Annotated in this window: 53 protein-coding genes and 1 pseudogene (2 of these 54 cut by a window edge); 25 read left to right on the forward strand and 29 right to left on the reverse strand. The window is 47.9% G+C overall.

All coding sequences use genetic code 11. The features are described from left to right. Window positions 1–80 carry the start of an aldehyde dehydrogenase family protein gene (locus NWAT_RS14555; RefSeq protein WP_013221791.1) on the reverse strand. It extends 1,480 nt beyond the left edge of the window, so only the first 80 of its 1,560 coding nucleotides appear in the window; it begins with the start codon at window positions 78–80; the stop codon falls past the left edge of the window. Between the two features lie 885 nt (window positions 81–965). Here NWAT_RS14555 and NWAT_RS14560 point away from each other — a divergent pair. From NWAT_RS14560 to NWAT_RS14570, 3 genes are all read left to right on the forward strand, one after another. Further along, window positions 966–1,166 carry a PLDc N-terminal domain-containing protein gene (locus tag NWAT_RS14560; RefSeq protein WP_013221792.1) on the forward strand — a complete coding sequence of 67 codons (201 nt, stop codon included), beginning with the start codon at window positions 966–968 and terminating at the stop codon, window positions 1,164–1,166. Window positions 1,167–1,388: 222 nt separating this feature from the next. Next, the gene (locus NWAT_RS14565; RefSeq protein WP_013221793.1) at window positions 1,389–1,571 is read left to right on the forward strand and encodes a hypothetical protein; all 183 of its coding nucleotides are present in this window, start codon (window positions 1,389–1,391) and stop codon (window positions 1,569–1,571) included. 129 nt (window positions 1,572–1,700) lie between these two features. Next, on the forward strand, window positions 1,701–2,111 hold the full coding sequence (locus NWAT_RS14570) for a DUF7282 domain-containing protein (protein ID WP_013221794.1): 411 nt from the start codon (window positions 1,701–1,703) through the stop codon (window positions 2,109–2,111). 185 nt (window positions 2,112–2,296) lie between these two features. On the opposite strand, the gene NWAT_RS14575 is transcribed toward NWAT_RS14570, so the two are convergent. Next, complete coding sequence (locus tag NWAT_RS14575; protein WP_013221795.1) at window positions 2,297–3,319, reverse strand: ISAs1 family transposase; 1,023 nt, start codon at window positions 3,317–3,319, stop codon at window positions 2,297–2,299. A gap of 348 nt (window positions 3,320–3,667) precedes the next feature. Here NWAT_RS14575 and NWAT_RS18145 point away from each other — a divergent pair. After that, window positions 3,668–4,114: pseudogene (locus tag NWAT_RS18145) on the forward strand (cupin domain-containing protein). A gap of 277 nt (window positions 4,115–4,391) precedes the next feature. On the opposite strand, the gene NWAT_RS14585 reads toward NWAT_RS18145, so the two are convergent. From NWAT_RS14585 to NWAT_RS14600, 4 genes are all read right to left on the reverse strand, one after another. Continuing rightward, a complete protein-coding gene (locus tag NWAT_RS14585; protein ID WP_013221796.1) occupies window positions 4,392–7,484 on the reverse strand; it encodes an efflux RND transporter permease subunit in 3,093 nt (1,030 codons plus the stop codon). Next, on the reverse strand, window positions 7,481–8,578 hold the full coding sequence (locus tag NWAT_RS14590; protein ID WP_013221797.1) for an efflux RND transporter periplasmic adaptor subunit: 1,098 nt from the start codon (window positions 8,576–8,578) through the stop codon (window positions 7,481–7,483). Before NWAT_RS14590 ends, NWAT_RS14585 begins: the two co-directional genes overlap by 4 nt. Window positions 8,579–8,651: 73 nt before the next feature. Further along, window positions 8,652–9,296, reverse strand: a complete 645-nt coding sequence (locus NWAT_RS14595) for a TetR/AcrR family transcriptional regulator (RefSeq protein WP_013221798.1) — start codon at window positions 9,294–9,296, stop codon at window positions 8,652–8,654. 259 nt (window positions 9,297–9,555) lie between these two features. Next, the gene (locus tag NWAT_RS14600; protein WP_013221799.1) at window positions 9,556–10,488 is read right to left on the reverse strand and encodes a glucosaminidase domain-containing protein; all 933 of its coding nucleotides are present in this window, start codon (window positions 10,486–10,488) and stop codon (window positions 9,556–9,558) included. Window positions 10,489–10,658: 170 nt separating this feature from the next. Between NWAT_RS14600 and dusA the strand changes: the two genes are divergently transcribed. The 3 genes from dusA (at window position 10,659) to NWAT_RS17185 (ending at window position 13,533) form a co-directional block, all read left to right on the forward strand. Continuing rightward, on the forward strand, window positions 10,659–11,636 hold the full coding sequence (gene dusA / locus NWAT_RS14605) for a tRNA dihydrouridine(20/20a) synthase DusA (protein ID WP_013221800.1): 978 nt from the start codon (window positions 10,659–10,661) through the stop codon (window positions 11,634–11,636). A 196-nt stretch (window positions 11,637–11,832) separates the two neighbouring features. Beyond that, window positions 11,833–13,008, forward strand: coding sequence for an AIPR family protein (locus NWAT_RS14610; RefSeq protein WP_041350801.1), 1,176 nt, complete (start codon window positions 11,833–11,835; stop codon window positions 13,006–13,008). Window positions 13,009–13,158: 150 nt separating this feature from the next. Further along, the gene (locus NWAT_RS17185) at window positions 13,159–13,533 is read left to right on the forward strand and encodes a hypothetical protein (RefSeq protein ID WP_041350802.1); all 375 of its coding nucleotides are present in this window, start codon (window positions 13,159–13,161) and stop codon (window positions 13,531–13,533) included. A gap of 186 nt (window positions 13,534–13,719) precedes the next feature. Here NWAT_RS17185 and NWAT_RS14620 read toward each other — a convergent pair whose 3' ends face one another. From NWAT_RS14620 to NWAT_RS14635, 4 genes are all read right to left on the reverse strand, one after another. Further along, the gene (locus NWAT_RS14620) at window positions 13,720–14,988 is read right to left on the reverse strand and encodes a vWA domain-containing protein (protein WP_013221801.1); all 1,269 of its coding nucleotides are present in this window, start codon (window positions 14,986–14,988) and stop codon (window positions 13,720–13,722) included. Continuing rightward, the gene (locus NWAT_RS14625; protein WP_013221802.1) at window positions 14,978–16,024 is read right to left on the reverse strand and encodes an AAA family ATPase; all 1,047 of its coding nucleotides are present in this window, start codon (window positions 16,022–16,024) and stop codon (window positions 14,978–14,980) included. Before NWAT_RS14625 ends, NWAT_RS14620 begins: the two co-directional genes overlap by 11 nt. 110 nt (window positions 16,025–16,134) lie before the next feature. Beyond that, on the reverse strand, window positions 16,135–16,674 hold the full coding sequence (locus NWAT_RS14630) for a DUF4124 domain-containing protein (protein ID WP_013221803.1): 540 nt from the start codon (window positions 16,672–16,674) through the stop codon (window positions 16,135–16,137). Between the two features lie 165 nt (window positions 16,675–16,839). Continuing rightward, entirely contained in the window at window positions 16,840–17,124 is a 285-nt protein-coding gene (locus tag NWAT_RS14635; RefSeq protein WP_013221804.1) for an HU family DNA-binding protein, read from the reverse strand. 212 nt (window positions 17,125–17,336) lie between these two features. Between NWAT_RS14635 and NWAT_RS14640 the strand changes: the two genes are divergently transcribed. Continuing rightward, a complete protein-coding gene (locus tag NWAT_RS14640) occupies window positions 17,337–17,798 on the forward strand; it encodes an RrF2 family transcriptional regulator (protein ID WP_013221805.1) in 462 nt (153 codons plus the stop codon). Window positions 17,799–17,907: 109 nt separating this feature from the next. Here NWAT_RS14640 and NWAT_RS14645 read toward each other — a convergent pair whose 3' ends face one another. The 6 genes from NWAT_RS14645 to NWAT_RS14670 form a co-directional block, all read right to left on the reverse strand. After that, window positions 17,908–18,519, reverse strand: a complete 612-nt coding sequence (locus NWAT_RS14645) for a hypothetical protein (RefSeq protein WP_013221806.1) — start codon at window positions 18,517–18,519, stop codon at window positions 17,908–17,910. After that, complete coding sequence (locus NWAT_RS14650; RefSeq protein WP_013221807.1) at window positions 18,509–19,135, reverse strand: SCO family protein; 627 nt, start codon at window positions 19,133–19,135, stop codon at window positions 18,509–18,511. Before NWAT_RS14650 ends, NWAT_RS14645 begins: the two co-directional genes overlap by 11 nt. Window positions 19,136–19,345: 210 nt before the next feature. Beyond that, a complete protein-coding gene (locus NWAT_RS14655; protein WP_013221808.1) occupies window positions 19,346–20,845 on the reverse strand; it encodes a cbb3-type cytochrome c oxidase subunit I in 1,500 nt (499 codons plus the stop codon). Between the two features lie 38 nt (window positions 20,846–20,883). Next, window positions 20,884–21,414, reverse strand: coding sequence for a cupredoxin domain-containing protein (locus NWAT_RS14660; protein ID WP_013221809.1), 531 nt, complete (start codon window positions 21,412–21,414; stop codon window positions 20,884–20,886). A 387-nt stretch (window positions 21,415–21,801) separates the two neighbouring features. After that, the gene (locus NWAT_RS14665) at window positions 21,802–22,362 is read right to left on the reverse strand and encodes an FMN-binding protein (RefSeq protein ID WP_232420156.1); all 561 of its coding nucleotides are present in this window, start codon (window positions 22,360–22,362) and stop codon (window positions 21,802–21,804) included. Window positions 22,363–22,440: 78 nt separating this feature from the next. Further along, window positions 22,441–23,913 carry a hypothetical protein gene (locus NWAT_RS14670; RefSeq protein ID WP_013221811.1) on the reverse strand — a complete coding sequence of 491 codons (1,473 nt, stop codon included), beginning with the start codon at window positions 23,911–23,913 and terminating at the stop codon, window positions 22,441–22,443. A gap of 824 nt (window positions 23,914–24,737) precedes the next feature. Between NWAT_RS14670 and NWAT_RS14680 the strand changes: the two genes are divergently transcribed. Next, complete coding sequence (locus tag NWAT_RS14680) at window positions 24,738–25,139, forward strand: DoxX family protein (RefSeq protein ID WP_013221812.1); 402 nt, start codon at window positions 24,738–24,740, stop codon at window positions 25,137–25,139. A 41-nt stretch (window positions 25,140–25,180) separates the two neighbouring features. Here the strand turns inward: NWAT_RS14680 and NWAT_RS14685 are convergent, their stop codons facing one another. Then, window positions 25,181–26,671, reverse strand: coding sequence for a R3H domain-containing nucleic acid-binding protein (locus NWAT_RS14685; protein WP_013221813.1), 1,491 nt, complete (start codon window positions 26,669–26,671; stop codon window positions 25,181–25,183). A 250-nt stretch (window positions 26,672–26,921) separates the two neighbouring features. Here NWAT_RS14685 and NWAT_RS14690 point away from each other — a divergent pair, with 250 nt between their 5' ends. The 3 genes from NWAT_RS14690 (at window position 26,922) to NWAT_RS14700 (ending at window position 32,610) form a co-directional block, all read left to right on the forward strand. Further along, window positions 26,922–27,257: an STAS domain-containing protein gene (locus tag NWAT_RS14690; RefSeq protein ID WP_013221814.1), complete on the forward strand. Its 336-nt coding sequence runs from the start codon at window positions 26,922–26,924 to the stop codon at window positions 27,255–27,257. 13 nt (window positions 27,258–27,270) lie between these two features. Then, on the forward strand, window positions 27,271–27,696 hold the full coding sequence (locus tag NWAT_RS14695) for an ATP-binding protein (RefSeq protein WP_013221815.1): 426 nt from the start codon (window positions 27,271–27,273) through the stop codon (window positions 27,694–27,696). A 141-nt stretch (window positions 27,697–27,837) separates the two neighbouring features. Then, window positions 27,838–32,610 carry an NAD-glutamate dehydrogenase domain-containing protein gene (locus NWAT_RS14700; RefSeq protein ID WP_232420157.1) on the forward strand — a complete coding sequence of 1,591 codons (4,773 nt, stop codon included), beginning with the start codon at window positions 27,838–27,840 and terminating at the stop codon, window positions 32,608–32,610. Window positions 32,611–32,791: 181 nt separating this feature from the next. On the opposite strand, the gene NWAT_RS14705 is transcribed toward NWAT_RS14700, so the two are convergent. Continuing rightward, the gene (locus NWAT_RS14705; protein WP_013221817.1) at window positions 32,792–35,068 is read right to left on the reverse strand and encodes a SpoIIE family protein phosphatase; all 2,277 of its coding nucleotides are present in this window, start codon (window positions 35,066–35,068) and stop codon (window positions 32,792–32,794) included. Between the two features lie 327 nt (window positions 35,069–35,395). Here NWAT_RS14705 and NWAT_RS14710 point away from each other — a divergent pair, with 327 nt between their 5' ends. The 3 genes from NWAT_RS14710 (at window position 35,396) to NWAT_RS14720 (ending at window position 38,846) form a co-directional block, all read left to right on the forward strand. Then, a complete protein-coding gene (locus NWAT_RS14710; RefSeq protein ID WP_013221818.1) occupies window positions 35,396–36,586 on the forward strand; it encodes a PQQ-dependent sugar dehydrogenase in 1,191 nt (396 codons plus the stop codon). Window positions 36,587–36,928: 342 nt separating this feature from the next. Next, on the forward strand, window positions 36,929–38,092 hold the full coding sequence (locus tag NWAT_RS14715) for an inositol-3-phosphate synthase (protein ID WP_013221819.1): 1,164 nt from the start codon (window positions 36,929–36,931) through the stop codon (window positions 38,090–38,092). 157 nt (window positions 38,093–38,249) lie between these two features. Then, window positions 38,250–38,846, forward strand: coding sequence for a CDP-alcohol phosphatidyltransferase family protein (locus tag NWAT_RS14720; RefSeq protein ID WP_232420158.1), 597 nt, complete (start codon window positions 38,250–38,252; stop codon window positions 38,844–38,846). Between the two features lies 1 nt (window position 38,847). On the opposite strand, the gene NWAT_RS14725 is transcribed toward NWAT_RS14720, so the two are convergent. From NWAT_RS14725 to NWAT_RS14745, 6 genes are all read right to left on the reverse strand, one after another. Beyond that, window positions 38,848–40,215: a pyridoxal phosphate-dependent decarboxylase family protein gene (locus tag NWAT_RS14725; protein WP_013221821.1), complete on the reverse strand. Its 1,368-nt coding sequence runs from the start codon at window positions 40,213–40,215 to the stop codon at window positions 38,848–38,850. A gap of 178 nt (window positions 40,216–40,393) precedes the next feature. Beyond that, a complete protein-coding gene (locus NWAT_RS16880) occupies window positions 40,394–40,576 on the reverse strand; it encodes a hypothetical protein (protein ID WP_157679956.1) in 183 nt (60 codons plus the stop codon). 78 nt (window positions 40,577–40,654) lie between these two features. After that, entirely contained in the window at window positions 40,655–41,308 is a 654-nt protein-coding gene (locus NWAT_RS14730; RefSeq protein ID WP_013221822.1) for a hypothetical protein, read from the reverse strand. Between the two features lie 8 nt (window positions 41,309–41,316). Then, window positions 41,317–41,940, reverse strand: a complete 624-nt coding sequence (locus tag NWAT_RS14735) for a hypothetical protein (RefSeq protein WP_013221823.1) — start codon at window positions 41,938–41,940, stop codon at window positions 41,317–41,319. A gap of 132 nt (window positions 41,941–42,072) precedes the next feature. After that, a complete protein-coding gene (locus NWAT_RS14740) occupies window positions 42,073–42,516 on the reverse strand; it encodes a PAS sensor domain-containing protein (RefSeq protein ID WP_041351071.1) in 444 nt (147 codons plus the stop codon). A gap of 153 nt (window positions 42,517–42,669) precedes the next feature. Beyond that, window positions 42,670–43,116, reverse strand: coding sequence for an SRPBCC family protein (locus NWAT_RS14745; protein ID WP_013221825.1), 447 nt, complete (start codon window positions 43,114–43,116; stop codon window positions 42,670–42,672). A 204-nt stretch (window positions 43,117–43,320) separates the two neighbouring features. Between NWAT_RS14745 and NWAT_RS14750 the strand changes: the two genes are divergently transcribed. From NWAT_RS14750 to NWAT_RS17690, 4 genes are all read left to right on the forward strand, one after another. Further along, window positions 43,321–44,832, forward strand: coding sequence for a lytic transglycosylase domain-containing protein (locus NWAT_RS14750; RefSeq protein ID WP_013221826.1), 1,512 nt, complete (start codon window positions 43,321–43,323; stop codon window positions 44,830–44,832). 431 nt (window positions 44,833–45,263) lie between these two features. Next, the gene (gene djlA, locus NWAT_RS14755; RefSeq protein WP_013221827.1) at window positions 45,264–46,055 is read left to right on the forward strand and encodes a co-chaperone DjlA; all 792 of its coding nucleotides are present in this window, start codon (window positions 45,264–45,266) and stop codon (window positions 46,053–46,055) included. A 27-nt stretch (window positions 46,056–46,082) separates the two neighbouring features. After that, window positions 46,083–46,289, forward strand: coding sequence for a hypothetical protein (locus NWAT_RS17685; protein ID WP_013221828.1), 207 nt, complete (start codon window positions 46,083–46,085; stop codon window positions 46,287–46,289). A gap of 60 nt (window positions 46,290–46,349) precedes the next feature. After that, window positions 46,350–46,820, forward strand: coding sequence for an alpha/beta hydrolase (locus NWAT_RS17690; protein WP_232420286.1), 471 nt, complete (start codon window positions 46,350–46,352; stop codon window positions 46,818–46,820). Window positions 46,821–46,941: 121 nt separating this feature from the next. Here the strand turns inward: NWAT_RS17690 and NWAT_RS14765 are convergent, their stop codons facing one another. After that, on the reverse strand, window positions 46,942–47,604 hold the full coding sequence (locus NWAT_RS14765) for a hypothetical protein (RefSeq protein WP_232420159.1): 663 nt from the start codon (window positions 47,602–47,604) through the stop codon (window positions 46,942–46,944). A gap of 480 nt (window positions 47,605–48,084) precedes the next feature. Here NWAT_RS14765 and coaBC point away from each other — a divergent pair, with 480 nt between their 5' ends. The 4 genes from coaBC to argB all read left to right on the forward strand — a co-directional run bounded on the left by coaBC (window position 48,085) and on the right by argB (window position 53,311). Continuing rightward, window positions 48,085–49,296, forward strand: a complete 1,212-nt coding sequence (gene coaBC / locus NWAT_RS14770) for a bifunctional phosphopantothenoylcysteine decarboxylase/phosphopantothenate--cysteine ligase CoaBC (protein WP_013221830.1) — start codon at window positions 48,085–48,087, stop codon at window positions 49,294–49,296. Further along, the gene (dut, locus tag NWAT_RS14775) at window positions 49,277–49,732 is read left to right on the forward strand and encodes a dUTP diphosphatase (protein WP_013221831.1); all 456 of its coding nucleotides are present in this window, start codon (window positions 49,277–49,279) and stop codon (window positions 49,730–49,732) included. The genes coaBC and dut overlap by 20 nt, the downstream gene beginning before the upstream one ends. A gap of 219 nt (window positions 49,733–49,951) precedes the next feature. Beyond that, the gene (locus NWAT_RS17870) at window positions 49,952–52,366 is read left to right on the forward strand and encodes a phosphomannomutase/phosphoglucomutase (RefSeq protein ID WP_269724263.1); all 2,415 of its coding nucleotides are present in this window, start codon (window positions 49,952–49,954) and stop codon (window positions 52,364–52,366) included. A 39-nt stretch (window positions 52,367–52,405) separates the two neighbouring features. Next, complete coding sequence (argB, locus tag NWAT_RS14785) at window positions 52,406–53,311, forward strand: acetylglutamate kinase (RefSeq protein ID WP_013221833.1); 906 nt, start codon at window positions 52,406–52,408, stop codon at window positions 53,309–53,311. Window positions 53,312–53,350: 39 nt separating this feature from the next. Here argB and NWAT_RS14790 read toward each other — a convergent pair whose 3' ends face one another. Further along, window positions 53,351–54,016 carry a hypothetical protein gene (locus tag NWAT_RS14790; protein ID WP_013221834.1) on the reverse strand — a complete coding sequence of 222 codons (666 nt, stop codon included), beginning with the start codon at window positions 54,014–54,016 and terminating at the stop codon, window positions 53,351–53,353. Window positions 54,017–54,058: 42 nt separating this feature from the next. Between NWAT_RS14790 and NWAT_RS14795 the strand changes: the two genes are divergently transcribed. Next, a complete protein-coding gene (locus NWAT_RS14795; RefSeq protein WP_013221835.1) occupies window positions 54,059–54,814 on the forward strand; it encodes a sulfite exporter TauE/SafE family protein in 756 nt (251 codons plus the stop codon). On the opposite strand, the gene pyrE is transcribed toward NWAT_RS14795, so the two are convergent. After that, complete coding sequence (gene pyrE, locus NWAT_RS14800; RefSeq protein WP_013221836.1) at window positions 54,795–55,466, reverse strand: orotate phosphoribosyltransferase; 672 nt, start codon at window positions 55,464–55,466, stop codon at window positions 54,795–54,797. The two genes, NWAT_RS14795 and pyrE, sit on opposite strands and share 20 nt — an antisense overlap. A gap of 156 nt (window positions 55,467–55,622) precedes the next feature. Between pyrE and NWAT_RS14805 the strand changes: the two genes are divergently transcribed. Beyond that, a complete protein-coding gene (locus NWAT_RS14805; protein ID WP_013221837.1) occupies window positions 55,623–56,819 on the forward strand; it encodes an AmpG family muropeptide MFS transporter in 1,197 nt (398 codons plus the stop codon). 11 nt (window positions 56,820–56,830) lie between these two features. Here NWAT_RS14805 and NWAT_RS14810 read toward each other — a convergent pair whose 3' ends face one another. Both NWAT_RS14810 and NWAT_RS14815 read right to left on the reverse strand, forming a co-directional pair. Continuing rightward, window positions 56,831–57,139, reverse strand: coding sequence for a DUF167 domain-containing protein (locus tag NWAT_RS14810; protein ID WP_013221838.1), 309 nt, complete (start codon window positions 57,137–57,139; stop codon window positions 56,831–56,833). A 6-nt stretch (window positions 57,140–57,145) separates the two neighbouring features. Then, window positions 57,146–57,671 carry the 3' portion of a YggT family protein gene (locus NWAT_RS14815; protein WP_013221839.1) on the reverse strand. The gene runs 38 nt beyond the window's last position, so the window shows 526 of its 564 coding nt (coding positions 39–564); its start codon lies off the right edge, out of view — the gene reads right to left on this strand; its stop codon occupies window positions 57,146–57,148.

The raw sequence follows: 57,671 nt of genomic DNA on the forward strand, positions 1-57,671 counted from the left end.
AATTCGGGGCGATCGTAAAGTTTACCGGTCGTGGACTCGGTTTCCCTTTCTTTAACTTGAGTGGTTTGATCGTTAGCCATGATGGTCCTCTTTTATCTTAAACTTTCAGGTTAGAATTTGTATCCCAGGCGCACTTGTCTTACATGGCTCCCAACTGGCAGAGGTCGGACAGGTCGGTGAAGGAATCGGCAGTTTACTTGTACCTTCAGGATGACAAAGCCTATTAAAGATATGTCCCACTTCATGTAATATCACAATAGGACTGAAATGCCCCTACATGGTTGCTCATGAAACCATAAATTCGGTACCCGGTCTATCAGCCCATCCATTGCTACCAATTTCAAGAAGTTCATCTTCCATCATATCTACAAACAAGCCATAACGGAAATGTGAGTCACATTCAGCCTACATGTTATTCCGCATGTCTTTGCCGTTACTATGCGCATGGGCACTAGAAGTGTATTAAGCTGTCGATACATTGAGAATGAAAACCTTCGTTTACGAATGACGATGCGCCACACTCCTCTGCATCCGTGCATATCGGTTGAGCGTGCCTGTTGAAGCGGGTATTCAACATTATTGAACACGGCCCGAAGTGTAGCGAGAAATTTTAAATCATCGCCGCTATCCTGAAATTGGGCGCCATCACCAAAATTTTGATCTTCTCAGCTTACCTACTCGAGCACCGCCACCTTCACCTGCAAGTGGCTTTGAACTCATCGGGCCTGTCTGATTCCAAACCCATCTGCGTCTTTTACGGCTCCCTTCCATATTGAGCTGAGGCTCGCCCTTGGCTGTTATTCCCCTGAAGCACCAAAACGCGGCAGAATCCTTGACTTTTTTGTGTTAACTCAATCGGAAGGCAGTTATTTTTGATCCATGATCACCGTGATTGACGCCCAAGCCAGCGTTCAGTACATTTAATCCCAGCTTTCAGTGCATTCAATACTCAAAGGAGAAAGAACATGGATAGCTTGTTTAGCAGTGTCGGTAACGTATTCGGTGGTATACTGAGTTTGATCTGGTTAATCATCGTCATCTGGGCCATCGTCAAGGTGGCGAAAAGCGGCGCGAGTACGCTGGCAAAGATAATCTGGATTATCGTATTGATTATCTTTCCCTTGATTGGCTTGATCGTCTGGCTATTGCTCGGTCCCAAGGGATAGCGATTGCGCACGCAGCAAGATTTGGGCGGGTCGCTTGTAAAGGGCCTGTCCATTTTTGTATCGACCAAACTCCAGTGAAAGTCGCCATAACGCGATACGCCGGATCTGACTATGCTAAAGCAATAGCTAATCAGATCAACAAACCATGAAATTCAATATTGAAAGGGAGCTAAGCCAACGCACGCTCTTATGTGTTGGTGATGCAGCAGCCGTTACCTGGTAATGAAGCGTTTCCTGGCTTGCCGTACCTATCACAAGGGGTATGAGGTAATGCTCAATATTGAGCTGATGATTTCCCTTGGCTGTGTTATTCGCCGAAACACCAAAACGCGGCAGAATCCTTTATTTTTTGTGTTAACTGAACCGGAAGGCAGTTACTTTTTGATCGATGATCACCGTGATTGACACCCAAGCAAGCGTTTACTACATTTAATCCTCATGGGAAAGATAGTTTTTTCCTATACCCTGCCGCACTCATCTAGCTTGGTGAAAGCGAAACAGGATTCATTGACTTGGCAAGAAAGGAGCAATGGGATGAAACTTCGTACTCTACCACTAGTACTGGCTATGACCGGCGTGGCCGGCTTTGTCATCGCCGCCGAAAAGGCGGCAATCGAAGTGTCGCCCCAACCGGCAGGTAGCAAAATCACCGTGGATAGTGTAACCGTCCCGGATGATGGTTTCGTGGTGATTCACGCCAGCGACGAGCATGGCAATATTATTGCACCACAATCCATTGGCCATTCGGCAGTGAAATCCGGTACCCAAGAAAACGTCAGCGTTAGCCTGAATGAGGAAGTTGCCTCCGGCGATAAGGTCTTCGTCATGCTGCACGAGGACACTGGCGAGAAAGGTACCTATGAATTCGGTGTCGATAGGACGAATATGGACGTACCGATGATCCAGGATGGCAAGCCGGTTATCGCATCCATGGATATTGAATAAGCTTAGGCTTGTATACCCGTTTTATAGCAAGGCCGCCCGATAGGGCCGGCCTTGCTATGGACACAATGCTGATTATCTGCAACCTAACTGGCCGGAAGCCGTCGGACAGGTCGGTGAAGGAATCGGCGGCTCGCTTGTAACTTCAGAATAACAAAGCCTAACGGTATGTCCCTCCTCATATAACATCACAGTGAGACTGAAATGCCCCCAGGGCTAACGCATGAAATTGGCTTGGAGAAGTTGGCGCATGTAGTCGTTGTCCCAGGCTGCCTTTTTGCGTTTGCCACGCAGACTGGTTTTGGTGGAGCGGTCTTGACCCACCAGGTTAATGGCGATCTTGCGCAGCAGGGCGAAGTTGCGCACCGCTGTGGGATCGCGAACGCGGCTGTGGTCCTCTCGGAAGGTGACCTCCAACACCCAATGCACGTTATTCTCAATCGACCAATGCCGACGGATGGTCTGAGCCAGCACCTGTGGGTCACCGATGAAGCTAGACAGAAAGTAGCGAATCGGCCATGGCTCTCATCAAAGGCATCGAAAACGGGTTTAGCTGTGGCACCTCGCCCAAAACAATGTTGTTCGAAATGCTTCTGCACGGCCGCATAGTCATGGCCATGGTTGGCCTTGAGTACCCATAGATAGTCCGCCTGGCGATCGACAATCCGCTGGGCAATGTCCTTCTGGCAGCCCATGGCATCCATCGTCACCAGGGTATTCTCTAGCGCCAGACTCTCCAGCAGTTCGGGAATGGCAGCGGTCTCGTTGGACTTCTCATCTACACAACGCTGACCAAGCACTACCCCCTGCTCGCTGGCCCAGGCACTTACCAGGTGCAGCGGGGACTGTTCCCAGCCCCGGTCGAAGGATCGGCGCACCGTCTTACCGTCGATGGCGACCACCTCCCGCTCGCCGGGCGTGGCAACGGTACCGACCCAGGCCGTCAAGCAGGCCTCAAAGGCCTGCGGGTCGATCAGCATAAACACCCGACGAAACGTATCGTGAGAAGGAATACCATTAGGAAGGGCGAGAAATTGGCGCAGCCAGGATAATTTGCTGCAACCATACAAAGCAATGTCCTCCCAACTCTCGGCGCAGGCGATCACAGCACAGATCGCAAGGACTAGAATATCAATCAGTCGGTGCTCGATCTTCCCTGCGCAGCGCGGGTCCTCAAGATCAGAAAATTGCTCGATCAGTTGCTCGATCATGGTGAGACCTCTTCACAGAAAAGTAAAAAGGCAGCTTACCTCAGCGGCGATTAGGCTTCAGGTCACGACTCTGTAATTTCATGCGTTAACCCTGGAAATGCCCCTACTTCGTTGCTCGTGAAACCATAAATTCGGTATCCAGTCTATCAGTCTGTCCATATCGCTACCAATTCCAGGAAATTCTTCTTCCATCATCATATCTAATAGCGCTTGGTCCCCATGCAGAGCAGCATGTAATCTACTTTCGTTATGCAAGAATCAAGATACAAACTTACCTTGGGTATTGGAGTGAAAATATGAAATCTAATTTATTTGAATCGTGGTTAAGAAATACCTGGCCAGAAAATATTGATACCGGTTTGTGTACGTTGGAGAAAAAAGGGGGTTTGTGAAATCGATGAGGGTAGTCTTGGTCCTGCATATAATGGGAAAAGAAACTACTCTACATGCATTTACTTTTTAATTGGATCCGATGGTTTTTCAGCTTTTCACAGAATAAAATAAGATGAGATCTGGCATTTTTATGATGGCTCTCCTATCCGGCTTCACATGATTTCTGATGATGGTGTTCATACACAGCATATTATAGGCCGTGATTTCTAGAACAATGAGACGCCTCAGTTTGTCGTGCCAGGCGGATATTGGTTTGCCGCAGAAGTCATTCAGGAGGATAATTTTTCTTTGATCGGATGTACGGTGTCCCCAGGTTTTGATTTTGAACTTAAATCCAGAGAAGAACTTGTTGACATGTTTCCGAAACACATAAAGATTATCACTAAACTCACTCATCACTAAGTGTTTAGATCTAATTTAGTTACCCTAATATTTTATTGTTGTTGTCTCAAAAATAATTTATGGTTTCATCCCTGGTCCGGACGGTGCTTTTGGAGGGCTAATAATATAGCGCAGCAAAATTGATTTTTAAGAAAGAAATGTGACTTCTCAAAACATGCCTAAATTTTATTATCTTCAAGTCCTAATCAATCGAACGAATTACCAATACCTTATTCACGATACGGGAAACTTCTATGCCCTTTAGCCAAAGTCTAGCAAGGATTGTCCTTTCTATTACTTATGCTTTGAGACCCGACGAATCTTCCTGCTCCATGGGCTCTTGAGGTATTTCCTTCTCTTCTCTATGGGCGCGAGCAATCAGTAAATACACCGCCGGCACCACAAACAGGGTGAATAAGGTCCCAATCCCCAAACCACTGGCAACCACTAGTCCAATATCGAAGCGGCTCACCGCGCCAGGACCGCTCGCCATCAACAGGGGAATCATGGCTACTATCATGGAAACCGTCGTCATTAAGATAGGACGTAACCGGATACTAGCCGCTTTCTCTACTGCTTCCCGCTTACCAAGGCCCTCCTGCACTTGCAATTGATTGGCAAACTCCACGATGAGAATGCCATTTTTGGCAATAAGGCCAATCAGCGTGATCAGTCCTACCTGAGTATAAATATTGACGGTCGCAAACCCCAAAGTAAGAAACACCAGCGCTCCGGCAATCGACATGGGAACAGACATCAAAATAATAATAGGGTCGCGCCAGCTCTCAAACTGCGCCGCCAAAACGAGATAAATCACCAACAAAGAGAAAAAGAAAGTCACCATCAAGGCACTGCCCTGCTGAGTATATTGCCGCGACTCCCCCGCATAATCCCAGCTAAAATCGGAAGGAAAAGTCTCCCGGGCTTGTTCCTCCAGGTAAGCCAGCGCCTCGCCTACCGCCACGCCCGGAGCCATAACGCCCTGCACGGTTATCGAATTAAGCTGTTGAAACTGGACTCGCTTGCTCGGCTCTACCGCTTCTTCAAAGGAAACCAGCGTTGCCAGGGGGATGAGTTCCCCCGCGCCAGTGCGAATATAATAATTTTCCAGCATTTCCTGATCGAGACGATAACGGCGGGCTACTTGCGGAATTACCTTATAGCTGCGTCCCTCCAGATTGAACCAATTAATATAACCGCCTCCCAGCATGACTCCTAAATTTCGCCCAATATCTTCCATGCGAATGCCGAGATCTCCCGCCAGATCCCGGTTGATGTTAAGGGTGGTCTTGGGGCGGGTGAATTTGACGGATTTTTGCAGAAAGGCAAACTTGCCGCTCCCCATTGCTCGCCCAATCAGGTCGCCGGCAACCTGGTCCAGGCGGGAGAAATCCGCAGCCGAGGTGATCACGAATTGAAGCGGCAGCCCACGGCCGGCACCAGGCAAGCTAGGACGGGGGAAAATCGCAATTTGAAACCCCGCGACTGCTTGCAGCTTTTGCTGTAACTCAGGCTGAATCTCCATCTGGGAGCGCTCCCGCTGGGAAGGTACGGGCATCTTGAAACCGCCAAAAACAGTGCTAGGATCGCTGCCTTGGCCGAGCAGAAGAAAACTTTCCTGGTATTGGGGAAAAGTTGCAAATATCTCGATGATCTGACGGGAGTAGGCTTCATCATAATCAATAGTCGCGGTTTGGGGCGCGGTCGCCTGAAAAAACAAGATACTTTGGTCTTCAGTGGGCGCCAGTTCATTGTGGCTAGTCACGTACATAAAATAAATGCTGCAAAACATGACTCCCGCAAAAACCATAACGACCGGCAGGCTGTCCAGCGTGTACCGCAAGAAGCGCGAGTAATACTCCGCAAGACGGGTAAAAAAGCGCTCCACCCACTGCTCAAAGCGGCCTGCTTCACTGGCTGGCCTTAACACCTTGGAAGAAAGCATGGGGGAGAGGGTGAGCGCCACGACCCCTGAAACCAGTACTGCGCCCGCCAGCGTAAAAGCAAATTCGGTAAATAAGGTTCCCACCAGGCCGCCCATAAAACCGATAGGCGCATAAACGGCGACCAGGGTCGTGGTCATAGCGATAATAGGCAATCCCAATTCCCTGGCGCCCTGGATGGCGGCCTGAAAACGGGACCCTCCATACTCCAAGTGCCGGTGGATATTTTCCACCACGATAATGGCATCATCAACCACCAAGCCAATGGCCAGCACCATGGCTAGCAAAGTCAGCAAATTCAGGGAAAAGCCCAGCGCTAGCATTAAAAATGCCGCGCCAATCAAGGATAGAGGGACAGCAACAGCCGGCACCAGAGCCGCCCGCAAGGAGCCCAGAAATAAAAAGATCACTATTATCACGATGATCACCGCTTCCGCAAGGGTACGGAACACTTCCTTAATGGCATCCTCAATATAGGCGCTGGCGTCATAAACAATGTAACCGTTCAGTCCAGCAGGAAGTTGACGGCGTATCTCTGGCATTAGGCCGTGGAGGTGTTCGGCAATATCCAGCGGATTGGCACCTGGCGCCTGCTCAATGCCAATAAAAATGGCCGGCTTGCCGTTATACCAATTGGTGGAGTCATAGTCTTCGGCGCCGAGCTTGGGGTCGGCGACATCCCGCAGGCGCACTAGGGCGCCATCGGCCTCCCGCACCACTAGATTAAGGAAGTCCTCTTCCCGGCTAATATCCGTGGTGGCGCTGAGATCAATAGCGACGTAGGCTCCCTTGGTATGGCCTACGCTGGCGAGATAATTATTTTTGAGCAGGACTTCTCTTATATCACCAGCGGTCACCCCCAGGGCAGCCATTCGGCGGGGATTGAGCCAGATGCGCATAGCAAAGGTTTTATTACCAATAAGCTGCGCCTTGGATACGCCCGGTACCGCCTGGATCTTAGGCCGCACCACCCGCAATAAATAGTCCGTAATTTGGGACGGTAACATCTCTTCACTGTAGAAAGCCATGTACATCAACGCGGTAGGATCGCCCGTGGTGGAGTCGATCACCGGATCTTCCGATGCCTCGGGAAGGACATTGCGCTGGCTGGCGACTTTAGCTTGAATTTCGGCAACCGCGGCGTTGGAATCGTAGTTCAGCACCATGTGGGCCTCGATAACTGAGTGGCCCTGAGTGCTGGTCGCCACCAGATAATCGATCCCCTTCGCCTCGGCGATTGCCTGTTGCAAGGGGGTGGTAATAAAGCCGTTAATCAATTCGCTGCTGGCCCCCGGATAAGCGGTAGTCACTGTCACCACCGTATTTTCGGTCTCAGGGTACTGCCGTACCTCCAGTAATGCCAGGGAACGTAACCCAATCAGCAGAATTAACAAGCTCACCACGCTGGCCAGCACCGGACGGTGAACAAAAAGATCGGTAAACTTCATGCGCCACCCACCCGTCCGTCCAGGGCTTTTTGATCGCTAATCTGAACCTGCTGACCACTATGTAATTTCAGCTGACCCGCGCTGACGACCCAATCGCCTGCCTGCAATCCCTTGGTAATTTCAACTTGGCCTTCCCGCACCTTGCCCGCCCGCACCGGCTGCTGCTGGACCACTAGACCGCCATTTTTCTTTTGGATAACAAACACCATATCCCCATAGGGATTGTAGGTAATGGCCGTTTGGGGCACCGTCAAGACTTGTTTCTGCTCAGGCAATATGGCCCGTACCTCGGCAAACATCCCAGGTCGTAGCTTAAAGTTTGGATTCTCAAAAGTGGCGCGCACTTGGACATTGCGGCTGCTGGGATTAACGCCTGGATTAATCGCGGTAATGCGGCCTTTAAAGTGCTGTGTGGGATAAGCTTGAACGGTAATCAGCACGGTTTGGCCTTGGGCAAGCAAGGAAAAATAGCGCTCGGGCAGGGAATAATCCACATAGATAGGATCAAGCGCCTGTAAAAGCACAATGGAAGAGCCGGGTGCTAAATATTCTCCCAGATCGACCTGGCGGATTCCCAATAAGCCGGAAAAAGGGGCACGAATCTGCTTTTTTCGTATCAGGGCTCGTTTGGCCGCTACCATGGCTTGGGCATTTTCTAACTGGGCCTGGCTTTCATCATAAACAGAACGGGATACCATTTGCTTTTTGAGCAAACGGGTATTGCGCTGGAATTGTAGTTCCGCCAGCTTCTGCTCCGCTAACAATCCCTTGAGATCCGCCTGATCAACACTATCTTCGAGCTGTAACAACAACGCGTTTTTTTTAATCTGCTCTCCGGATTCAAAGTTAATCGCATCGATGAGCCCGGCAACCTCATTAGTTACATGGACACCTTGAACGGCAACTAGACTACCCACCGCCTGTAAAGAAGTTCGCCAGGACTCTGACCGGACCTTGGCGGCGGCCACGGTAGCTGGCGGGGGGGGCATGGCGGCCTGAGCGGCCTGCTGTTGCTGCTGATAATACTTCCAACCGAAGATACCGCCGAAGAATAAACCCAAGGCTAGCACTACCACTATAAGATGCTTTAACATTGTTATCCCTTAGCTTCCGGATTTTTGCAAAAATAAGCTTATCCGAACCCTATTATTTGCTTATGTCTGATCTTTAATCCCACTCAACCAAGCATCCCGTTAGCAAAATTTCGCTCAAAGCCTTGCTGTAGTCCTCCACTCCCTCAGCAAAACTAACATCCCGGAAATGCCGGAATACATCCCGCGCCATGAAGAAAAAAACATCTGCCCCCAACAACACTACCGCTAAAACTGCTGGATCAATAGTAGAGCGGATTTCCCCTGCAGCCTGCCCTTCGCGAACCATCTGGACTAGCCGGGCAAAATTGCCCTCCAGCACACCCTTGGCAAGCATTTCCTTACGGTGAGAGTCCTGAGCCAGTAGTTCACGCAGGAAAAGCTGTACGGCGCCAGGCTCATTGAACATATTCTCAAGGTGGATTTGGGCAAACTGCCGCAGCTGCTCCCGACAAGTCGGCGCCGAAATCGGCCTGCCCCCTCGAAGAGGACTTAACTGCTCGCAGTAATCCTTAAGAACGGCCAGATAAAGCCCCTCTTTAGATCCAAAATGATGAAAAATATTAGCTTTACACACCTTGGCACGGGCCGCGATCGTACTAAGGGTAGTGCCATGATAGCCTTGCTCCGCAAACTGGATTTTGGCGACCGAAAGAATAGCTTCCCGCCCCTGGCCAGGCGTTTGGGTGTCATGATCACGGCCTGCCGGGCGCTTAATCATAGGGCCTTCCTATGGCTGGATACACCTTTCATGGATAGTTATTTACCAATCGACCGGTCAGTAATTTAAAGACACAAAATTTCATAAGATTCTGATTTTTCATCTTATCACTGCCATATTTTCCCCTACAAGGTGTGAAGATATTCAACCTAAGCTTGCGGAGCTAGGCAAATAACCATCGGGGAGGCATGGCAATGGGCAGATCCTGAGTATTAAGGGAAAGCCTGGATAAAAAACACTTACTTCCTCTCTATCTTCGCTAATTCGCGCCCGCTCCAGCGGGCACCAGGATAATGGGTGCCTCATCAGCGAGAAATGCCTGGTCAGTTGCTTCGAGATGGTTGTAGTGGATCATCTCCCTGATTTCGTCGACGTAGGCCTGTCCGCGTTCCGAATAATCGACCAAAGTATCCACCAGCGCAAGCCCTGTTGGTTCATTGCCTTGATTGCGCAAGACCGCGCGCCTCTCGCGTAGTTCCGCATAGGTCGGATGGGTATTGAGATTCAACATATAGGCACGGACCGAATCGATCGGACTTTCGAAGGACGCGATACCATAGTCTCCCTTGCCGGTACGCTTTTCCCTCGGCGGAATCCCGTCCCCGCCGTAAGTCCATTGCCCGAATAGCGCATTACCGAGATCAGCGAACCGGGAAGTGCCCCAGCCACTTTCGTTGGCAGCTTGGGCTAGCACCAATGACGGCGGAATAATATCAACCCGGGTACGCAGTTCAGCTAGCTGCTCGATGCCAAGATTGTCAACGCTAGCGCCGTTGACAATCTTGTATTGCTTGGCTAACCCCAGCAACCAGGCGGTATCGGCACTATTCCGGGAATCCTTCGCTACCATTGCTTCCAGGCGCGAGCGATCCGCCAGGATCAACTCGTTGCTGCGCAATACGGCCGGTCCCAGTAAGCGGAAAAACAGACGTTTCTTGTTCGCCGTGCTTATTTCTTTCGAATACTTATTCTTCCATCGCGAAGGGATGTTCGAAAGATAGATTCGAGGCACTTTACGGATGCCCTTCTGCCAGGCATCGACCGTATAGCCCTGCTGCTGGAACAAAGTCTCGACCTCTTTATACGACTGGAATGCCAATTCTTCCGCGACAGCTACCACCGATGCAGAAAAAATCAAAACGCCCAGTAATGCTCCGCTGATAAGGCGAAAAAATATTTTTGCGGTACCCATCCTGATTGAACTAATCCTTTTTTTCTGCTCGAATTGTTGACTGTCCGTGGTTTGGTGAGGTGGGCTGCATTAAAAGAGAACCTGGAACGAACTCTCCTTACCTTAAAAACCGGCCAGCATTCACAGCTTCCTCCAACTCGAAATGCAATGATAAACCAAAGACAACATAAATGCTAAGCTCCTCAATACCTTATAAAGTGTCGATTGCGCCCATGATGGACTGGACCGATCGGCACTGCCGCTATTTTCTCCGCCTGATTTCCCATCACGCCTTGCTCTATACCGAAATGGTCACCACGGGGGCGCTCGTTCATGGAGATCGAATCCGTTTCCTGGCCCATCATAGTTCTGAACATCCCTTAGCTTTGCAACTGGGAGGCAGTCATCCCGAAGAATTAGCTCTTTGTGCCCAGATAGCCGAAGACTATGGATTTGATGAGGTTAATCTTAATGTGGGCTGTCCCAGCAACCGGGTACAATCTGGGCGCTTTGGAGCCTGCCTGATGGCGGAACCTCAGTTGGTTGCCGAATGCGTTGCCGCCATGGCTCAAGCTACCCAAATCCCGGTAACGGTCAAGACCCGGATTGGAATTGATGAACAGGACTCCTATGAGGCGCTAAGCAGTTTTATCAGCACGGTGGCGCAAGCAGGTTGCCGGACTTTTATCATCCACGCCCGCAAAGCTTGGCTGCAAGGTTTGAGTCCCAAGGAAAATCGGGAGAAACCTCCCTTACGCTATGATGTGGTGCGGGCCATTAAGCGGGATTTTCCTCAACTAGAAGTAATGATCAATGGGGGTATTACCACTCTGAAAGAGGTCTCTGAGCACTTAGAATTATTGGATGGCGTCATGATTGGCCGGGCAGCCTACCATAACCCCTATCTGCTTGCACCAGTAGACCAGCGCTTCTATGGAGATTTCCGCGCTTTACCCACCCGGCATGAGATTATTGAAGCTTTCCTGCCCTATGCAGCGGAGCAATTGGCCCGCGGCGTATATTTGAGTCGCATGACCCGTCATATTCTAGGGTTGTTCCAGGGCCAACCAGGGGCCCGGGCCTGGCGCCGTTATTTAAGTGAAAATGCTCACCGGCCTGGCGCGGGGATAGAGATAATTCGAGAAGCCTTACAAAGAGTGCTGTGCTAGTCAGGGTAGAATAAATTTTTGTGAAAAACCGAATTTTATACCTGCTCTAAAAAGTTAGCTGCCACAAAATTCAGACCTTACGGTACACTACAACGAGTCGAACGGTCGTGCCAATCAGAAGTTGCACAGTCACAGCTCCGTACTGGCCGGCGCTTAACTCAAGCGTTGGCTGGAAAAACATCATGAAGGAAAAATAATGCACCGTATTGTTGCAAGCCACTTGAATAGCTTCGTTGGCGAATATGCTCTTGAAGCGGATAATCCTACGCTTCAATTTGAGAAGTTCGCTAATTACGCCGTTCTTTCAAGCAAGCTTGCTTCAAGCATAGAGCTGGATGATGTAACTACGGGCGAGGACGATGATGGGACCGCCGGGATTGCGGTCATTATTAACGAGGAGCACATTGTATCCGCTGAAGATGCGGAGTCCATATTTACTCAAGAACGCCGCAACAACGATGTTGAAGCTGTGTTTGTACAAGCAAAAACTAGTGATGGGTTTGATCTCGGCGATTTCTTAAAGTTTAAGGAATCAGTTTTGAGATTCTTCACGCAGGAACCTTACACTGCAAAAAACGAAATACAACAAGACGCACGGTCAGCTTTTGATGTTGCAATTAGCAATGTTCCCAAAATTCGGCACGGCAAACCTAGTGTCGGTGCGATATTCGTAACTACAGGAACATACGCTGCGCCTGAAGCACTAGAGACCGCTCGCAAAGAAATGATCAAACAACTTGAAACATCGGGTTTGTTTCAAAATACAGATGTTCGTTTTATGGGGCGTGATGAGCTGATCAAGGCTTGGGTGGCTAGCTACAGTGGTATCGAAGCAAGTTTGGTTATGAATAGCAGTGCGTCACTATCTGAGATCGCGGGTATAGACGAAGCATACTTAGTAGTCGTTAAGGCTAGGGAGTACGTCGAGAATCTCCTGGTAAGCGAAGATGGAAGCATAAGAGGTCAGCTATTTGAGGAAAATGTCCGACATTTTTTGGGGTCAGAAAATCCAGTTAACGCCCAAATCGCGGAAACAATTACTGATAGCGATGGGAGAACAAGGTTTCCAGTCTTAAATAACGGGGTCACTCTCGTGAGTCCTGATGTTCGAGTGCAAGGGACTACGCTACATATATCAAACTTTCAGATTGTGAATGGCTGTCAGACTTCTCATGTACTCTATGAAAACCGCAATGCATTAACCGATGATCTGATGGTTACTCTCAAAGTAGTCGAAACTACGGATGAGGATGTCTTCAGCGAGCTAGTTCGCGCCACAAATAGCCAGTCCAAAATAGAAGAATCACAGTTCCTTTCACTAAGCCCTATAGCAAAGAAAGTTGAGGAATATTTCAACACATACGAAGGTTAAGATAGCCGCCTATATTTTGAGCGTAGGGATAGACAGTATGTGGGAAAAGGAATCTCAGCAATTCGAGTTGTCTCGTTGCACAAAGCTGCCAAGTGTGTTTGTGCGATGTTTCTTCATAGGCCAGATTTATCATTTAGATATCCGAAGCGGATGTACCAAGATTTTGGGCAGAAGATTTTTAGCGATACCAATCGCGAGATCATCTTCTGCGCAAGTGCATTGACGCTGTATCGCTTTTACCTCCTAACCTCGAATAGCACGATTCCTCAGAACATGCGGAGATTTAAATGGCATATTCTTCCTCTGGCTGCCGCAATTGTTGTAGGAAAAAACTTGCCACAACTGGGCTCTAAAAAAATTGACACGTATGCTCAAAAGGTGATTGATAGATTTGAACACCATGGGCCTGAGGGGACGGCGGTATTTACTGATGCCGTAAAGATAATCAGCTCCCTGGGGAATATCACGAATGATCGACTAAAAAGGCAGAGCGTCTTGGAAGAAATGCTAGCCAAGGTGGGCTAACAAGAAGATCAAACCGCTCACTATCCGTTCGCTAGGACTTTGCCGCTTGCGTTCAGCGGCAGGTGAGCGGAGTAGCGATATACGATTAAAGGGGGGAGGCGTGCCGAAGCTAACCGGCTACTGGGAGTGCGCAACACCCTCGAACCCGCAATGATACGTCTATCGTTACTCCGTTAAGTGTCATTTTTAATTAAGCTGTATTCTTCGCCCCCATGGCACTTGGGCTTTACCCTTGACCAGCCAGATGACCGGATAAGGAGGCTCTGTTGGTGGGAATGGACCCCGGGCATCAGTGAAATAAAGCAGGACATCCGGGTAGCTGCCTGCTTGCTCCACCCATCTAAAGGGGGGACGAAAATTGGTATCGCCACCACCAGGTAAATTTTTTGGCAGTGTCAACCCTTCCCAAGATTCATAGATCCATGGGCCTAGTTCACACAAATCAGCATCGCAGGCATGAAGAGTTACGCGGGCACGAAGTTGGCCCTTTAGGGCACTGACTTCGGTAAGAAAACTCTGCAATTGCTCATCATGGATGGAACCGCTAGTATCCAGCACGATCGCCAGATCTATTTGTTGAGAGGCGAGGCGAGGCAGTATCGCCAGACCTTCGCGGCGGCGAGGCGGACGAGCAAAACTGTAATCATTCTGGGCGGCTGCATTCAGGTATTGGGCGAGCAACTGCCGCCACGGAAGCTGGGGTTGTCCCAGACTCCCGATAAGGCGTCGCAGTGGACCGCTTAGCTTACCGTTTTGCAAGGCTTGCTGGGCGAGACTTGCAGTCCGCTGTTGCCACAGGCGGTTGAGCTGTTCCCGCTCCGCTTCGGCTAGCGGAGCGGGCAAATCAGAAGTTGCAGACTGGGTTGAAGGAAGGAAAAATTCATCAGAGACAGGCTTGCTTTGCTGTTTTGGGCTATCGTTACTACTCCCATCTTTACTAGTCAAATCAGCTATGGGCGAAGAACTGAGTGGCGAGGCACCATGATCATAGACGTGTCGATCAACCGTTTGTAGTTTTGCTTCCGCCGGGAGCAAGGGGTAGATTTCCTCAGCGCTAAGTCCTCGGTAATCTTGCTTGAGCAATACCCCAGGCGGGGGCTGTAGGCCCTCTCGAACCAATAATTGATTGACAGCGTAATCACAAGCTGCATTCCAGCGGCCTAGATTCCGGCGTCCGCGGCGAGCAAAGTGGCATAAAGCACAGTGGAGAGCCTCATGGGCCAGAATAAATTGAAGCTGCTCAAAGGAAAGCCATTCCACATAGGCAGGATTATAGTAAATAGCACGGGCATCCGTGGCGGTGCTACCGCACCATTCGGGGCTGGCTTCCCGTAAGGGAAGATGCAGCACCAAAGCCCCCAGGAAAGGCCGTTCCACGATAAGGCGCGTCCGGGCAGCACTGAGTTTAGTGTGAAGCGCAGTCTCTTTGGATGCGGACGCTCTTTTACCGTTCATAGAGCATGAGATCGGAAACCTGCCGCGCCCATTTGGAAAATTCAGGATGCTTCAGCAAAGGACGGCCAATGGCCCGGAACATTTCAGTCACCAGCATCACGCCCATCTCCCGTTCTGGGAGCCGGGTAGCATAACCCAGAATATAGCCGTAGATCTGGTGCGCTTCATGGCTATTCCTGGCATCCACCGCGCGGCGCACTAAGGTAGCGGCAACCCCATATTGGAGATCTAGCGCTTCTGGAACGGAAGCGTCCTCTCCCCGCAATATTGCTTCCACATCGGGCATGCGCGCCATATTATCAATAAAAGCCTTGAGTTCTAAACCGGCCCCAGGACCCACACAGGCTTGCAGGGCCTCTAGTAGAAGCTCTGGAACATCCTCGAATTTTTGCAGGGCCCGATGGGCATATTCCCAGGAGCGGGGGGTAGGGAAAGCAAGGGGGTTTTGATTAGGGTCAAAATCGAACAGCAGTTCAGGCCGGTACAGTAAAAATCCAATTAAGCGCTGATCGATACCCCGATGGGCCGCCCAGGTAACCCAATCACCCACATGAGGCTCAATTTCATAATGAGTAAAGCGATTAGCAAGGGGAGCAGGCAAAGTATAGGTAATCCCTCGATCACCCTGACGATTACCCGCCGCCACGATCGCCCAACCTTCTGGGACAGCATACTCTCCTAACTGACGATCCAGGATAAGCTGGTAGGCAGCAGCCGAGACCGTAGGGAGTGCTGACGTTAACTCATCTAGGAATAGAATCCCCTCGGAACCATGGCGTTTTGAGTTGGGCAACATGGCGGGGATGGCCCATTCTACCCAGTGATCTGTCCGAAAAGGGATTCCACGCAAATCTGTCGGTTCAAGCTGCGATAAGCGCAGATCGATGAGTGGAACCCCAAAACTATCCGCTACCTGAGAAAGAAGCTGGGATTTACCCACACCCGGCGGTCCCCATAGCATGACGGGCGTATGCTGACCGTTTCGGGCTGCGGTAAATTCCCGCTTGAGAAGGGTGGTAATTTGTGAAGGGCGCATAAGGTTTTTCCGCTGATCAATCCCGGATATCGGTCTTAACCGCTGCTCAAAAGACGAAGCGCAGGAACTCGCACCACGTTTTGGGTCCGCATCATTATTAATACTTGTAGCTAGTCGGCTTTGAGTATCAAGCCGCCTGCTTTTCGATGGGAGGGAGAGTCATGCCCGTCTCCAGGGATCAATCGATAGGCGTGCTTTTTTCGATGATGCGTTCCATGATTACCTTTATGGTGCCGTCCTAGCCTATGTTGGAATTTATGATGCTTTAGGCTGCGATGAAAAATAGAGGGATAGACAGTGCCATATTGAGGCTGATCCGGTGTACTCACATAGACAACCTGCGGTGAAGGGGGTTGTTGCGCCGCTTTTTGTTTAGCTTTTTTCAGCTTTATTTTTTCTCGCTGAATATGCTTTTTATATAGACGCTGCCATTGGTTGGCAATCGAGTAATAATTATCTTCAACGGCAGGATACGATGAAGGCACTTGAATCAAGGTTACCTGGGTTGCAGAAGAACTGGGTGCTTCATCTGAATAATGGGTAACTCCATTATCATCGATCCATTTATGCACACTTCCAGCAAAAGCTGGCCTTTCTAAAAATAGAAGAAATAAAATTATTGTAATTATTAAATAGAGAGATTTATTCATAATCCATAAGACCACTTTTTTAATAGGCTAGTTCCTCATGAAAAACATTGCGAAAGCATGAAAAAGTAAAAAATTTGCGGCTGATTAGCTATCTGAATATGGATATTTTCCCTGCGGAAATGAGCATACCTTGGGCCTTCCGCCTGCGGATCAAAAATAACAAAATTACCGTTTCCGCTGTTGCACTATTTCCTTGAGCGCGTTACTAGGCTTGAAAGTGGGGACGCTTTTTGCCTGTATGGCTATCACCTCTCCGCTCTGGGGATGCCGGCCAGAGCGGGCAGCTCTTTTTTGCACGGAAAAAGAACCAAAACCTGCTAAGTTAACCTTCCCCTTTTCGCTGAGGACTCCAGTGATCGTCTGGAATAGCGCATTGACAGCACGCTGGGCAACCGCTTGGGAAAGATTCGCTTCTAAAACAACAAAATTAACTAATTCAGTTTTATTCATCCTGATATCTCAGTATCCATATTGCTAGCCTCTTGGGGAATACCATAAACGATTCCTGGCAGCTATCTCTTCAAGTCATAGGGAGGTCTCGGTCATTCAACATAGAATGTGTCGCTCAGTGGTTACATTGATTGACTTAAAAATGCCCGAGGCATAAACTGTATTTTTAATCTATAATTAAAAAGAGCCTAGTTCTTAGTAAAGGAAAGGCAATGCAACTGACACAATATACGGATTATTCATTACGGGTTTTAATTTATCTCGATCTTTACAATAAGGAGCTTGCCACTATTAGTGAAATAGCCAAAAGCTATAATATCTCCCGTAACCACCTTGGGAAGGTAGTCCATAACCTTGCAAACTTAGGTTATATTGATACCACCCGGGGAAAAGGAGGCGGGATGCGGCTGTCGCAAGCACCCGAGAATATTAATATAGGACAAGTGGTGCGACAGACGGAGGGACGATTTGATCTGGCTGAATGCTTTAATGCCGCACACAATACTTGCTCTATTTCCTCTTGTTGTCAATTAAAAAATGTCTTTTGGGAAGCGCGGTGCGCATTTATCGCAGTGCTAGATCGCTATACATTGGCCGATATTGTTAAAAATAAAAGCCAGTTACGTTCCTCACTCCAGATTGAATGGTTTCCTCCTAAAGCAGCAAGTCATTAAACCCAGAGTTCATATTGCCGAAATCTCTAAGTTCTAATCTGCAAGAGCATTACAAAATTACTCGCTTATGTGTGGCAATGGTTCCCGCTGTAATATCGCTTAGGGTAACTTAATTTTTTTCCGATAATGATGGATTAGATGCCAAAATTTTAGGCTTTTTCCACCTCACCCCGAATAAAATACGTAGTGTCCAGATCACAGCCCAAATACTTCCAATAATCAATAAAGCACGGCCAAGTATGCGCTGCTCCCCAAGTAAATAATTGGCGCATAGGCGATCCGGAAGCACTACATATAACCAACCTAAGCGCATAAACATCGCCCAGAACTCTAGCATCAATACTCCTCGGGCAATGTAGTTAAGCTGAAACCAACTCAGGCTAAGCGCGGTACCAATAAATAATGGGATACCAATAAATTTGGCAATCTCAAAAATAGGTTCTGAGATGGCCGCATCCAAAGCACGGGGCAGCATCCAGTAAAGCACGGTCGCAACCACCAGGACCATACCGGAGATACCCCACCGATTCCAGGGGGCAATTCTACGCTTTAGCTTTTCCGGAAAGGCTTGACCCAACCACCATCCCAAGAAGGCTAGAAGTGGCAACTGCACCAGCATATGGGTAATCATGCTCAGTTCTAGAACGTGCCGTAAGGGTGGCAACGCTAGCAATCCCCAAATCAGGCAAGGCAAATACCAACTCCGCCTGCTAACCTTCATTAGATTTTCCCTCAGCAAGAGCTATAGTCAAATAATCCTGCAGCTTGGAGTATTCCTCAACGCCAAAAATGGCTACCAAGCGCCCCTGAGGATTAATAACATGGTAACCCGCAGTATGAGTATAACCGCCCATTCCATCGGGAATAACCGTCACCTTAAAGAAGTCCAGAATCGCCTTTTTCTCAACAACATGAGTGGGGCGCGTCGCAACCCAATACTTTCCTTCGCCAGAAAAATGGGAAAAGTGATGGCGGAGCCGCTCCGGAGTATCCTTTTCTGGATCAAAACTAATACTCAATAAGCGCAGCCTGTCCTTATCCAGCGCTTTTTCAAACTCTCTCTGAAGATTCCCCATGCCACTGCTGAGAGTTAAGCACGCGCTCGTACAACTCGTGTAAATAAAATCCACAACCACATATCGCCCGTGCCAATCACTCAGTGCTAGTGTCTTAGCATTCTGATCCTCCAAATGCCAGTTGGGGACTGGTTTTGGGTGTTCGCGCACCTCGAGGCGGCGCGCTGTTTCCGCGGTAAAGGCTCGGCCACCGTCTGTGCCTACCCATAGCGCTGTCAGGCCTGCTATTGCCAAGAGCGTACTTAGAAACAGAGTTCTCATTTCTCAATCCTCCTTCTGGAGTCTACGTAGAATAATTAGACTCCCGTTAAATGAGATTTATTCCTTACACTCTCTAAAGCTAGTATAAAAACCTGATAGATAAAAGCGGCGCGCTTCCTTAATTAATAAAGAAACGCAGCCGCTATTCACACTAATTTTATGATTATCAGATGCTTATCTCTATCTAAATCTAGATTCGCCTGCTACCTTTTAGTGGGCGGGTGCGAGCGCGGGATCAGGAGCTTTCGGAAGCACGGTAAGCACACGCAAGGTAAATAGCAAAACACCCAGTATTACTAATATCGCGCCCCAAGTACTCCACTGTGCATAGGGAACCCATTCTTCTAAATGAACTGCCCAACGACGGGGAACCCCGTTAGCACCACTCGTTAGAAAGCCTCCTACGAACAACAAGGCGCCTCCCACAAAGCTGTAAAATCCCAACTGCTCGATCAAAGGTGGTTTTTCTCCTTGAGAACCATTGGCTCCATTAAGAAGGTAAAAAGTAAAGCCAAAAATCATCGGCAACACGCCTAGCAGTAAATAAAAGTGGAAGTGGCCTGGCACCCACATGGTATTGTGTAAGACCCGGTTAAAATCCACCATGGAATCAACAACTGCCGGAATACCTCCCGCAGCCCAGCCAAATATGGAAAGCATCAGCAGCTTGGCAGAAGTGTTCCACTGAATTCCCGAGCGATACACCAACATCAGAGCGCCATAGCCCGTCACCACCATCACCGGCAAACCACTACTATAGGAAAGCACCTGAGCACCAACCATAGCCCACCCGGGCATGGGAAAATCCATGTACAGATGATGGGGATAGACGCTCATCACCATGAAAACGATGGCAAACCAAGCAGCATAAAACACCTTCGAGGTCTTATAAGGACGGCCGGTAAAACGGGGCAACAGTTCATAGATGGCTGCTACCGCAGAATAAATGGCCACATTAATGATCACGTGACCGAAGAAATAGATTAAGTTCTTGACCAATAGGGCGTCAGGCTTAAATTCTGGATTATAAAGGTTGACCAGCATCATCACCAATACCACGGCTCCCGCCGCAATACCGATAAAATCGACGATAAGCACCATGGTTCCCGCGACCACGGTTGCCGGATGGTAGGGGTCCAGCGGCTCTTTACCAAACAGTTGGGGCAATCCCAGTGCCCGCCCTAAACTGCCGTAGCTAGAAAGAATGGCTCGGCCAAAATCCAAAAGAAGAATCAGAAACCCGGTGCCAATGATGAGCAAGCCTAGCAAAAATGCCGCAGCCGCTCCGGTGGACCAAGCCCCCATGGAAATACCCGGCAAAGGGTATAAAAACGTCCAGGCGCCACCATACTTGCCGAGAAATATGGAGCCCAAAATAATGACCACACCGGTAAGAAAGATACCAAAATTAAGCCAGAATATTTTGGTGCTTAACGGCACATATTGGCGCAAAAAATACCATAACACCGCCATCCCACCAATTGCTGCCGTGCCGACCATGCCAGCGCCATGGACCGTCATAAATTGGTAAAAAACGTCCGCTCCTATCGGCGCCATATTACCTTGGGCAGCACGCAGCGTCGCGCCTGCCAGCATCATTAACAAGAAAACCAGAAACCCGGCAATCAGATGGGCTTTTACCGCCACCAGTGCGGCCTGATTCTCCGCTTCGCTATAACTAATTTTTTTATCTAATGTTGTTGTGCTCATGACCGTCTCCGCTATTCTCTCCTCTATGTTTCAAAAGCCTAGCTGGCAGCTTCCACCTTCAATTCACTCATCATGACGTGATGTGCCAAGCCACAATATTCCAGGCAAAAAATACGGTACTTACCGGGTTCATCAAATGTATGGATTAACTTGTTAGTATAGCCAGGCATGGCCTGAACTTGGGCAACGAGTTCCAAGTTTTCATTATAAACCCCAAAACCGTGATTGACATCAGCTCCCACGACCCGAAATTCCACAGGCTTACCCGCAACAACGGTATCAGTACTCATCGTCCAATACCACTGATGTCCGCTGACATCGACTTGCTGATAATCGTCACTGGAATAAGTTTTAGCTTGAGGGGGAATGGGAAAGGGAATCAGCGTTCCCAAGGTAAAAGCAGTCCCTAAAATAATTAGAAAAATAAACCACTTACCGCGAAAGCTATACCACTTACCGCTAAAAGTCGAATACTCCTCCCGGAGCTTAGAATTACTAATAACAAAATAGAACACTCCAAGAAGCAACACTGTGCCGAGGAGTGTTATATACGAAGCGATTGATTGCATTGTGCTTATCCTTCCTCATAGAATCGGTCAGAATCTGAAAACATATATTTGATATAGTTCTTTGTCAACTAAGGCGAGGGAATAAATTCAATATGCTTTCCCGGGGCTTTATGGCTGGAATTAATGGTTATTTTAAAGTTTACTATCGTTAGCTGGATCTAATTGGCTTGCAACGTTAACCTATTTGCCAGCCTTAGCCTGCCCACCGTAAGTATGAGAGAAAGCCGCTACCGTGTCTATCTCAAGATAAACCAGGGAACGGTAACAGTAGCAAACAGGGATTATCAAAAGCGCCTGGCCCACCGCTGGTATGGAGCCGCCATCTCATACTCTATTACGGACGAAAGCGCCTAAAAGAAGTTGTTGACGCCAACGGAGGTTTGTTCTTCAATGGGCTTTTTCTTTAATGGCAACCTGATAAATGGCCAACACTTTACGGGCGCTACTCACTGCCGCCCGCGAGCTCAGGGTAGCGCCGGTGATACCTTGGATTCCATAATTAAGATTAAGCTCAGTGAGCTGGCGTTGGTAAAGCTGTGCAAACCAACGTTGCGGCGGCTGATATTCCGGAGGCTCATGGAAAGCAAGCGTGTAAATTTTATCCAGTTCGCCGCTAGGGGTAAGAATAACCAACAAGGTTTCCGGTTTAGTACGTACCGTGTGGGACTCAATCGCCGCATAGCCAAGGAGCTCGCCTTCATTTCGTCCCACATAAAAGGTAAACAGTTTAGATTCCAGCTTAACCCGGGCAAGCCGCTCGATTTCTTCTACTTGGGATTCAGTCAAAAATAGAGACAATATCTCGACTTGGGCTTCTTTGCCAAAAGCCAGCTCCAACGCCTCTTTTTTACCGTAATAAATGGTACCAATAGCGTTTCTCGTTACAAGGACTACTATTATTGCCCCTGCTATGAGAAAAAAATGCCTCCCCTTTTTAAATGCTTTCATAAATCTTGATATAGGCATGACAGGACCCATGAAAATGGGCCCTGCACAATACGATAGACAAAAATAATACCTTTAACACTAAAAAATAAACCCAAGCCCCAGATTAAACTCATCAGCAGCGGAAGGGTTGCTATCTCTACCTACGAAGTTACGATAATCCGCCTTAATGACCACATTGGGAATAGGTTTGTAGTTGATTCCCACCTGGTAGATATCCTGATTGATACCGCCTTTATCCGAAAATCCTGCTGGAGCGCTGGCAATAGTATTCAGTTGCTCAAAGCGGAAGAAGGGAGCCAAGTACTGGATAGTTTCCGGCCACACCAACGGTAACAAATTATAAGCCAGCTCCGTATACCAGCCAAAATTGCTCTTACCAATGGTTTCCCCCTTGGCGGCACTAAGCGCTTCGGCATCACCGATATGTCCCCAGGCCCCTAGAGCCCGGAGCCACCAGCCTCGATACTGCCACTGGAGGTGGCCCTCATAGAGCTGAGTGAAGACATCCAGATCTTGCCCTGCATAGCTTTGATCCTGGCCCGAATTGCCCACATAGGCGGAGCCGCCAAAGGAAAGCCCAAGCATCGCCGGAGGCGAGTACTCCAAACGGCCCACAAAGGCCAAATCTTCCGCTAAAGCTTTACTGCCGGCCTGGCGACCGTCGCGGATACCTCTGGAGCTGAATTCTTCGGCATTCAAGCCATTCACTCCATACATAGTATAGGTTAATCCCGGCCAGAGCTGACCAAAAAGACCCACCCCATTCTCGTGCCAGGTGCTGGGAATAATTCGCTGTTCGACTTCGGGACGCTTATTGCCGAAAAAGAAGGGCGGTTCATGAATAAGGTTGATAAACCCCATAGGAAGCAACAGCATGCCAGCCCGGACATTGAACCGGGGATCAATGAAAAAATCGAGAGAAGCAAACTCGACAGAAACTTCGCCCTTCTCCTCATCCCCTTCCCCGGTAGTGCCATGTTCAAATTCGATTTCGCTATTAAACAATATCCTATCGGTGAATTTATAACCGACATAGAGCACCACACGCTCTAAATCAGCATTATCCTTTCCATCCCCATTCACAAAGTTTTGGTAGAGAGCGTTGCCATAACCACCAATGGAAAGCCCTTTACCAGCTTGGTAAACTTTAGAAGCTGCCGGCCCAAAACCGTACATGCTTTTATACTTGAACTCTTCGGGAATGTGCATCGCGGTCCGCAGGCTTTCTACCGCTTCAGCGAGAACACCCGTTTTGTGTTCCAACTCCTTAACCTGAGCTTTTGTCTCCGTATTCTCCTCAGAAGCAGAGGTTGCTGTTTTTGGAGATTCTTTAGTGCTCTCCGATGCTTCTTTAGAAACCTCTGGCTGAGCTTCCTCTTCTACGGGTTGGGATTTCGCTTTGAGTGCTTCAATTTCCTTTTGCTGCTGCTGAATGATCCGCCACATTTCTTCCATGGTTTGTGGCATTTCCTCCGCCGCCTTCAGGGGCAAGTTTGCAGCCAATGTGAGCGCGGCTAACCCAACCCTCACTAAGCTTTTCTTCTTCCTCACTTAATTTTATCCTCTCTTGAAAACATTACAGTGGTAGCCGAAAAAAAGGTGGCATAGTTAACATAAGATAAGATTAAAATGCAAATTATTATTAATTAACACTTTAACTTGTTAACTAAAATGCTAGAATAGTTAAGGAATATGGCGTATTGGGTTAGCAACTAAATTTGTAAAAATTGCCCTAATCTTAATGCGCTGGAAAAGCGCTCTGCCAGCCGCAGGAGAAACTCCTCTCTCCAGAAAACCCCAAACACCGACTACTCAAATGGGCATCAGAGAAGACCATCCTTAAAGATACGAGGCTAAGCCGGTCCTTGGCTTGAGGGCACCTTCATCCGACTCCCGTCCAATACTATGGATGGGTATAACCGCTAGCTTTTCACTAAGGATCAGAACTGAACTAAAATGCTCAGCCAAAAAGGAAAAATGCCAGGAATTGGCGCACCCTCTAGCCACGTCTCATCCCTACTTCTAGTATTAGAAATTGGGCCTTGGAGTGTTGCCGGAAATTGGAAAAACATAAAACTCCGGATAATGGCCGCTTTTACGGGCTTTGCCTCGTACCCAGGGGGTACTCAGGAAAACCAGGGAACGAAGGTAGAGACTCCGCAAACAGAATACAGGCTCCTCAACGGCAAGTAGTCTGGATCGGCCCTGGCCTGGTGGCTCTCCTTAAATACCACACTTCCAACCAACCGTTAGCCCAAGTTTTGCGGCATGTTCAGAATTATTATTTTATTTAATAAGATAATAGGGTAGATTAATAAAAACTTGAGAAAAACCGTATAAACCGTAAACAGAATGGAAAAAGGATAACGCTTATTATGAGTATACATTGGGGGATGGCCGATGATTTCGGTAAATTGATTTTGCGACTCACTCTGGGTATTCTGGTACTGCTCCATGGGATCAGCAAAATCACCCATGGTATTAGCGGGATCGAAGGCATGCTGCAAGGAATAGGCCTGCCAGCTTCCATCGCCTACGGGGTTTATATCGGCGAAATACTGGGCCCCATTCTTTTGTTGCTGGGTTGGTATGCTCGCCTTGGCGCTGCAATAATTGCCATTAACATGCTCTTTGCTCTTTTCTTGGCCCATCGCCCAGAGTTTTTTAATCTGACTCCTAACGGCGGCTGGGCTTTGGAACTGCAAGGCATGTTTTTATTGACCGCCCTGGCCTTAATTCTAACGGGCCCTGGCCGGTTTAGTCTCAATAATCGCTAGCAGCCGAAACTAGGCGCTATTCTGGTTCCAGGGTAGCGCCATCAAACCGGATAAATAATTAAATGGCGTTGAGGCTCGCTACCTACGCTCTCCGCTAAGAGATGATGGCGGACCGCAAGGCGGTGCTGCAATTCCCGTATTGCTGCAGTGCGGGGCTGCAAAGTAGCCGTCACACCCTCCTTCATCACTCGCTTAATAGCCGCTTCAGCTTCACTCACGGCGATATCCACCTCGTCCTTCGGAACTCCATGAAGGATATTAAGCACATTCTGCAACAAACGTCGAATTTGAGCAGTAGTATTCTTTTTTACGACGTAAAGGGGCACCCGAGTCACTTGCAGTAGCCGCCGTAAACGGGCATCTTCCGCCCGGGAGCGGAGCGCTATAATAAAATCAGCTTGCTCGGGATTTTTGACCGCCCGGGCTTCCAGCCGCAAATCACGGATTACCCGCTCTACCGTATCGCGGCTCAAGGCGTAGGGATGAATGCGAATTAGCCCTGCCTGGTTTTCTACCGAGACTGGCTTGGCCGATTCTGGGAGAGGGGACTTTTCGGGGCTAAGAATCTCTTCCCCCTGGGGTGAGCGCCGTATGCCGCCAGGGTCAAGACCCCGGAGCAATTTATCTACGGCACTGGCCGTATCAGGATGGACCATCATTATCTCACGATTAACGATCTCTACCACAGCATTAAAGGTAGGAAGGGCTTTACGCTCCCGAATGGTTTTCTGAGTTCTCCGCAGTCGAGCTTCATCGTCGCCTAAGGTAACGACCTGGACTCCCCCGATTAAATCGGCCAAAGTAGGATTCATCACCAGATTTTCTAGCGTATTGCCATGGGCAGTACCAATTAATTGTACGCCCCGCTCGGCGATAGTTCGGGCTGCCATGGCTTCGCTCGTGGTCCCAATTTCATCCACGACAATGACCTCCGGCATATGGTTTTCCACCGCTTCAATCATGACTCCATGCTGCTGCTCAGGATGAGCCACTTGCATCCGCCGGGCGCTACCAATAGCCGGGTGGGGAATATCTCCATCGCCCCCAATTTCATTGGAAGTATCGACAATGACCACCCGCTTGCCAAATTCGTCGGCTAACACCCGGGCGATCTCCCGTAAGCGTGTGGTTTTGCCCACTCCCGGCCGTCCCAGAAGCAATAGATTGACCTCCCGTTCAATGAGATCTTGGATAAAATCAATTGTTCCCGCAATGGCCCGCCCTACCCGAAGGGTTAAGCCAATAATTTCTCCACGCCGGTTGCGTAAACAGGCGATGCGGTGCAAAGTCCCCTCAATACCAGCCCGGTTATCTGCGCTAAATTCCCCAACCAAAGCAACGACTCGCTCTAAATCTGCTGGACTCACGGGGTCCGTAGTTAAATTAACTGCTCGCCCAGAAAATCGGGCCTGAGGAGGACGACCTACATCCATGATAACTTCCAAAAGCTGATGCGTGGGCAACCCCTGTAAGGCAGCACGCAAAACTGGCGGTAAGACTGCCAGAAGGGATTGTAAATCAGCGTTAAACATTTTTAAATTCAATAAATTACACTTGATTATTGAGAATCAAATAAGACCTAAATGCTCTTCTAAGGTTCCCTATTCAACCTCCCAGTGCCAAAGCTCATCCTGAACGACAAAATTAATGGAATCAGAAAGATAGTATACCCAAGTATAATTTTCTATAATTTGGCGCTATAGTTATATTAATCAGCCGCTTCTCCTTCCATGTAGTTTTAATTTATAGAGAGGAGGCCATTCTTCCAATACGGAGATAGCTATGAATCTACACATGGAAAAAATTAACGGGTCGATTATCCTTTATATCAAGGAAAAACGTCTCGATGCCCATAACTCAGGGGAATTAAAGGACCGGATGCTAGAGCTAGGAGAAAATGGAAAAACCCACCTGGTCGTGGACTTAGAAGAAGTCCGGTTTATTGACAGTTCTGGCCTCGGCGCATTGCTATCGGGGCATAAAAACACTACCCTTGGGAATGGAAGCTTCAAATTGTGCGGCCTTCAATCCCAGGTGCAATCGATGTTCGAGCTTACCCGCTTGCATCGGGTCTTTGATATCTATCCTTCCGTTCAGGAAGCTCTCGGCAACAACTAACAGCGAGGTTGCCATGTGTAACGGGGATATTCAGTTAGAGATCAGGGTTCCAAATAAAACCTGTTATCTTGGTTTTATCGGAGATATCGGCGAAAAAATCGCTAACGAGCTAGCACGCTATACAGGCGACCGCGCAGCCCTTGCCTATCATTTAAATTTGGCTCTTACCGAAGCCTTGGTCAATGCAATTGAGCATGGAAATACGGACGATCCGGATCAAACCGTCCGGGTATCCATTCGAGTTTTGCCTGATCAATTATGCATTGAAGTCTACGATCATGGGCAGGGATTTGATCTGGATCAAGTGGGAACGCCTGACCTAGAATACCCGGGGGAACGGGGACGGGGCATTTTTTTAATCAAGTCCATCATGGACTCAGTAAATTATCGGAAAATTAAGGGCGGCAATGTGTTAGAAATGAGGAAAATGCTTGATTGAATTCCTTATTTTTAATCTCCGGCTACCATGACAGGCTGCCACTGTCCTATTGGCAGGCACTTTATTGCTCTTTAAATAAGGAAGAAATACACCAGCGTCTATAATACTAACCTTTCCCTCTATATTCCTATGAAAATCTTTGTGGAAGTCTGTGAATCCCGAACAACCTATAGCGATTACGAACAAAAAAAAAGCGAGCTTCATTCACTTTTAGAGCAGCAAAGTAAAGTCCACGAAAAGCGCTTTCTTAAAGCGCTTGCCACAGTGCTTATTAGCCCTAATTCTTTTTTTCTTTACATCCCCGCTTATCAGGCAGCCTCCTTATTGGCCGATTTTCTTGCCCTCATTGAGACACGCAAGACAGAGGTTGCAACCCATTGTTTTCCTTTTCCGGAGAACACCGGTACATTGTTGCTAATAAGCTCACCCTATACTTCCTATCTGGCGGACTCCCTGGAAGCTTCAAGAGAATCGCAAGATATCGACTTTCATCTCATGGCTTACCATGTCTTAATGATAAAGCGCCGTGGCGGGCAAATCATTGACTTGGGAACAGCTGATAAACCTGGCCCCAAAGAGTTATTGATCCTTCTAAAACTTGAAGAGGTTAGTGGAAAAAAATTCCAAGATTTTACTGCGGCCATTCAAAAAATATTCTCAGAAGCTTTAAAAGTCCAAAGTGATAAGGTAAATATTACCGCCCAGATTAAGCAATTAGAACAGGCGTCTTCTCTCCAAGCATGGAAAAGCTTTTTAAGTTGGTGCCGACAAGGTGCTTTTATTCCATTTGCCTACCATTGCTTTATCGTCAATTCTCAATCCGGTAAAAAATTTGCTGCTCAAGAACAAAATGATAAGCATTTGGGATTACCTTTTGAATCCTTATTAGGATCAACAAAGGAAGAAAACATTTCTCCTTTATCCACCATACTGAGACCTAAAGAAATCCAACGGGAATTACCGGTTCTCGTTCAGAAAACCAGCATAAAAAGTCCCCTTTACCGCCCCGAATACTTAACCTATCTGGGCATCAGAGAACCCTTGGAAGAAGGAAAAAGCAGAGAACACGCTTTTATAGGCTTGTTTTCTGAAGAGACATTCGTAGGCAACGCAATGAACATCCCTGCGTTGCGAGATAAAGTAGAGCAAACTTTAAAACAATTACACCAGCCTACCCTAGGTCACGAATACGATAAACTTATCGAGCTATTCCATTTCTTCCCTAAAGTAGAGTTCTTTTTTATAGGCGAAATGCAATTACAAATTATTGCTCGCTCCTTACTGCCTTTTCTTTACCGCTCAGACACGGTTAAATTACTCATACTTGCAAGCCCTAGCCCTACCCGAATCGCGGCTCTCGTTCTTATTCCCCAAGAACTTTTTAACGAATCCCATTTAAAGGACATAGAAACATACCTTTGCCACGAACTCAAGGCCACTCTTGATAACTCTCAAATTATTAGGGGAACTCACAACCATTATATTGGCTTGTGCTTGACGTTGATTCCCCAAAAAGAAGAAGTATTCATTCCCATTAATCAGTTGGAAAAATCTCTCACCCAGATTGCTAAACCCTGGAATTACAAACTTCAGGTATTGCTAGAGCAGACAATGGGGAAAAAGCAAGGGGAGATTTTATGGAATAAATACCGCAAAGGATTTCTACCGGAATATCAGGCGCTAACTCCACCCCAAGCAGCCCTCCAAGATATCAAGGGGTTAGAGCGCGTCCTAGAAACGGGACAACAATTTATTGATTTACGGGAGTCTCCTTACGAACTACCCAAAGGACGCTATCGTCTTCAGTTTTATAGCCTACAGGAAAGCTTTCTTGATGAGTTCATGCCGGTATTAGAAAATTTAGGCTTAAGAGTCATTGATCAAGTTCGGTTTACCCTTGAAATAGAAAACCGTGGGCTTTTTATTAAGAGCTTTTCTATAAGCGTCGCCAGAGATATAGCCAAGCCGCTTTCTTCTCTGCGCGTTCCTCTTCTGGATGCTTTAGGAACTCTATTTCGTGGTGAAGTTGACGACGATTCCTTAAATGAGCTGTTGGTATTGACGGGGCTTTCCTGGAAGGAAGTCGATATATTCCGCAGCTATCGAAATTATTACTTCCAACTTGGCACGCCTTTTACACACGCCCGTTTTCACCAGTCTCTTAACCATAATCCCCAGGTGGCTTTACTTTTATGCCGCTATTTTGAGGCCCGATTTCGCCCCAACCCCCAGTGGGACGATCCGATGCGGCGGGAAGAGGAAGGATTGCTTCCTATTCGCTTAGAACTGGCTACCGCTCTCAAGTCAGTCACAGATGTCAATGAAGACCGCATTCTACGGACCCTATTTAATCTTATTGATGCTACTGTGCGCACCAATTTTTATCATCGGCAAAAACAAGGAGATTACTTTCTTGCTTTCAAGATTAGTAGCTTAGGCATTATTGATATGCCCGCCCCTAGACCTCTGTATGAAATCTACATTCATTCTGCCACCATGGAAGGGATTCACTTGCGCGGTGGACGGGTAGCGCGGGGAGGACTTCGCTGGTCGGATCGCCCCGATGACTTCCGGACCGAGATCCTCGGATTGATGCACACGCAAATGATGAAAAACTCCCTCATTGTTCCAGTGGGTGCCAAGGGAGGCTTCGTTGTAAAGCGCTCCTTTAGTTCCCGCGAGGAAGGGGCAAAGCTAGCTAAACAGGCCTATATTACCTTTATCCGGGGCCTTCTCGATCTTACTGATAACCGGGAAGGAACCCGGATCGTCCGTCCGCCCAAAGTTGTTGCCTATGACGAAGAGGATCCTTACTTGGTCGTTGCCGCCGATAAGGGCACGGCTCATCTACCTGATACTGCCAATGAAGTCGCTCAGGAGTATCATTTCTGGCTGGGTGACGCCTTCGCTAGTGGAGGCGCTTTTGGCTACCACCATAAGAAATTGGGCATCACGGCTCGTGGTGCCTGGGAGTGCGTAAAGCGGCATTTCCGTGAGCTGGGTCTTGATACCCAAACCCAACCTTTTACCGTTATAGGCGTTGGCAGCATGGATGGGGATGTATTTGGCAATGGTATGCTGCTTTCCCGCCAAATACGCTTGCTAGCCGCGTTCGGGGCCGAGCACATTTTTATTGATCCTGATCCAGACCCGGAGCTTTCCTATAAAGAAAGGAAACGATTATTTGAGCTACCCGGTTCCTCCTGGAATGATTACGATAACACCTTGATTTCCAAGGGAGGAGGCATTTATCTTCGCCGGGCCAAGGATATCCCTCTTTCTCCCCAGGTGCGCCACTGGCTCAAGACGCGGCATCCATTCATGGATGGTGAGGATCTCATTCGTTTACTCCTGACGGCCCCGACTGATCTGCTCTGGTTTGGGGGTATTGGCACCTATGTTAAAGCAAGTATAGAAAAACATATTGATGTGGGCGACCGCGCCAATGATGCGGTTCGGGTCGATGCTTCACAACTACAAGCACGGGTAGTAGGCGAAGGTGCTAACCTGGGTGTTACCCAAAGAGGACGCATCGAATATGCCCTAGGAGGCGGCCTTATCAATACGGATGCCATTGATAATTCCGGTGGCGTAGATCTTTCTGACCATGAGGTTAATCTCAAGATCTTTTTTAATCACTTGAGAGAAAGAAAAGTCATCTCTTCTGAGGAAGAACAAAACCACTGGCTTGAGAAAGTCAAGGAAGAAGTATGCCAGCAGGTATTAACCAACAATTATAGCCAAAGTCTGTGCTTATCCCTTGATCGGGAGCGCTGCCTGCGGGACACTGAGCCTTTTATGGAGCTAGCGGATCGCTTAGAAAACGCTGGCTTGCTCGATCATATTTCCGATACATTTCCCCATCGCAAGGAAGTCCTGGCGCGCCATGGGGAGGGTTTGACCCGTCCCGAATTGGCTGTTTTAATGTCCTATAGCAAGATGCAGCTTTACCAAATTCTTTTAGAGCAGCCAGATATCTTGTCTGAACCATTTCTGCAAGAGTTCGCTGTTAGCTATTTTCCCCGGGCCATAAACGAGCAGTTTGGTAACCATGTATACGATCACCCCTTAGGGAAAGAAATTACAGCGACTATTTTATGTAACACCCTTATTGATCACACAGGATGCACTTTTCTTACCTGGGTAGAAGAATTAAAAGATATTCCTATTGCCCATCACCCAATGGTAGCTTATTTAAGCTTCGATAAAATCCTAGAAGGAAATACGCTTCGTACCCAAATTTATGCTTTAGATACTATCATTCCCGCTTCCCGTCAGTGTGGCTTATTATTAAAATTTGAAGATACACTAGCAAGTTTCTGCCGCTGGACCCTCGCCAATAATAAGCGGATTATTCCCGACGAAAAAACGCTAACTTCGTTCCGCTATTATTTAGAACAATATGAACGATATCAAGAAGAAATTTTAACTGAGTCCGAAAACCAGCCTCTTACAGAAAGGGTAAGGGAGCTTATAGAAGAAGGTTTTTCAGCAAAAATTTCCCGCCGTATCGCTCTCTTGGATCATCTCACAGACTTTCCTTTATTAGTAGATCTCGGCAATACTTCAGGAAAAGAATTTGCTCTCGTAGTGAGTATTTATGAGGCGGTTTCCAATTATCTTGGCTATCCTAAGATAAAAGAAATTTTACCTCAAGTACCCGTGCGTAATCGTTGGGAATATAGAGCGATAATCACACTTAAAGAGCAGTTCGGAACCTATCTATCAAGCTTAACGTTAGCCATACTAGCTACTCCAGAGCACGACATTGCCACTTTTTTCTCCACGGCAAAGCGTCAACAGAGATTATTGCAATACCAAAGATTGTGGGAAGAATTAAGGGAAACTCCACCTACTGAGTTGCTTCCTTTTACGGTGCTGAGCGGAAAGTTAGAAGCCTTAGTTCAGGATTAAACCACATGGTAATTGCTATTACATATTTATGAAAAACATCCTTGAAAGTTCTTCCTTAGAACTAACACGGTGTTTGGTGCCTATTTCGCGAGGCCATCATGTCACCCATGCCCCATTCTTTCCAAACCTGCTTTCGGATCTTGATATCCCATAAGTATTTTTAAAAGGATCTTTAAAAAATTTACATCACTTTTAAAACCACCATAGTGACATCATCCCTAAAATTTTCGCTTTCGCAGAAAGTTTGTAAATTTTTTACAATGACCTTGATAAGTTCCTGTGGTGCCAGATGCCGATGCGCCACAATTACTTTACTTAAACGCTGGATACCAAAAAATTCACCCCGCTTACTCTCCGCTTCTATAATACCGTCGGTATAAAGAAATACGAGATCTCCCTTTTCAAGAAAGGTTCTCTTCTCTTCAAAGGAAACGTCTTTCTTAACCCCAAAAATTAACCCATCTGCTTCTAACTTATTGCATATTGCTTCATTACGACGTAATAGCAAAGGGGGATTATGGCCCGCGCTTGCATAATTAATTCCTCCCGTCGCAATATGGTACTGCATATAGAACATGGTAATGAAATGATCAGCTCCATTTAAGTCTTCATAAAGTGAATCATTTAAAGCAGCAAGAGTATTAGCGGCGGTGAATTTTGATCGCATGTGTGTTTTCAAGGCGCTACGAGTTTCAACCATAAAAAGGGCTGGACCCACAGAATGACCAGAGACATCGGCAATGGTTACATCCACGGTATTATCAGGTTGGCGATAATAATAATCAAAATAGTCTCCCCCCACCTGAGACGCAGGGAGGCAATGACCAACAACCTGGACTTCAGGTAACACCAAGGATTCTGTAGGCAGTAAGGATTCTTGGATTTGCTGTGCAATCCTCAACTCGTTGTGTGCTACCGCAAGGCTTATTTGCGTCCGCCGGATCAATTCCTGGGCTTCAAGCTGTTTGGTAATATCTCGATCAAGACCTCGCCATTTGACGATTTGGCCTCGTTCATCCAGAATGGGTTCACCGCTAGACTCCGTAAAAACTTCACGGCCATCTTTGTGGCGATAGCGACAAACAATGCGAAAGAACCGCTTCCCATCGCGCGAGCTCTTACAAGCTATGCTCTCCTGAGATTCTAGGGTAAAGAACTCGCAGTAATGCTTGCCGAACATTTCCTTAGGTTCATATCCCAGTATTTCCTTAACTGCCCCGCTGCAATAGGTAAAACGCCTGGAGGAATCTTGTTCCCATATCCACTCGCCGGTCATCTTAGCAACCTGGCGAAACCTTTCTTCACTTTCTTGAAGAGCCTTTTCGATTTGTTTACGCTCAGAAATATCTTCCCCAATAGCGAGAAAATGGGTAATCTCACCTTGAGGACTCTTAATAGGTGAAATGTGTTCTAATATCCAATAGATTTCTCCATTCTTTTTTTTGTCTTGTATCTCCCTTCGCCATTCTCCTCCAGAAGTAATAGTACTCCATAGCTGTTGATATGCTTCCGGCGAAGTCTTTCCTGATTGCAGGATGCGTGGATTTCTCCCAATAATCTCTTCTCTGCGGTAACCAGTTAATTCGGTGAATTTAGCATTCACATATTGAATTTTGCCCTCGGTATCGGTAATAGTTACCGCAACTGGGCTCTGCTCCAAAGCCCTAGATAGCCATAACAGATCTTTCTCTCTTTGCTTGCGCCGGGTAATATCGCGGGTAATTATTGCTGCGCCAATAATATGACTTTGGCTATCCCGGATAGGAGAAATGGTAAGAGAAACATGTATTTTTCTGCCATTCTTCCTCTTGCGTACTGTCTCAAATTGTTTAATGCACTCACCGCGCCGAATATGCTGAAGAATTTGCGGTATTTCATCGGCTCGATCAGAGGGCGCGAGAATAGAGATAGATTGGCCGCAAACTTCCTTGGCCATATAGCCGTATATTCGTTCAGCAGCAGCATTCCAGCTTACAATAATGCCATCAAGAGTCTTGCTAAGCATCGCATCTTCGGACGACTCGACAATAGCAGCAAGCCTTTGGGCTACTATTTCCTGTTGCTTGTGCGTAGTAAAGTCGCGAATAACGCCAGCAAAAAGCCGCTGTCCTCCGCGTTGAATCTCGGAAACCGACAGATGTGCGGGGAAAGTGCTGCCATCCTTACGTCGTCCCGTGACCTCGCGTTCAGAACTAACAACTTTCCCACAACCTGTAAGGCATTTATTATGCTCATCTGAGTATTCAGGTATGAGCCTACGCATATTCTGGCCTATCATTTCTTGCTGCCGATAGCCAAAAAAATGTTCAGCGGCAGTATTCGTCAGAATAATGCGCTCTTTTTCACCAAAAACAATGATTCCATCGGCGACATTATTGACCAAAGCCCAAAGTAGATCGCAATTCTGTTCCTCCCTCCTTTTGTTTACTGACGTCTCAGTGTCTTCGCCGATTAACATCAATTAACTCTCCTAACAATAAACATTTATTTTTCAAGCTAAAACAAGCTGCCTCGCCTTCTACCAATGGAAAATACTTTTCACATAAATTTCAAATAGGCATTGATTACTCTTAAGTTCGGCGCTAAAAGACCTTACATTAACCTTCATTGAAATGCCATGAACTTTACTAACGAGTTAGTAGTACTGGAATAGGGGATAATCGAGTCCCTTTGATATTTAAGAGTAAAAAAGCAAACTCCACGGCGGAGTACTTGACTACTAACGCTAACTCTGGCAATGATTCTATTTAATCATTAAGTAAGTTATGCTGTTGAAATAACCGCGGTGGACAAGCACCCAAGAAAGAAAATTTTCTATCGCCTACTCTCTTGCCTGCTGTTTGCCGGTATTGTTCTATGGTTTTTCCTACCCGAACGCTTTGCCATAAATATTCCTATCCGGCTATTTGAAGCAAGTTCCCCCTCAACCACGATTCTTCAGGAGCGCCTACAATTACCTGACGGGTTTATTATCAGACTTTATGCCAGCGATCTTCCAGACATTCGTATGATGCGATTTACGCAGGAAGGCGACCTTTTAGTCAGCTTAGCAAAGGCCGGGGACATCGTTCTACTGGAACGCGATGCTAATGGCGACGGCCAGCCCGAGGACCGCCATACCTTACTAACCCAACTTAACCAGCCTCACGGGATCGGCCTTCATCAAGGCTGGCTCTATGTTGCAGAAACGGATGCCGTAGGCCGCATTCGCTTTGATGCGACAGCTCGTGTTGTTCGTGGAAAATACCAACACATTGCTCGGCTCCCCAGCGGCAGTGGGCACTGGACCCGCACCTTGGGTTTTAGCCCCGATGGCTGGCTCTATGTTTCAGTGGGTTCGAGTTGCAATGCTTGCGAAGAAGCAGATATTCAGCGGGCAACGCTGCTTCGTTTTTCCCCAACCGGCAGCAAGGGTGAAATTTTTGCGTCTGGCCTGAGAAATACGGTTGGTTTTGATTGGCATCCTAGTACGCATCAGCTCTATGGTACGGATAATGGCCGCGACTTCCTGGGGGATGACCTTCCCCCCGATGAGCTAAATCTTATTGAACAAGGTGGATTTTATGGCTGGCCCTATGCCTATGGAGATAAAATTCCCGATCCTAGCTTGGGTCCAGGCCATCAAGAAGCTATTCAAAATAGCATTGCGCCCGTCTATCACTTCGCCGCTCATACAGCTCCCCTTGGCATCACCTTCTTGCGCGGTAAGCAGCTTCCACCCGCCTATCAGGAAGCGGCTTTAGTGGCACTTCATGGCTCCTGGAATCGAACCGAGAAACAGGGCTACGAAATTGTCTCTTTACACTTTAATAAGGCAGGAGAGATCAGCGACCGCAAGTTTGCTACTGGCTTCGAAATAGATGGAAATGTCATTGGGCGCCCAGTGGATGTGGCGGAAGGCCCCGATGGAGCCATCTATATCACCGATGATTTCACAGGCAGCATTTATCGTGTGAGCTATCTATCAAATCCCTAGTCCAACTGAACATCACATACTTTCTCCTATATTTTATAAACCCAACAAATATATAGGAAAAATCGAACTTTTTCATGTGTTTGTCCTCATAATGAGGAACATATTCCTACTTGACTGCAACGGTTTTTCAGCCACACTTAGAAATAATCAAGAAAACTCCCAGTTACAGCCCATGAGCCACCTTATAGCCACTGCAGTTAAATCGCCCCCTTCCCAGCCTCCAAGCCTAAGGGAGCTTTTTCGGCTTGCTGTTTCTGCTTTGGGCGCGGGTATAGCATAGGCTTAATAAATAGCTTGGGATAAAGGTCTGTATTATTAGTATTTTATAGAGGTTGATAGCCAATGAGAAAAATTAAGATTGCTATTATAGGCATGGGTAATTGTGCTAGTTCATTGCTGCAAGGGTTTTACTATTACGCTGATAAAAAATCGGAGGACGCCATCGGCTTAATGCATTGGTCGATCGGAGGTTATAAACCATCAGATATTGAAGTAGCGGTGGCCTTTGATATTGACAAACGCAAGGTAGGCAAAGACATAGCCGAGGCCATTTTCGCCGAGCCCAATTGCACGGCTATGTTTTGCCCAGATATCCTAAAAACCGGCACTAACGTCCAGATGGGAAAAATCCTAGACGGCGTCTCAGGCCACATGAAGGATTATGATCCCAAACATACCTTTATACTTGCCGATGATCCTGAACCGACTCAAGAAGAAGTCGTGCAAGCCTTACGGAGCTCAGGGGCGGAGGTTCTACTGAACTACTTACCGGTAGGTTCGGAGCAGGCAACCCAATTCTATGCGGAATGCGCCCTGGAAGCGGGGATTGCGTTTATCAATAATATTCCTGTCTTTATTGCTAGTAATCCCGCCTGGGCCAGGCGTTTCAAAGAGAAAAACCTTCCTCTTATCGGGGACGATATTAAGGCCCAAGTAGGGGCCACCATTACTCACCGCGCCTTGACTGATCTTTTTAGAAAGCGTGGGGTCAAACTAGAACGGACCTATCAGCTCAATACCGGCGGCAATACGGATTTTCTAAATATGCTGAACCGTCACCGGTTAGCTTCTAAGAAGGAGTCTAAAACAGAAGCCATACAGGCCGTTGCCGCCGAGCGCCTGGACCCGAACAATATCCATGTAGGCCCCAGCGACTACGTTCCCTGGCAAAAAGACAACAAACTCTGCTTTATTCGCATGGAAGGCAAGCTATTTGGGGATGTTCCCATGAATCTAGAATTACGCCTATCAGTGGAAGACTCCCCCAACTCAGCGGGTGTTGCCGTAGATGCCATCCGGTTCGTGAAACTTGCCTTAGAACGTGGCCAAGGCGGCGTATTGCACGCGCCTTCGGCTTATCTCTGCAAACACCCTCCACGGCAATATTCTGATGATGAGGCCTACCGCATGACCGAGGCATTTATCGAAAATAAACTGGTAGACTCCCCCGCGCTTCCTAACATTTACCAAGAAGAAGGAAAATCACCTGTAGCTTCTCGAAGATAGGAGAGGCTTATTCACATATTTAAGATAAAAGCTTTGTCCACCTCAGTAAATAAAGATAAAACAATTAGCCCTCCCCGTGAGATGGGATAAAAGATATTGGCTGTTTTTTCTCCCGCCACATGGACAGTTTAAGTGTTTCTACTAGGGAGGAGATGAAATGATGGAAAAAATCCGTGCTACTGCACAGCAATATTTACATCAAATTTTGGCGCCGGTAGTGCATCTCTTGGCCCGCTCCCGGCTATCCCCCAATCAGGTAAGTATCGCCGGTTTTATCCTTGCCCTAGTGGCGATGGTGGTCTTGCTTGCAGGTTATCCCTTTGCTGCCGGTGTCATATTCCTGCTGGGAAGTAGCTTTGATATTCTGGATGGGGCGCTGGCCCGGCTAGAGAAAAAAAACACACCCTTTGGTGCATTACTTGATTCCACATTGGATCGAATCAGCGAAGGCGCGATACTCATGGCCATTGCCTATCACTTAGCCCTGGAAGGGCAAGCAGCCGCAGTAGCAGTTGTGGTACTAGCCCAGCTTGGCGGGATGCTGACCAGTTACATCCGAGCGCGCGCGGAAGTTTTAGGCATCACCTGTACTATTGGTTGGGTAAGCCGCCCCGAGCGGGTTATTATAATAGGAACTGGTTTAAGCTTTGACCTGCTCATGGAAGCCGCCTACCTCCTCGCTGTGCTCAGCCTATGGACGGCCGGCCAGCGATTCTTTCATGTTTCCACGGCTCTCCACCGCCATAACCCCTAGTTTAAAAATCATTTCTCCCTTCAGCAAGCGCTTCCAGAATAAGTTCAAGCCCTTCGTTTAAGATAGCTTCATGGGTGCGCAGCTGCAGGATACAGATTCTCAGAAAATAGCGGCCACCAACCTCGGTCCCCGTCAACATGATGCGGCGAGGCGCATTAATGCGCTCCAGCAACGCCTGGTTTCGGCGATTTTCTTCTTCCCTGCTGACTCCCTGAAAACGCTGCCGAAAAGCAAAGAGAGAAAGTTCGGGAGGGGCGGCCATCTCCACATCAGGCTCTCGGGAGAGCCGCTGCCAGGCTTGGACAGCCAAGCGGCGCTTTTCGCCCAGCGCCTGGCGAAAAGCAGCCACGCCATGGAGCTTAAAAGGTAGCCACAGGCGCAGGCCCCGCCACTCACGAGAGAGTTCTGGTGACAATTCACAAAAATCCAAATGCTCGCCGCTTTCCTGAGAGGCTGGCATATAAGCCGCTGAGGCGCTAAATGCCCGGCGCAGATTTGCCATATCAGGCATGAGCAGAGCGCCAGTCCCATAGGCTAAAAAGAGCCCTTTATGAGGATCCATCGCCAAGGAATCCGCCCGCTCCATCCCTTTAAATAGGGGTTGCAGCTCCGGTACCATACGAAAAGCAGCCCCATAAGCCCCATCCACATGAAACCAAAGCTCATATTTTGCCGCTACTGCCGCAATCTCAGCTAGAGGATCCACCGCACCTGTGTTTACCGTGCCGGCAGTGCCGCAAACAAAAAATGGCAATAATCCCCGCTCGCGATCTTGACACACAGTTTCCTCAAACAGATCGGCCCGCAGGCGAAGTCTTTCATCGGCTTGAATTGGGCGCAGATTTCTCCCCGGAATACCTGCCACCCTGGCCGCTTTGGCCACCATATGATGCGCCTCGCTGGAATAGTAGACAGTGCCTTTAAGAAGTTGCTCACCCAGGTATTTTTCTCTAGCAGCAACTAGGGCGATCAGCGTTGACATGGAGGCCCCTGAAGTCAAAAGTCCTAGCGATCCCCGAGGAAAACCCATTAATTCCGCCAGCCAACGGAGAAACTGGGTTTCCAATTCAACCGCGGCGGGCGCGGCAGCCCAGATACCCGTATAGCGATTAACGGTGGCGGCAATCAGCTCACCAAGGGCCGAGGAAAATAGCCCGCCCCCTGGGACATAGGCAAGATAGCCGGGACTCGCCGAATTAAAGGCAGCAGGAATGACTTGCTCAAAGATAAAATCCAGCAGTTCTCCAGGCGCACCTGGGGTTTCGGGTATGGGTTCCCGCAGCCAAGAAGCGTGGGGATCAAAGTAGTCAGCAGCTTGGGCAGGCTGCCGGTCTATCGTTGCCACAAAGGCAGCTAGCCGCTGACCCACTTCATCAAGCAGCTTTTGAAGCTGGGCTGGAGAAGGATCTAAAATGGACGATGCCTCGCTCTATCATGCTATGATTCGTCATGGGTTTTCTACTGTTAATTCGCTCACATCAGCGGTATTTTTCCCAATAGGCCACCCCCATATCACCACCGGCTATAGAAAAACGCGCACTCCCTATTTAAGGTGAGGCTCGGCGCGCTTCTAGCCAATAGATCCGCTCCCAGGTCGCTGGAGAGTGAAAGAGCAACTCCCATGCCCATACCGAATCGTTCATCCAGGCACTATATCCATATTCACAACTCTCCCGATCGCGCCAGCAAAGACGGTACTTTATTTGCGGCTCGTTGCCTTGCTCCAACATTCCTATTTCCCCCGCTGTGGCTTCTTAAAAATGTCAAAAGACGGTGTTTTTAACCTACCAACAGAAGAAATGCAAAATTCAAACCACTCTAATATGGCGAATCTTATGGCTTTGAGGCATTCGGTAAAAGCGCCGTAATTCATTAACCAAATAGGAGTTTCTAGGAATAAGAGAATATTTTTCCTCAAGGGAACCGCAGTAGCGCGCCGCAAGACGATTGGCTGCCTGATATCGCTGCTGTTGGATAGTATCGAGCCCATCACGAAGGCGCGTTTCTTCAAACAACATGCGCCGAAGTAAGCGCATATCCGCTATTCCCCGCTGACGATATACCAACGCCGCAGTCAGCACGAACTTATCAATTTCAGCCTGAAGCTCAAGTTCTAGCTGGGTAACCGTGCGCTCATAACCCACGTTCCAAGCAAGATAAAGGAAATGACTCACTCCTTCAAGGACAAACCAAAACTCCGCTAGATTACCATCATGGAGCAATTCGGTTGGATTATCACACACCAGCTGATCAAGCAATTCTTGATTCAGGTATAAAGCGAGATCAAGGTTATCCCCGCCTTGCCGAATCAAAAGCATTTCCATTGCTTGCTCCTTCCCCGCAGCTTCCTCCGTGAGCTTGCGGACCAAAGCGGGGTCTGTCACTAGAAAATCCTCTACCCGGTGATAGGTACGAATATCGTAAATATACTCAAGTTGGGCTTGAAGGGCATTTAAATTCACGATCGACTCTAATGGATGGGGCCAGAATGGTGTGGGTTAATCCCCAAACGTCTCAACTTGTACTCAAGCCGGGGGCTACCTGTTTTTGCCCATAACGCATAGAGACTTAAAATATCATGCTTACTTGGACCGAAAGCGTTTTCGCCCACCTCCGCCAGGACATCGACGAATTGCACGAATTGCTGGGATAACTGTCGAAAAATCGTCGCTAGCGCCCGCTCTCTTGCATTTTGACCTTTCGTATCATAGAGATAAGCATAGGCGCTGCCCCCCATAGCGATATAGTAGTCCACATCCACCAAGCGGCGACGAAAATAGCCTGAAAAAAGCCCCGAGATGAATAAAGCTACATCCCCGAGGCGCTGCAATATAAGTTTACGCTCACTTTGGGAAGCAGCCTCAACGGCAAAGCCATATAACTCCGCCAAGGGTCGCAGGGTAAGCCCTTCCTGGGTATAGTCAAAAACTTTTTCCGAGCGCGAAAAGTCGGTCAAGAGATTAACGAGATAAAAAACCGTTGCCTCATCTGCTTTCACCTGTTGATTGGCGACTGCTTCTTGCAGGGAATCAAAAAAAAAGGGCCGCAATGCAGATCGGGTAACTAAACCTGGGTGCTGACGACTATTGCCCATAGAACCTCTCTCTTTTTTACAGACCTGAAATAATCTTTAGCGTAACATGAGGCAGTTTGTCAAGAAAAACTCTTACATATCAGCACTTAATTATTCCTGCTGCTAAACAGCAATCAGCCATCGCCTACCGCTTTACCTGCCCAGTTCTTTACGGAGCTTTTCTATTTCCTTCGCCGCCAGTATCTGCTTGGTTACATCGTATTGTATGCCTAAAAAATAAATCAGATGTCCCTCTTGATCGAATATCGGATTGATTGCAAGATGATTGTAAAAAAGCTCACCATCTTTTTTATAGTTTTTTAAATCAACCTCAATAGGAACTTGCTTTTGAATCGCTTCCCTAACCCGCCGAGCCCCCTCCTGATCCTTGTCGTTGCCTTGTAAAATACGACAATTTTTACCCAGTATTTCATCTTTTTTATAGCCAGTTATTTTTTCAAAGGCTTCATTAACATAAACAAGTGGGTTATCCTCCTGATCAGGATCGGTTAGCGATACTCCATTTACGCAGGAGTCCAGAATTTGCGATAAAACTCGAGGGATAAGCCCCTCATCTTTTTCAACAATAAAAGGCATAATTGGCATGTTTTTTCCTCCTTCCAGAACGAGGGGGGGTATTTCACCACTTGAAAACGACCCTTCAGCAACAGGCTTTGCTTTCTCCATAGAATAATCTATATAAGAGCGTATTTTTTGAAACTACTCATGAATGTTGGCAGAATTGATAGATTACGTTGTTTTTTCTTCGAGCAACCCTTTTAAATTATGCACCGTACTGTTGGTGCCTCCCCGAATAGCCGCCTCAATAAGTTTTTCAAAGGGCCGCATAAAAAAATCAATCTTTAATAACTCGAAGGTAAAGCTAATTCGTGTCGTCTGCTCGAGAGATGCAAAATCATAAATCACTCGAAAGGGTGTCTGAGCAGTCCCCTCGCAACAAAAACACCGGTTGGGTTCAAATCTGGTAACACGGAAAGTAGACTCGGTGCGTCGTCCCTGATCTTTTCTTACCTGCCGCCCTAACGTGCCCTCGCCTACCGGTCCATCAGAAAGCTGCTCTAATTCTATAACCTCGGGAGACCATTTAGGATAATTGCTGAAGAAATCCACCGATATAAACTGGAACACATCATCGATAGGCCGGGCTATCACAATGCTTGATTGGGCGCTAATCATGCTCAGGCTCCTACCTCGCTGTGTAAATGGTAGTCATTAGGCGACCGGTATCGAATCGGATAGTAACGTATCTACACCGATGCTTGCTACAAAATAGTCGACTTTACAACTATTTTTTCTTACTCTTCAAGTATTATTGCCTTAACCTGTTGCGCTCCTGGCCGAATAAGAACGAATAGTGGAATAATTCTGGAGCAAAAAAAGATGCCTTCTCTCTTTGCCGCGATTTTTATGGGTGCCTTACTATTTTCAGCTAATCCAAGCTTTGCTAAATCATGGGACTTGTTTCCCCGATCACCAGCGCTAGCGCAAGATATTCGTTTCTGGACCCGGGTTTATACCGAAATCGATAATAATCATGGCTTTATTCATGACAACCGGCACCTTAACATTATCTATGAAGTAACCCCTTTACCCGCCGATCTAAATCCACAGGCTGCCAAGAAACAGCTTCAAGAACGACAGCAACACTATCAAGGGATCTTGCTCCGTCTTGCCGAGGGCAAACGGGATAACCTTACAGAAGAGGAGCAACGAGTACTCGCACTTTGGTCACGGAATGTGAGCAATAAAACGCTCCAGGCCGCCTCTGTAAGACTTCGCTTCCAACGAGGACAAGCAAATCGTTTTCGCGAAGGATTAGTCCGCGCTGGCGTCTATAAGCCTTTTATTCTCAAAACTTTGGATTCCCTGGGTCTGCCGCGGGAACTCGCCGTATTGCCTCATGTGGAGTCCTCATTCAATCCAGCCGCCTATTCCCATGCTGGCGCTGCGGGGCTATGGCAGTTCACCCGCCCCACCGGGCGCCGTTTTCTTCGTATTGATCATATTGCGGATGAACGCTTGGACCCCTTCAAGGCCACGATCGCTGCCGCCCGCTTGCTCCAGGATAATTATGAAAAGACTGGTACCTGGCCCTTAGCCATCACAGCCTACAATCACGGCGTATCAGGAATGCAGCGGGCGAAAAAGCAAATGGAAACCTCGGATATTGTGGCTATTCGGCAGCATTATAAAAGCCCTACTTTTGGCTTTGCCTCGCGTAACTTTTATGTGGCCTTCCTTGCCGCTTTAGAGGTAGATGCCAACGCAAAACTCTATTTTGGCCCTTTTCAGGCAGATAAACCAATAAAAAGCGAGAACATAGAGCTTCCGGACTTCATCCCTGTTCACGCGCTACAGCGAGTTTTGGAGCTTGATCAAGCCACGCTCAAACAAAGCAACCCTGCTCTGCTCTCGCCTGTCTGGAAAGGCCATAAATACTTGCCTCGGGGCTATAGGCTACGCATACCCTGTACCCCCACCTGTAGCGGAGCTAAAGCACTAACTTATTTGGCTCCCTGGGAACGATTTGAGGAACAAATACCGAATCGTGTTCATAAGGTTCAACAGGGGCAAACCTTATCCCATATTGCCCGACGCTACCATATTAAAGTCCATAAGCTAATAAAATTGAACAAGCTTGCTAACCGCCATCACATTCGGATAGGACAAATCCTACAATTACCTTTCCCTGCCACTGCGGACGGAAACCACGCTCGCTCCAAAACTGGTCACTACACGGTGCAACGCGGCGATACACTTTCTAGAATTGCCCATCGTTTTGGGATCACCCAGCAAGCACTTTTAAAAAGCAATAATATTACCGATAAACATCGAATTTATGCTGGCCAAAATTTACTACTAGCGCAATTTCCTTCTTCCTCCGAAAACTAGGACATAGCGCACACTTCGTAAAGGATAGCAAGAAGAGGATAATGCGCTGAAGTTATTAACCGAAATAACCCATGCTGCATCTTGGCTACCTGCTCGACCACGTTTATTAAAAATTTCTGCTAATAATTATATTGGAATCCTTAAAGCAAGCGTAACCTCCTGCTAAGAAGCTTTAGCTAGCAAAACAAAAAATCCTTGAATAAAATATGGACGTTTTAGGAACAAGTTAGTGGCGTGCGTATCAGACTTTTTCAGGGAGAAAAAACGAGCTTGCGGAATACCACCAACTTGTTCCAGGAATACTTCAAAGTTCTCGCTAGGATACTTAATCTTCGTTTCTACTCCACCCTACTCTTATCCATTAACATTTAGCTTATCTCAAACCAATAACGTTAAAATAAGATAATGTTCAGCATTCAGCGATCGTATCAATGAGTTGGTGGGGTAAAACGTTAGGCGGCACCTTTGGCTTTCTATTGGGAGGTCCCTTAGGGGGTCTGCTAGGTACGGCCCTGGGCCATCAAATTGATAATGGATTGAAAAAAATTGCTTCTTTGGGGCTTCCCTCGGAAGAGCGAAAACAGATCCAAAGCGCATTTTTCACCGCTACCTTTTCAGTTATGGGACACTTGGCTAAGGCGGATGGTTGGGTTTCACCCAACGAAATTCGAATAGCCGAAACTATTATGTCTCGTATGCAGCTTTCCCCGGAGCGACGCCGGGCCGCTATTAGACTATTCAATCAGGGTAAGCAGCCTAATTTTCCTCTCAACGAGATGCTGGATCAATTTTACCGCAATTGCCGCTATCGGCGTGTCTTGGTACGTGTGTTCCTGCAAATTCAACTGCAAGCAGCCATGGCTGATGGCCCCATCAACAGGACGAAACAACATTTATTGTGGCATATCTTTAACCGCTTGGGGATCTCCCAGCGAGAGTTTAAGGCTCTACTTTCATTACTCCAGGGAAAACGGGAGCAAGAAACGACGGGCAGAGGCAAAACACAGCAGCACCACCTCAAACAAGCCTATACCGTCCTAGAAATCAATGAAAGCGCTAGCAATGCTGAAGTGAAGCGTGCTTATCGACGGCTAATGAGTCAGCACCACCCGGATAAACTGGCTGTCAAAGGACTACCCGAAGACATGATGACGCTTGCTACCGAAAAGGCTAAAACCATTGGCGCCGCCTATGAACAAATCCGTAAAAACCGGGGCTTCTAATCTAATAGCCACCGCCCTCAAGAAAGCATGAATCTTGCCATTCTGCTAAAAGGCGCATGCTTGCTTATCCTTGCCTATGGCATAGTGATGCTCCCGGCGTATCTCTTCCAACCGTATCTGTTATATTTGCCCAATACCCCTAGTAGAACTGTGATGGGGACTCCAGCGCAGATAGGGCTTACCTTTGAAACGGTCACCCTGACCACCGAAGATGGCATTGTCATTAAGGGCTAGTACTTACCCGCCGCTAAAGAGCGGGGAACCATACTGTTTTTTCATGGCAATGCTGGCAATATTGCCCACCGCCTAGACTCCTTAAGATTATTCCACAGTCTTCGGCTCTCCAGTTTTATTATTGATTACCGAGGCTACGGTCACAGTCAAGGCCATCCTACCGAAGCAGGCACCTATCAAGACGCTCAAGCCGCTTGGCATTATCTGACTCAGCAACGCCAGATTCTCGGGAAAAAAATTATCATCTTTGGCCGCTCTTTAGGTGGAGCCATTGCTTCACAGCTAGCTGCTCATACCCGGCCTGGAGCCTTAATCGTGGAATCGGCTTTTACCTCCATTCCAGATTTAGCGGCAGAAATCTATCCTTTTCTGCCGATCCGATGGCTAGTACGCTTTCAATACCCTACCAAGGATTTTCTGCAACAAGCTACTTCCCCGTACTTATCATTCACAGCCGTGATGATGAGATTATCCCTTTCGCTCATGGGCAAGCTCTCTTCAAAGCAGCCCTTCTCCCTAAACAACTGCTAATGCTAAACGGAGACCACAACCATGCCTTTTTAACCAGCAAACGGATCTACTTGGAAGGGATAGAAGCCTTTCTGCAAACTTACTTCGAGCAATGAAGGGTTAAATTAATTGCTCTATAATTTTATCTTTGCCGCTCAATATTATCGATAACAACAGCGGTTCCAGACTCCAAAACGAGCTTATCGCCTTCTTTTAGGAGCGTGAAATTTAGCCTCCCTCTCAAGCTTCGGGGACCGGAGAGCACAAATTGACTCTGGGTTTCACTGCTTAGCAATGCGGAATCCAGCGATTCGCCCACTTCCTGCACCAGCTCCTCGCCAATAATCTCATCATGTCCTGCTTGCCCGAACATACCTATAAACCAAATCTGATTACCGGTTGGAACGCCTACCCCGGTTGCAGTAGCAAAAAACCCCTTCAACTTGACACGGCTATAGACTAGTCCTTGCGGTCCACCAGCGAAGTCATGTTCAAAGCTTACTGTCCTTATCTCCTCGGATGCCTCTGTCGCCACGAATGCTACATTTCTAAATTCGATTGCATTCACATTTTTCCGCGTTTTAACAATGCAAACCCTAGGTGCTTTGCCAGCTTCACTCCCCACCACTCGGAGCCCGGAATAATCACCCTCGATAGCCACGCAGGTTCCGGCAAAACCGCCTTTCTCATCAACTTCTAATATTTCCCCTTGGATGTTGGTGATCAATGCGCGGGCAGAGCTAACTTCTAGCCCCATTATCAATAAGAACAAGCTTAGGGTAGCCGTCCAAAGCAACCTCATCATCCATCCCCCTATGAAATTATCTACTGTCACTAAAAAATACCTGGGTTTTTGTAACTACTCTCCACTCTCTACCTTAGTCAAGGCTTCCCATTCGGAAATTGGGTATGGGCCTTCGTTAGCAAAGAGCTTGAATATTCGCTTTTCAGGTAACCTCCCGGTTTTCATCAGCTGCTTTCTGGAAACCCTTATTTTGAATAGTATACGATACACTTTAACCATACAGCATGCTTAATCTTAATATGCTCCCTCGTATCGTCAACGTTTGCCTGATGGGGCAGAAATCGTCCATTGCTTCCTATTGTATAATGCTTTTAGCTAGAGGAGCAGCCTGGTTCCGCTCATTATCCGATTGCCGAACTGGAAGCAGCGGTGAGTGAAGCTTCCATCGTTACTCCACCCAAAAAAGGGGTTTCGCCATGCGCGAGGGAATAAGATGGAGAGAAAAACGCGATTAAGGGATTATTTTTCTTCAACAAAATAATGTTTGCTCATCCTTTAAAAGAAAAACGTATACTGCTAGGGGTTAGCGGTAGTATCGCAGCTTATAAAGGTGCCGATTTGGTTCGCCGACTGCGAGAGTTGGGGGCTAAAGTGCAGGTTGTCATGACAACTACCGCCCAGGGGTTTATCACTCCTCTCACCTTTCAAGCATTGAGTGGAAAACCCGTTCATACTGCTCTTATGGATCCAGCTCAAGAGGCAGCCATGGGACATATTGCCTTAGCCCGCTGGGCAGATTTATTGTTGGTAGCGCCAGCCTCGGCAGACTGCCTAGCACGGCTAGCCCAGGGCCGGGCCAACGATTTGCTTACCGCGATATGCTTGGCGACAACCGCTCCTTTGGCAGTAGCTCCCAGCATGAATCAGCAAATGTGGCAAGCTCTGGCAACACAAGAAAATATAGCGGTTTTATGTAGGCGAGGAGTGCAGGTATGGGGGCCTGCCAAAGGAGAGCAGGCCTGCGGCGAGCAAGGTCCGGGCCGGATGGCGGAGCCCCATGAATTAATAGGGGCAGCAACGAAGCTATTGACCAAGCCCTTTCTCGCTGGCCGGTCTGTGCTAGTAACCGCCGGACCCACCCGTGAATCTTGGGACCCGATACGTTTCCTTAGTAACCGCAGTTCTGGCAAGATGGGGTATGCGCTAGCCGCTGCAGCGGCTGAAGCCGGAGCCCAGGTAACGCTGATTAGCGGGCCAGTAGCTCTTGAGACGCCTCTGGGGGTACACCGAATTCAGGTGGAGAGCGCCCAGCAGATGTGCGATGCTATGCTTGTCCAAGTGGCGGCCATGGATATCCTTATTGCCTGTGCCGCCGTGGCCGATTATCGGCCCGTTAAACAAGCAACTCAAAAAATTAAGAAAACTCACCAGGGCCTAACCCTAGAGCTAGAACGAACGCCGGACATAGTTGAGCAGTTGTCTAATTTAGCCGATAAACCCTTTATCGTTGGATTTGCCGCAGAAACCGAGCACCTCGAAACCAATGCAAGCCGTAAACTTAAACACAAAGGGCTTGATATGATTGCCGCCAATTGGGTGCGAGAAGGGCAAGGTTTTGAGGTGGATGACAATGCCTTAACGGTCTTATGGCATGGCGGTAAAGTAGATCTGCCCAGGACATCTAAAACTCAACTAGCCCGAACGTTTATAAAATTGATTGCGGAACATTATCATGCCAAAGGTCCAGCTTAAAATTCTAGATTCCCGCCTTGGAACGGAGTTCCCTCTGCCGGATTATGCCACTGCAGGATCAGCGGGGTTGGATCTACGGGCTTGTATAGAAAGGCCCCTAGCCATTTTACCTGGCGCTACCCAATTAATTCCTACGGGGCTAGCCATTCATATCGCTGATCCGAAGTTTGCCGCAGTGCTACTTCCCCGCTCCGGGTTGGGGCATAAACAAGGTATTGTGCTGGGTAATCTGGTGGGCCTTATTGATAGTGATTATCAGGGGGAGCTTCTGATTTCTTGCTGGAATCGGGGAACAGAGTCTTTTACCCTTGCTGTGGGGGAGCGAATTGCCCAGATGGTTTTTGTGCCAGTAGTGCAGATGGAATTCGAGCAGGTAGAAGCTTTTACTGCTACTCCGCGGGGAGAAGGGGGCTTTGGCCATACGGGCCGGCACTAACTCGAAAGTTGTTTTAATCCCACTTCATTTTTAGTTACCCATACCCATTTCGAAGTTATTAGGCCGGAGCACAGGTTTTGAGATGGCGACTGAACTTAAGCTTAATGGTCATAAAATCAAAGGATAAAATCTTTGGCTGGTAAATTTTCCTTCTTTAGGAAGCAAAGCAAACACTCATTACAGCCTAAAGAAAAGAAGGCATTAGGAAACTATACCTTCGTGGCTTTTTTAACCACGGGATTTATTTTTGTGGGTTTGGCGCTGCTTTTCTACCAACATTGGTTACTTTCTTCTGGGCAACAATTTAGGAAATTGATTCAATTAGAGACTCAGCGCCAGGCAGTGGCCGTACACGCAAAAATCCGCTCCTATGCTGAAACTCTCACCTCCATGGCACGTAATCCCGTACTTTTACGATTAGTCGAGAATCAAGATAAACGATTATTGCGACTCAAGGAGCAAGAACTGAAATACGCTTTTCCTGGAGCGATAGGCGTTCGGATTTTACCACCAGGGATAAATGACATTGATAAACAGGCAACGCCACCCCTAAGTTATTCAAGCCTAGCCCTGTTGCGGGCGGCAGAAGAGAGCAGTGGGGCAACGCTTGCGGAAATACACTTGTTAGGCCACTCGGGACAATATGTGGCTATGGCCCACCGCCTCCTCTCACCAGATGGAGAGGTTGCAGGCGTTTTGTTCCTAACCCTTGAGCCTAGTGTATTTACAAAAGCTCTAAGCCAGCCGGGTTTAGCAGGCGGTTACCTGGAATTACGCCAGGGTGCGAAGCAGCAGCAGGCATTTGCTAGCTATGGAAATAGGCAATTAGCAAGCACTCCTCCCCAAGGGCTTATCCCTATTGAAGGTAGTCGTTGGCAATTGGCCTATTGGGCACCTATCCAAGAGAGAGGAGAAAACACTCATCTTATCTTTTGGGGAGGATTGATTTTTGGATTGCTGGCACTAGGCCTGATTTTTTATGCTCGAGATCGGCTATTTGCACGTTTTTTGCGGGAAGATTTGATGACCTTAGTGAATTTGGTCCGTGACTTACAAAGAAGCCAGCTACAGGGCCGCTATAAAATCCATTTACCCGCTTTTAAGGGAGCAGCAGCCGTCATCCAGCGTATGGCCTCGGACAAACAGGTCACAGGAGAAACCATCGCCCCCGGGATGGCTTTCAGGGAAGATGCCTTCAGTGATGAGGATTTTCAAACAGCAGAGAGCATGAAAGTGAAAGAACAGCCCCTTAAACAGAGCGGCCGCATCGCCCCCTCTATTTTTAAAGCCTATGATATTCGCGGTGTGGTAGGAAAAACACTCACACCGGAGAGTGTATATGAAATTGGGCGCGCCATTGGTAGCGAGGCCCGTGCGCAAAGCCAGCAAAATATTATCGTGGGTCGAGATGGTCGCCTTTCTGGTCCCGAATTAGCCCATAAACTTATCGAGGGACTTCGAGCAACGGGCTGTGATGTAGTCGACATTGGCGTGGTGCCGACTCCGCTGCTGTATTTTGCCGCGCAATATCTAAGTACCGGCTCAGGGGTGATGCTAACGGGAAGCCATAATCCCCCTGACTATAACGGTATGAAAATTATGCTGCGCGGCGAGACACTTGCACTAGAGGCCATTCAGGCTTTGCGGCGTCGAATCGAAGCAGAGGATTATACCCGTGGCGCGGGTGATTTACAGACAGTGGATGTGGTCCCTGATTACATCGAGCGGGTAACTAGCGATGTGAAACTTACCCGTCCCTTAAAAATTGTAGTGGACTGCGGCAATGGGGCCGCTGGCGAAGTCGCCCCTCGCCTATTCCGAGCGCTTGGCAGTGAAGTTAGCGAATTATATTGCGAGATTGACGGTCAATTTCCTCACCACCATCCTGATCCGAGTCAAGCAGAAAATTTAGAAGATTTGATCGCCAAGGTAAAAGCAACGGGTGCAGATTTAGGGCTGGCTTTTGATGGTGATGGTGATCGGTTGGGGGTAATTGATTCTCAGGGCCATATTATTTGGCCTGATCGCCAGCTGATGCTTTATGCCATGGATGTCCTTTCCCGGCATCCAGGGGCTACCATCCTTTATGATATCAAATGCTCCCGTCATTTAGATCAGGTTATTACTGAATATGGAGGCAGCCCGTTGATGTGGAAAACGGGGCACTCCCTTATTAAAGCCAAGATGAGAGAGACCGGTGCCCTTTTAGCAGGCGAAATGAGCGGTCATCTCTTTTTCAAGGAACGCTGGTTTGGATTTGATGATGCTCTCTATGCAGGGGCTCGCCTGCTGGAGATTTTGGCTGCCGATACCCGGTCCTCGGGGGAAATATTTGCTGCCTTGCCAAATGGGGTAAGCACGCCGGAGTTGCGAATAGAGATGGCCGAGGGAGAGCATTTTCAGTTTATGGAAAAATTACTGCACCAAGCCGAGTTCCCGGAAGCTGCTGTAACCACCATCGACGGGCTACGGGTGGATTTTGAGGAGGGATGGGGGCTGGTCCGCCCTTCGAATACCACGCCTTGCTTAGTTTTACGGTTTGAGGCCAATGATGCTGAAGCCTTGGAGCGTATTGAAGATAACTTTAGGCGTTTACTATTGGAAGTAGATCCCAGTCTGATATTACCGTTTTAAGTGAATAGGTCAACGATAAATTTTGGAAGCAGTGCCGCGATGACTTTAACCATCGATTATGCCATGAAGATTGCCCAAGTGCTGACCGAATCCCTTCCCTACATCCAGCGTTTTGCAGGAAAAACCGTGGTTATCAAATATGGCGGTAACGCGATGGTGGATGATGATCTCAAAAACGGCTTTTCCCGTGACGTGGTTCTGATGAAGCTGGTGGGGATCAATCCCGTTGTGATCCATGGCGGGGGGCCACAAATTGGCCGTTTGCTAGAGCGCGTTGGTAAGCAAAGTGAGTTCATCCAGGGAATGCGGGTAACGGATAAGGAAACCATGGATATAGTGGAAATGGTTCTTAGCGGGCAGGTCAATAAGGAGATTGTGAATCTGATCAATCAGCATGGCGGTCATGCCGTGGGCCTTACTGGCAAGGATGGCACCTTAATCCAGGCAGAAAAGCTGCATTTAACCCAGGATAGGGGCGATCCGGCCACCCATATCCCCGAATTTGTGGATATGGGTCACGTAGGGAAGGTGAAGCAAATTAATACTCGTATTGTGGAGCTGCTGGTTCAAAGCGATTTTATTCCAGTCATCGCTCCTATTGGCGTAGGGGAAAACGGCCAATCCTATAATATCAATGCCGACCTGGTTGCAGGGAAATTAGCAGAAGCCCTGGGAGCAGAGAAATTAATTTTGCTTACTAATACGTCGGGTTTACTCAACAAAGAGGGTAAATTATTAACCGGCCTGAATGCTCATCAAGTCCAGAGCTTAATCGCGGATGGGACCATATCAGGCGGGATGCTGCCTAAGATACAGTGCGCCCTTGAAGCAGTACATGCTGGTGTAAGGTCAGCCCATATCCTTGATGGTCGGGTTGAACATGCAGTCATTCTGGAACTCTTTACCGACGAAGGGATAGGCAGCCTTATCCACAAGGGGTGCTGAATCTAACCATTTATTATCTATAAACACCTCACGCAGATCTTAGAAGCTTGGAAGATGACCCCTAGACTGAGTAAGCTCCTGAAAACGTTTGAGATCCTCAGTAAATTTTTCCTTAATAGCTACTTGCTCCTGGCGTTTCTTAGCAATATAACGCTGGTTACGGACTAAATGGGCCTTGACGTTTTGGATACCAGTAAGTAATTGCTCAGGAATCGTTTGGCCATTACGCTCTAAATGAGCTGCTTGATTTTGGCGTTCTCTCAACGCCTGTTGCAGTGTCTTTATTTTGCTCTGAACAAGTCTGATAGCTCCTTCAATAGCTCCGATCTGACTATCCCGGATTCGCAATAAATCGGCTTCAGAGCCAAAAGTCGCTAAGAGCATGTGATTATAATCTTCCTGCTCTTGCGCTCGCTGCCGCTTTTCTGCTTCGATTTGAGCAAGGCGTGCTTCCTCAACAAGTTGTTTCTGAGTTTTTGCAGGGGGGACTCGTTTAACCACTACCATTGTCTGACTATTAATAATTTCATATCCTCCCTGAACCGCCTCTGGGGGAAGGTTACCACTGAGCATCTGCGTCCCATTTTCGCCAATATAACGATAAAGCTGCCCTGCTTGCACTAAAGAGCTAAAACTACAGAGAGCGGCTAAGATAGAAATACCTGCTATAAACAGAATTTGGATAACGTTGCTTATTTTAGGCATAGGACAATTCAGAAAAACCTATTAACTAGACCCTTAGCCGCAATGCATTGGTTTGATCAAGGCGCTTTATTTCTCATTTCCCTGCTAGCTAATTTATTTTCGGCCTTCAGCGGAGGTGGAGCAGGGCTAGTGCAGTTGCCGGCATTAATTTTCCTGGGCCTGCCCTTTGGTATCGCGCTAGCAACCCACAAGGTAGCGTCCGTCGCCCTAGGTATCGGCGCTACTCTCCGGCACTTGAGAGAAGAGACCTTAGAGCGTCGATTTGCCCTCTTTATTCTGGCCTGGGGTTTACCGGGAGTTATCCTCGGAGCGAATGTAATTCTCAAAATTCCCACCCGCACAGCAGAGTTTGCACTGGGTTGTTTAACGCTAAGTTTGGGAGTCTATTCTTTCCTCAAACCGAATCTGGGACAAGCCCCTCATCTTTTAAACCGCCACTGGCGAGGCTATTTAGTAGGTGGCGGCACTTTATTCTTCATCGGCATTTTAAACGGCTCTTTAACTTCAGGCACCGGACTCTTTGTCACTCTTTGGTTAGTGAGATGGTTTGGTTTAGACTATAAGCGGGCGGTGGCTTATACATTGGCGTTAGTCGGCTTGTTTTGGAATGGCGCAGGAGCCTTAACGCTAGGATGGCTCGGCAATATCCAATGGACTTGGCTACCAGCTTTGCTCATAGGTTCTTTGCTGGGAGGGTATTTAGGTGCTCATCTTTCTATTGTCAAAGGTAACCGCTGGATTAAGCGAGGCTTTGAAATAGTGACCTTACTCATTGGGCTCAAATTGATTGCGGGTTAAAAATCCGCTCTACTCCATATTGTTTTTTATAGGCTTGCATTTTATTTAAATGTTCTTTCATTCCCGGCTTCCCTTCTAAATGGCGAATCAGATGGTCTAGACAGGTAATGCTCACTACGGGAATACCATGCTGGGCTTCTACCTCTTGGACAGCAGATTGTTTCCCTTGACCCCGCTCCTGGCGGTCCAAGGAAATCGCTACACCCGTGAGTGCAGCCCCTGCGGCATGGATAAGAGCAGCCGATTCTCGTACTGAGGTGCCGGCGGAAATAACATCGTCGACGATTAGAACCCGAGCGCCTTTAAGTGGACTCCCCACCACCTTTCCTCCTTCCCCATGATCCTTGATCTCTTTGCGATTAAACGCGTACTCTATATCCCATCCATGTTGTTCCATCAATGCAATAGCTGTAGCTGTCACTAAGGGGATGCCTTTATAAGCCGGTCCAAAAAGCACCTCGAAAGCAAGTCCCGAGTCAGCAATGGCTTGGGCGTAGAAACGACCTAGCCGGGCCAGGCTTGCACCGCTATTGAATAATCCGCTATTAAAAAAGTAGGGGCTCATCCGACCGGACTTCAGGGTGAACTCCCCAAAGCGCAGCACTCCCTTTTCGATCGCAAACTTAATAAATTCGTTTTGGTAGCTCTTCATTCGTATTTCATAAGAAAAAGTACTATTTTAACGGACCCCATATCCTTAGAAAACTTAAGCCGTAATTTTCTCTTTGAGGATACAATGGGTTAATGATACTTATCCATTCTGGCTATTAATGAGCGCCTCAATTTGATTAAAGCAGGGCGAAAGTACTTGTGCGTTATTTTCTCAGGACGCATGTTGGTGGTTTCCTTGATGGGGTTTTCCAGTGGCCTGCCCCTTTTGCTCACCGGTTCAGTATTGCAGGCATGGATGCAACAAGAAGGTGTGGATTTAGGAACTATCGGTTTGTTTGCTCTGGTGGGGTTACCCTATACGCTTAAGTTCCTATGGGCTCCTTTTTTGGATCGCTACTCACTCGGTGGTATGGGACGCCGCCGGGGCTGGTTGTTACGAGTGCAAATCGGGCTCATCCTCGCCCTGATGGGGCTGAGTTTAACAGAACCTGCCGCCAACCCCATAGACGTTGCCGCTGCCGCCTTGCTAGTGGCCTTCTTCTCCGCCACCCAGGATATCGTGATTGACGCCCATCGCCGGGAAAGTTTAGCCGATCATGAACTAGGTTTAGGATCCTCCCTTTACGTTAATGGTTATCGAGTAGGGTTGCTATTGGCCTCTGGCGGAGGATTAATCCTTGCTGATTATATGCCTTTTCACCAAGTTTACCAGTTACTAGCGCTAACCATGTTAATTGGCGTACTCACTACCCTGCTAGCGCCAGAGCCGACCATTGCTGCTGAGACTCCTAAAACATTCCATGAAGCCGTTATAGCGCCTTTTCTAGAATATTTTCGCCGTCCTAATGCCTTTTTGATTCTACTCTTTATTCTGCTTTATAAAATCGGCGATATCATGGCGAGCCACATGAGCATGCCCTTCTATTTAGACCAAGGCTATTCCAAGACTGAGATCGGCGCCATTGTTAAAGGATTTGGGTTTTGGGCTACAGTTTTGGGCGGTCTGACGGGGGGGGTTGTAATGCTACGATTAGGTATCTACCGGGCGCTATGGGCGTTTGGCCTGCTGCAAAGCATTTCTACCGCCGGTTTTGTCGCGCTTGGCGCTTATGGCTATAGCCTGTCAGGTCTTACTGCCGTTATCACCTTTGAAAATGTGAGCGGTGGTATGGGAACGGCTGCTTATGTGGCGTTTATGTCGAGTCTGACAAACAAGAAATTTACTGCCACCCAGTATGCCTTGCTTTCTAGCCTAATGGGGATTCCCCGCGTTATTGTGGCGGCACCAACCGGTTTTCTTGCCACCAATTTTGGATGGGTGGTATTTTTTTCCTGCTGTGCTTTGATGGCAATTCCAGGGCTACTTTTATTACGCCGCTTTCGGTCTTGGTAGTAGGCCAACTTCTAACTTACTATTTTGCGAATAGGAGGGGTGATACCTGGCAGCAATTTAGCTGGTTTCTCAATGCGCACCCGTTTGTCCCGGCTAGCGGTTCCTGAAAGTAGATAGACTTGGTTTCTGCTGACCTGGAAGGTTTTAACCAAGAAGCGGAGCAGTTGAGTGTTAGCCTTGCCTTCTACCGGGGGTGCGGTAATTCGAATTTTTAGCCGATTCCCATGGGGGCCAATAACTTCATCGCCTCTAGCCCTGGGCTGGAGGCGTATCTGGACAATTAACGCCTCCTGCTGCCAGCAATACCATTGAGCCGTCATCAGCAATTAGATAATGCGGGGAAACCAAGGCTCAATGAGCATGGAGGCCACCTGTAGAGCAATCAAAACTACTAATGGCGACAAATCCAAACCTCCGATGGACGGCACTAAATTCCGGGCGGGCCGTAATAGGGGCTCGGTGAGATCGTATAAGAGTATAGTAACCGGATTATAAGTAGTGGGTGCTACCCAGCTCAGGATAACTTGGATAAAAATGGCGATTTTGAAAACATCAAAGATCAGACCGACTAGATCGCCGATGCTTGCCAGTAACAAAACCGGTAGTGGAGGTACACTTAGAGCCAAGCTTGAGATGATGGTTAATTTAACCATCGTAAGCACGAGAAGCAGGAACAAGGAAGCCGTATCAATATTGCCCATAGGGGGCAAAAAACGGCGCAGAGGACGAAGGAGAGGTTGGGTAATAGTAATCAAAAACTGTGCCACCGGATTACGGGAGTTGGCCCGTACCGATTGCAGTAATAGGCGTAGCATCACCGCCAAAATATAGAGGCTAAAAAGAGTATTAATC

This window comes from Nitrosococcus watsonii C-113 (assembly GCF_000143085.1).
Taxonomy (GTDB): domain Bacteria; phylum Pseudomonadota; class Gammaproteobacteria; order Nitrosococcales; family Nitrosococcaceae; genus Nitrosococcus; species Nitrosococcus watsonii.

Coding starts and splice junctions, on each gene's coding strand:
- NWAT_RS14560 (WP_013221792.1), top strand. CDS start 966: ATGGATAGCTTGTTTAGCAGTGTCGGTAACGTATTCGGTGGTATACTG.
- NWAT_RS14620 (WP_013221801.1), bottom strand. CDS start 14,988: ATGAACGGTAAAAGAGCGTCCGCATCCAAAGAGACTGCGCTTCACACT.
- pyrE (WP_013221836.1), bottom strand. CDS start 55,466: ATGAAGAGCTACCAAAACGAATTTATTAAGTTTGCGATCGAAAAGGGA.
- NWAT_RS14750 (WP_013221826.1), top strand. CDS start 43,321: ATGCCTTCTCTCTTTGCCGCGATTTTTATGGGTGCCTTACTATTTTCA.
- NWAT_RS14740 (WP_041351071.1), bottom strand. CDS start 42,516: ATGCCTTTTATTGTTGAAAAAGATGAGGGGCTTATCCCTCGAGTTTTA.
- NWAT_RS14595 (WP_013221798.1), bottom strand. CDS start 9,296: ATGATTAAGCGCCCGGCAGGCCGTGATCATGACACCCAAACGCCTGGC.
- NWAT_RS14610 (WP_041350801.1), top strand. CDS start 11,833: ATGCACCGTATTGTTGCAAGCCACTTGAATAGCTTCGTTGGCGAATAT.
- NWAT_RS14590 (WP_013221797.1), bottom strand. CDS start 8,578: ATGTTAAAGCATCTTATAGTGGTAGTGCTAGCCTTGGGTTTATTCTTC.
- NWAT_RS14765 (WP_232420159.1), bottom strand. CDS start 47,604: ATGATGAGGTTGCTTTGGACGGCTACCCTAAGCTTGTTCTTATTGATA.
- NWAT_RS14640 (WP_013221805.1), top strand. CDS start 17,337: ATGCAACTGACACAATATACGGATTATTCATTACGGGTTTTAATTTAT.
- NWAT_RS14650 (WP_013221807.1), bottom strand. CDS start 19,135: ATGAGAACTCTGTTTCTAAGTACGCTCTTGGCAATAGCAGGCCTGACA.
- NWAT_RS14690 (WP_013221814.1), top strand. CDS start 26,922: ATGAATCTACACATGGAAAAAATTAACGGGTCGATTATCCTTTATATC.
- dut (WP_013221831.1), top strand. CDS start 49,277: ATGCCAAAGGTCCAGCTTAAAATTCTAGATTCCCGCCTTGGAACGGAG.
- NWAT_RS14715 (WP_013221819.1), top strand. CDS start 36,929: ATGAGAAAAATTAAGATTGCTATTATAGGCATGGGTAATTGTGCTAGT.
- NWAT_RS14570 (WP_013221794.1), top strand. CDS start 1,701: ATGAAACTTCGTACTCTACCACTAGTACTGGCTATGACCGGCGTGGCC.
- NWAT_RS17685 (WP_013221828.1), top strand. CDS start 46,083: ATGAATCTTGCCATTCTGCTAAAAGGCGCATGCTTGCTTATCCTTGCC.
- NWAT_RS14705 (WP_013221817.1), bottom strand. CDS start 35,068: ATGTTAATCGGCGAAGACACTGAGACGTCAGTAAACAAAAGGAGGGAG.
- coaBC (WP_013221830.1), top strand. CDS start 48,085: ATGTTTGCTCATCCTTTAAAAGAAAAACGTATACTGCTAGGGGTTAGC.
- NWAT_RS14745 (WP_013221825.1), bottom strand. CDS start 43,116: ATGATTAGCGCCCAATCAAGCATTGTGATAGCCCGGCCTATCGATGAT.
- NWAT_RS14695 (WP_013221815.1), top strand. CDS start 27,271: ATGTGTAACGGGGATATTCAGTTAGAGATCAGGGTTCCAAATAAAACC.
- NWAT_RS14645 (WP_013221806.1), bottom strand. CDS start 18,519: ATGAAGGTTAGCAGGCGGAGTTGGTATTTGCCTTGCCTGATTTGGGGA.
- NWAT_RS14735 (WP_013221823.1), bottom strand. CDS start 41,940: ATGGGCAATAGTCGTCAGCACCCAGGTTTAGTTACCCGATCTGCATTG.
- NWAT_RS14790 (WP_013221834.1), bottom strand. CDS start 54,016: ATGCCTAAAATAAGCAACGTTATCCAAATTCTGTTTATAGCAGGTATT.
- NWAT_RS17185 (WP_041350802.1), top strand. CDS start 13,159: ATGTACCAAGATTTTGGGCAGAAGATTTTTAGCGATACCAATCGCGAG.
- NWAT_RS14665 (WP_232420156.1), bottom strand. CDS start 22,362: ATGAAAGCATTTAAAAAGGGGAGGCATTTTTTTCTCATAGCAGGGGCA.
- argB (WP_013221833.1), top strand. CDS start 52,406: ATGACTTTAACCATCGATTATGCCATGAAGATTGCCCAAGTGCTGACC.
- NWAT_RS14600 (WP_013221799.1), bottom strand. CDS start 10,488: ATGGGTACCGCAAAAATATTTTTTCGCCTTATCAGCGGAGCATTACTG.
- NWAT_RS14810 (WP_013221838.1), bottom strand. CDS start 57,139: ATGACGGCTCAATGGTATTGCTGGCAGCAGGAGGCGTTAATTGTCCAG.
- NWAT_RS14635 (WP_013221804.1), bottom strand. CDS start 17,124: ATGAATAAAACTGAATTAGTTAATTTTGTTGTTTTAGAAGCGAATCTT.
- NWAT_RS14720 (WP_232420158.1), top strand. CDS start 38,250: ATGATGGAAAAAATCCGTGCTACTGCACAGCAATATTTACATCAAATT.
- NWAT_RS14655 (WP_013221808.1), bottom strand. CDS start 20,845: ATGAGCACAACAACATTAGATAAAAAAATTAGTTATAGCGAAGCGGAG.
- NWAT_RS14685 (WP_013221813.1), bottom strand. CDS start 26,671: ATGTTTAACGCTGATTTACAATCCCTTCTGGCAGTCTTACCGCCAGTT.
- NWAT_RS14680 (WP_013221812.1), top strand. CDS start 24,738: ATGAGTATACATTGGGGGATGGCCGATGATTTCGGTAAATTGATTTTG.
- NWAT_RS14630 (WP_013221803.1), bottom strand. CDS start 16,674: ATGAATAAATCTCTCTATTTAATAATTACAATAATTTTATTTCTTCTA.
- NWAT_RS14795 (WP_013221835.1), top strand. CDS start 54,059: ATGCATTGGTTTGATCAAGGCGCTTTATTTCTCATTTCCCTGCTAGCT.
- dusA (WP_013221800.1), top strand. CDS start 10,659: ATGCTAAGCTCCTCAATACCTTATAAAGTGTCGATTGCGCCCATGATG.
- NWAT_RS14660 (WP_013221809.1), bottom strand. CDS start 21,414: ATGCAATCAATCGCTTCGTATATAACACTCCTCGGCACAGTGTTGCTT.
- NWAT_RS14575 (WP_013221795.1), bottom strand. CDS start 3,319: ATGATCGAGCAACTGATCGAGCAATTTTCTGATCTTGAGGACCCGCGC.
- NWAT_RS14585 (WP_013221796.1), bottom strand. CDS start 7,484: ATGAAGTTTACCGATCTTTTTGTTCACCGTCCGGTGCTGGCCAGCGTG.
- djlA (WP_013221827.1), top strand. CDS start 45,264: ATGAGTTGGTGGGGTAAAACGTTAGGCGGCACCTTTGGCTTTCTATTG.
- NWAT_RS14565 (WP_013221793.1), top strand. CDS start 1,389: ATGAAGCGTTTCCTGGCTTGCCGTACCTATCACAAGGGGTATGAGGTA.
- NWAT_RS14625 (WP_013221802.1), bottom strand. CDS start 16,024: ATGCGCCCTTCACAAATTACCACCCTTCTCAAGCGGGAATTTACCGCA.
- NWAT_RS16880 (WP_157679956.1), bottom strand. CDS start 40,576: ATGTTGGAGCAAGGCAACGAGCCGCAAATAAAGTACCGTCTTTGCTGG.